The organism is Photorhabdus tasmaniensis (assembly GCF_011189505.1).
In the GTDB taxonomy this organism is placed as follows: Bacteria; Pseudomonadota; Gammaproteobacteria; order Enterobacterales; family Enterobacteriaceae; genus Photorhabdus; species Photorhabdus tasmaniensis.
The window spans coordinates 1-57,671 of record NZ_PUJU01000001.1; the positions used below are offsets into that span (position 1 = coordinate 1).

General features: G+C 46.1%; 42 protein-coding genes and 8 pseudogenes (1 of these 50 running past the window's edge). 38 read left to right on the forward strand and 12 right to left on the reverse strand.

The annotated features are described in order from the left end of the window. Nucleotides 1–1,050: 1,050 nt before the first annotated feature. The 13 genes and pseudogenes from C5471_RS00005 (at nt 1,051) to C5471_RS00065 (ending at nt 8,872) form a co-directional block, all read left to right on the forward strand. On the forward strand, nt 1,051–1,470 hold the full coding sequence (locus C5471_RS00005; RefSeq protein WP_166295502.1) for a hypothetical protein: 420 nt from the start codon (nt 1,051–1,053) through the stop codon (nt 1,468–1,470). Nucleotides 1,471–1,553: 83 nt separating this feature from the next. Continuing rightward, nucleotides 1,554–2,378 (forward strand): DUF932 domain-containing protein, encoded by an 825-nt coding sequence (locus C5471_RS00010; RefSeq protein WP_133813648.1) that lies wholly within the window; start codon nt 1,554–1,556, stop codon nt 2,376–2,378. Nucleotides 2,379–2,408: 30 nt separating this feature from the next. Beyond that, the gene (locus C5471_RS00015) at nt 2,409–2,852 is read left to right on the forward strand and encodes an antirestriction protein (protein ID WP_133813647.1); all 444 of its coding nucleotides are present in this window, start codon (nt 2,409–2,411) and stop codon (nt 2,850–2,852) included. Nucleotides 2,853–2,864: 12 nt separating this feature from the next. Then, the gene (gene radC, locus C5471_RS00020) at nt 2,865–3,407 is read left to right on the forward strand and encodes a RadC family protein (protein ID WP_133813646.1); all 543 of its coding nucleotides are present in this window, start codon (nt 2,865–2,867) and stop codon (nt 3,405–3,407) included. Next, nucleotides 3,404–3,625 carry a DUF987 domain-containing protein gene (locus tag C5471_RS00025; RefSeq protein ID WP_032680445.1) on the forward strand — a complete coding sequence of 74 codons (222 nt, stop codon included), beginning with the start codon at nt 3,404–3,406 and terminating at the stop codon, nt 3,623–3,625. Before radC ends, C5471_RS00025 begins: the two co-directional genes overlap by 4 nt. 25 nt (nt 3,626–3,650) lie before the next feature. Then, the gene (locus C5471_RS00030) at nt 3,651–4,016 is read left to right on the forward strand and encodes a type IV toxin-antitoxin system YeeU family antitoxin (RefSeq protein ID WP_133813645.1); all 366 of its coding nucleotides are present in this window, start codon (nt 3,651–3,653) and stop codon (nt 4,014–4,016) included. A gap of 37 nt (nt 4,017–4,053) precedes the next feature. After that, on the forward strand, nt 4,054–4,383 hold the full coding sequence (locus tag C5471_RS00035) for a TA system toxin CbtA family protein (protein WP_133813644.1): 330 nt from the start codon (nt 4,054–4,056) through the stop codon (nt 4,381–4,383). Nucleotides 4,384–4,678: 295 nt separating this feature from the next. Further along, nucleotides 4,679–5,879 (forward strand): annotated as a pseudogene (locus C5471_RS00040) (integrase domain-containing protein). A gap of 168 nt (nt 5,880–6,047) precedes the next feature. Then, nucleotides 6,048–6,698 (forward strand): PD-(D/E)XK nuclease domain-containing protein, encoded by a 651-nt coding sequence (locus C5471_RS00045; RefSeq protein ID WP_133813643.1) that lies wholly within the window; start codon nt 6,048–6,050, stop codon nt 6,696–6,698. Continuing rightward, complete coding sequence (locus C5471_RS00050; RefSeq protein ID WP_133813642.1) at nt 6,638–6,997, forward strand: hypothetical protein; 360 nt, start codon at nt 6,638–6,640, stop codon at nt 6,995–6,997. The genes C5471_RS00045 and C5471_RS00050 overlap by 61 nt, the downstream gene beginning before the upstream one ends. Further along, the gene (locus tag C5471_RS00055; protein WP_133813641.1) at nt 6,990–7,688 is read left to right on the forward strand and encodes a hypothetical protein; all 699 of its coding nucleotides are present in this window, start codon (nt 6,990–6,992) and stop codon (nt 7,686–7,688) included. Before C5471_RS00050 ends, C5471_RS00055 begins: the two co-directional genes overlap by 8 nt. A gap of 106 nt (nt 7,689–7,794) precedes the next feature. After that, the gene (locus C5471_RS00060; protein ID WP_133813640.1) at nt 7,795–8,292 is read left to right on the forward strand and encodes a hypothetical protein; all 498 of its coding nucleotides are present in this window, start codon (nt 7,795–7,797) and stop codon (nt 8,290–8,292) included. A 76-nt stretch (nt 8,293–8,368) separates the two neighbouring features. Further along, the gene (locus C5471_RS00065; RefSeq protein ID WP_133813639.1) at nt 8,369–8,872 is read left to right on the forward strand and encodes a hypothetical protein; all 504 of its coding nucleotides are present in this window, start codon (nt 8,369–8,371) and stop codon (nt 8,870–8,872) included. 87 nt (nt 8,873–8,959) lie between these two features. Here C5471_RS00065 and C5471_RS00070 read toward each other — a convergent pair whose 3' ends face one another. Then, nucleotides 8,960–9,565, reverse strand: a complete 606-nt coding sequence (locus tag C5471_RS00070) for a hypothetical protein (protein WP_133813638.1) — start codon at nt 9,563–9,565, stop codon at nt 8,960–8,962. Between the two features lie 54 nt (nt 9,566–9,619). Between C5471_RS00070 and C5471_RS00075 the strand changes: the two are divergent. Then, nucleotides 9,620–9,907, forward strand: a pseudogene (locus C5471_RS00075) (ISAs1 family transposase); the annotation flags it as partial. A gap of 23 nt (nt 9,908–9,930) precedes the next feature. On the opposite strand, the pseudogene C5471_RS00080 reads toward C5471_RS00075, so the two are convergent. From C5471_RS00080 to C5471_RS00100, 5 genes and pseudogenes are all read right to left on the reverse strand, one after another. Beyond that, a pseudogene (locus C5471_RS00080) lies at nt 9,931–10,224 on the reverse strand (IS982 family transposase); the annotation flags it as partial. Nucleotides 10,225–10,313: 89 nt separating this feature from the next. Beyond that, nucleotides 10,314–10,451 carry a hypothetical protein gene (locus C5471_RS00085; protein WP_166295500.1) on the reverse strand — a complete coding sequence of 46 codons (138 nt, stop codon included), beginning with the start codon at nt 10,449–10,451 and terminating at the stop codon, nt 10,314–10,316. Between the two features lie 208 nt (nt 10,452–10,659). Then, nucleotides 10,660–27,972: a non-ribosomal peptide synthetase gene (locus C5471_RS00090; RefSeq protein WP_133813636.1), complete on the reverse strand. Its 17,313-nt coding sequence runs from the start codon at nt 27,970–27,972 to the stop codon at nt 10,660–10,662. Nucleotides 27,973–29,016: 1,044 nt separating this feature from the next. Next, nucleotides 29,017–30,073 (reverse strand): annotated as a pseudogene (locus C5471_RS00095) (non-ribosomal peptide synthetase); the annotation flags it as partial. Then, nucleotides 30,001–30,342 carry a condensation domain-containing protein gene (locus tag C5471_RS00100; RefSeq protein WP_133813635.1) on the reverse strand — a complete coding sequence of 114 codons (342 nt, stop codon included), beginning with the start codon at nt 30,340–30,342 and terminating at the stop codon, nt 30,001–30,003. The gene C5471_RS00100 and the pseudogene C5471_RS00095, both read right to left, overlap by 73 nt. Before the next feature lie 401 nt (nt 30,343–30,743). On the opposite strand from C5471_RS00100, the gene C5471_RS25190 reads away from it, so the two are divergent. Then, nucleotides 30,744–30,965, forward strand: coding sequence for a DDE-type integrase/transposase/recombinase (locus tag C5471_RS25190; protein ID WP_133813634.1), 222 nt, complete (start codon nt 30,744–30,746; stop codon nt 30,963–30,965). A 39-nt stretch (nt 30,966–31,004) separates the two neighbouring features. Here C5471_RS25190 and C5471_RS00110 read toward each other — a convergent pair. Continuing rightward, a pseudogene (locus C5471_RS00110) lies at nt 31,005–31,169 on the reverse strand (Lrp/AsnC family transcriptional regulator); the annotation flags it as partial. Nucleotides 31,170–31,279: 110 nt separating this feature from the next. On the opposite strand from C5471_RS00110, the gene C5471_RS00115 reads away from it, so the two are divergent. The 3 genes from C5471_RS00115 (at nt 31,280) to C5471_RS00125 (ending at nt 33,269) form a co-directional block, all read left to right on the forward strand. Then, entirely contained in the window at nt 31,280–31,894 is a 615-nt protein-coding gene (locus C5471_RS00115) for a LysE family transporter (protein WP_133814243.1), read from the forward strand. A gap of 19 nt (nt 31,895–31,913) precedes the next feature. After that, nucleotides 31,914–32,456: a 3-methyl-2-oxobutanoate hydroxymethyltransferase gene (locus C5471_RS00120; protein ID WP_207627091.1), complete on the forward strand. Its 543-nt coding sequence runs from the start codon at nt 31,914–31,916 to the stop codon at nt 32,454–32,456. 522 nt (nt 32,457–32,978) lie between these two features. After that, a complete protein-coding gene (locus C5471_RS00125) occupies nt 32,979–33,269 on the forward strand; it encodes a hypothetical protein (RefSeq protein ID WP_133813632.1) in 291 nt (96 codons plus the stop codon). 118 nt (nt 33,270–33,387) lie between these two features. Here the strand turns inward: C5471_RS00125 and C5471_RS00130 are convergent. Next, nucleotides 33,388–33,510: pseudogene (locus C5471_RS00130) on the reverse strand (IS630 family transposase); the annotation flags it as partial. Then, nucleotides 33,509–33,855 (reverse strand): annotated as a pseudogene (locus C5471_RS00135) (phage integrase N-terminal domain-containing protein); the annotation flags it as partial. The pseudogenes C5471_RS00135 and C5471_RS00130, both read right to left, overlap by 2 nt. A 391-nt stretch (nt 33,856–34,246) precedes the next feature. Here C5471_RS00135 and C5471_RS00140 point away from each other — a divergent pair. From C5471_RS00140 to C5471_RS00155, 4 genes and pseudogenes are all read left to right on the forward strand, one after another. Then, on the forward strand, nt 34,247–34,405 hold the full coding sequence (locus tag C5471_RS00140; RefSeq protein WP_166295505.1) for a hypothetical protein: 159 nt from the start codon (nt 34,247–34,249) through the stop codon (nt 34,403–34,405). A gap of 136 nt (nt 34,406–34,541) precedes the next feature. Further along, nucleotides 34,542–35,306 (forward strand): annotated as a pseudogene (locus tag C5471_RS00145) (RNA-guided endonuclease InsQ/TnpB family protein); the annotation flags it as partial. Between the two features lie 584 nt (nt 35,307–35,890). After that, nucleotides 35,891–36,976 (forward strand): AAA family ATPase, encoded by a 1,086-nt coding sequence (locus C5471_RS00150; protein ID WP_133813631.1) that lies wholly within the window; start codon nt 35,891–35,893, stop codon nt 36,974–36,976. Next, nucleotides 36,943–37,641, forward strand: a complete 699-nt coding sequence (locus tag C5471_RS00155; protein WP_242688522.1) for a DUF4276 family protein — start codon at nt 36,943–36,945, stop codon at nt 37,639–37,641. The genes C5471_RS00150 and C5471_RS00155 overlap by 34 nt, the downstream gene beginning before the upstream one ends. 21 nt (nt 37,642–37,662) lie before the next feature. Here the strand turns inward: C5471_RS00155 and C5471_RS00160 are convergent, their stop codons facing one another. Beyond that, nucleotides 37,663–38,316 carry a hypothetical protein gene (locus tag C5471_RS00160; protein ID WP_133813629.1) on the reverse strand — a complete coding sequence of 218 codons (654 nt, stop codon included), beginning with the start codon at nt 38,314–38,316 and terminating at the stop codon, nt 37,663–37,665. Then, the gene (locus C5471_RS00165; protein WP_207627092.1) at nt 38,256–38,501 is read right to left on the reverse strand and encodes a hypothetical protein; all 246 of its coding nucleotides are present in this window, start codon (nt 38,499–38,501) and stop codon (nt 38,256–38,258) included. Before C5471_RS00165 ends, C5471_RS00160 begins: the two co-directional genes overlap by 61 nt. A 1,680-nt stretch (nt 38,502–40,181) precedes the next feature. Between C5471_RS00165 and C5471_RS00170 the strand changes: the two genes are divergently transcribed. The 6 genes from C5471_RS00170 (at nt 40,182) to C5471_RS00195 (ending at nt 46,934) form a co-directional block, all read left to right on the forward strand. Beyond that, on the forward strand, nt 40,182–40,685 hold the full coding sequence (locus C5471_RS00170; RefSeq protein WP_133813627.1) for a fimbrial protein: 504 nt from the start codon (nt 40,182–40,184) through the stop codon (nt 40,683–40,685). 50 nt (nt 40,686–40,735) lie between these two features. Beyond that, nucleotides 40,736–41,404: a fimbrial biogenesis chaperone gene (locus tag C5471_RS00175; RefSeq protein WP_133813626.1), complete on the forward strand. Its 669-nt coding sequence runs from the start codon at nt 40,736–40,738 to the stop codon at nt 41,402–41,404. Nucleotides 41,405–41,427: 23 nt separating this feature from the next. Next, a complete protein-coding gene (locus tag C5471_RS00180) occupies nt 41,428–43,908 on the forward strand; it encodes a fimbria/pilus outer membrane usher protein (protein ID WP_133813625.1) in 2,481 nt (826 codons plus the stop codon). A gap of 27 nt (nt 43,909–43,935) precedes the next feature. Further along, the gene (locus C5471_RS00185; protein WP_133813624.1) at nt 43,936–44,910 is read left to right on the forward strand and encodes a fimbrial protein; all 975 of its coding nucleotides are present in this window, start codon (nt 43,936–43,938) and stop codon (nt 44,908–44,910) included. A gap of 221 nt (nt 44,911–45,131) precedes the next feature. Next, nucleotides 45,132–46,145: a fimbrial protein gene (locus C5471_RS00190; RefSeq protein ID WP_133813623.1), complete on the forward strand. Its 1,014-nt coding sequence runs from the start codon at nt 45,132–45,134 to the stop codon at nt 46,143–46,145. Nucleotides 46,146–46,190: 45 nt separating this feature from the next. Then, entirely contained in the window at nt 46,191–46,934 is a 744-nt protein-coding gene (locus C5471_RS00195) for a 4'-phosphopantetheinyl transferase family protein (protein WP_133813622.1), read from the forward strand. A 77-nt stretch (nt 46,935–47,011) separates the two neighbouring features. Here the strand turns inward: C5471_RS00195 and hpaR are convergent, their stop codons facing one another. Then, nucleotides 47,012–47,458, reverse strand: coding sequence for a homoprotocatechuate degradation operon regulator HpaR (hpaR, locus tag C5471_RS00200; RefSeq protein ID WP_133813621.1), 447 nt, complete (start codon nt 47,456–47,458; stop codon nt 47,012–47,014). 386 nt (nt 47,459–47,844) lie between these two features. Here hpaR and C5471_RS00205 point away from each other — a divergent pair, with 386 nt between their 5' ends. The 10 genes from C5471_RS00205 to hpaX form a co-directional block, all read left to right on the forward strand. Then, complete coding sequence (locus tag C5471_RS00205) at nt 47,845–48,477, forward strand: fumarylacetoacetate hydrolase family protein (protein ID WP_133813620.1); 633 nt, start codon at nt 47,845–47,847, stop codon at nt 48,475–48,477. Then, nucleotides 48,474–49,238 (forward strand): fumarylacetoacetate hydrolase family protein, encoded by a 765-nt coding sequence (locus C5471_RS00210; protein WP_133813619.1) that lies wholly within the window; start codon nt 48,474–48,476, stop codon nt 49,236–49,238. Before C5471_RS00205 ends, C5471_RS00210 begins: the two co-directional genes overlap by 4 nt. Continuing rightward, entirely contained in the window at nt 49,235–50,701 is a 1,467-nt protein-coding gene (gene hpaE / locus C5471_RS00215; RefSeq protein ID WP_133813618.1) for a 5-carboxymethyl-2-hydroxymuconate semialdehyde dehydrogenase, read from the forward strand. Before C5471_RS00210 ends, hpaE begins: the two co-directional genes overlap by 4 nt. A 64-nt stretch (nt 50,702–50,765) precedes the next feature. Continuing rightward, the gene (gene hpaD / locus C5471_RS00220; RefSeq protein WP_133813617.1) at nt 50,766–51,644 is read left to right on the forward strand and encodes a 3,4-dihydroxyphenylacetate 2,3-dioxygenase; all 879 of its coding nucleotides are present in this window, start codon (nt 50,766–50,768) and stop codon (nt 51,642–51,644) included. A 13-nt stretch (nt 51,645–51,657) separates the two neighbouring features. Beyond that, nucleotides 51,658–52,044 carry a 5-carboxymethyl-2-hydroxymuconate Delta-isomerase gene (locus C5471_RS00225; RefSeq protein WP_133813616.1) on the forward strand — a complete coding sequence of 129 codons (387 nt, stop codon included), beginning with the start codon at nt 51,658–51,660 and terminating at the stop codon, nt 52,042–52,044. 2 nt (nt 52,045–52,046) lie between these two features. Next, entirely contained in the window at nt 52,047–53,276 is a 1,230-nt protein-coding gene (locus C5471_RS00230; protein ID WP_133813615.1) for a Bcr/CflA family multidrug efflux MFS transporter, read from the forward strand. After that, complete coding sequence (locus tag C5471_RS00235) at nt 53,266–54,738, forward strand: NAD-dependent succinate-semialdehyde dehydrogenase (RefSeq protein WP_133813614.1); 1,473 nt, start codon at nt 53,266–53,268, stop codon at nt 54,736–54,738. The genes C5471_RS00230 and C5471_RS00235 overlap by 11 nt, the downstream gene beginning before the upstream one ends. Before the next feature lie 4 nt (nt 54,739–54,742). After that, entirely contained in the window at nt 54,743–55,546 is an 804-nt protein-coding gene (gene hpaH, locus C5471_RS00240; protein ID WP_133813613.1) for a 2-oxo-hept-4-ene-1,7-dioate hydratase, read from the forward strand. Nucleotides 55,547–55,557: 11 nt separating this feature from the next. Beyond that, on the forward strand, nt 55,558–56,364 hold the full coding sequence (gene hpaI, locus C5471_RS00245; protein ID WP_133813612.1) for a 4-hydroxy-2-oxoheptanedioate aldolase: 807 nt from the start codon (nt 55,558–55,560) through the stop codon (nt 56,362–56,364). Between the two features lie 98 nt (nt 56,365–56,462). Further along, nucleotides 56,463–57,671, forward strand: partial view of a 4-hydroxyphenylacetate permease gene (gene hpaX, locus C5471_RS00250; protein ID WP_133813611.1) — the 5' portion only. 168 nt of this gene lie beyond the right edge of the window; the window shows 1,209 of its 1,377 coding nt (coding positions 1–1,209); it begins with the start codon at nt 56,463–56,465; the stop codon falls past the right edge of the window.

Genomic DNA, 57,671 nt, shown 5'->3' on the forward strand with positions numbered 1-57,671 from the left:
TGAACTTCGGTGTCCTCTGTCAGCATCGTTGCCGGTCAGCCACCATTCAACATAATGTGGCATTAAGCGCAATGGGCCTGAACGGCCCGCCGCGCTTAACAAACATTATGTCGGCGCCGCCCACCAATGGGCGCTGCGCGGTGACCTCAACAACGGTGCGCGGCTGGCCGCCGGGTTGAGCTTCTTAGCCCGAGAGGCGCACCGGGCTGCGCCCGCTGCTGTCAGCCTCAATGCTAGCGCCCACCGCCGCAGTCGCCGCCATCCGTGGCGGCTCCGGTGCCCAAATCTGCCTTAAATCGTCGTCGGTGAGTCCGTCAAGGTCAACAGCCCGGAAGGCAGGCCAGCAGGCTGGCCGCAGTTTATTCCCCCTGCCCCACCCCCGCTGCACTGGCTGCGCGCGGCTCGCACTACGCTACGCTGCGTTGCTCGTCCCCGTGCTCGCCATCTCCGCCCCGTGCAGCCCCCAGGGGCTTCCCTGCTGAACAGCGTCACCTGCGGGCTTCGCCAGCCCGCACCCGGCCAACCCGCGTCAGCGGCGCAGGCAAGCTGCGCCGCCGCCACGGGTTCCCAATAAAACCCGGTTCGGGCAGGAAAAGCGGGGCGAAACCCGGCACTGACATCGGGGAAAAAGCGAGCTAAAATCGGCAAAGTGCACATCGGGGTTTTGGGTTCGCGGCGGTGAGTGCGGTGGGACGAAGTAGCTCTTTAACAGGTTGTTATTAAAGAAAAAATCCCGGTCAAAAAGTATGGTCGTGTCGGGGCAGTCCCTAAGATCCGAAAAAGAACGCTGTGATTATCTATCCGGTTAATGAATACGTAGGCGTTTACAGCGGTACCACCAATACCTCTGAAGAAATAGCGACTGCCGATCTCCCTTAATCACTCACCTGACCCGGTATACGCATCCTGCTATACCGGTCTTTATGGAATTCCCATGAAAGCCAGTCACCTTCAAGATGATAAAATACCCCTGGCCACATCACCCGGTCTTACCTGGCCTGTGGTCTTCAGCGTCGCCGGAATAACACTGCTGCGAAGCAAGTCTGTCGTGTGTCAGACGATAGGGGCCAGCCTGACCACACTGTGCCTAGTAAAACTGATAAAAAAACTCGCCACTCTGGTCTGAGGGGTTCGCTACCCGGCACACCCAAATGTGCACCTGAGACGGAACCAGAAGACACTCCTCCCCTGATAAAAACCCCGGACAAAACATACCAACAATTAGTCAGGCGCATTGTTATCCATGAGCTGGCGGTGCTGGCAGAAGCAAGACTCAGCGATGACGCATTTGCTTTTTCTGTGTGCAGTGAAGCATACCTGCATTTTCCCTTATTCATCCGACGAAGGTTTACCCAGGAACAGTACCTCCGTTTTTTGAGGCAAAACCTGCCTATTATCCTTGTACTTTTACGTCAAGTCTGGGATTACCCGTCCCCCACTTCACTCCCGTCTCAAGACAATGAGACATAGCCATCTGCTTCACCCTTGACATTTTATCTTCCGACCAGGCCACTCTCCGGAGTGGCTTTTTCTATCTATTTAAGGAACCTGTTATGACCCGTTTAGCCAGCCGCTTCGGTCGCATTAACCAGATACGGCGTGACCGAGCGCTTACCCATGAAGAGCTGATGAACCATGTCCCCAGCGTATTCGGGAGTGATAAACATGAGTCACGCTCAGAACGCTATACCTATATTCCCACCATCACCATCCTCGAAAGCCTGCAGCGTGAAGGCTTTGAGCCGTTCTTTGCCTGCCAGACAAAAGTTCGCGACCAGAGCAAGCGGGAGCACACCAAACACATGCTTCGCCTGCGTCGTGCCGGTCAACTGACCGGACATCAGGTGCCGGAAATCATTCTTCTCAACAGCCATGACGGCTCATCAAGCTACCAGATGTTGCCGGGGCTATTTCGAGGCGTCTGTACCAACGGTCTGGTCTGCGACCAGTCATTCGGAGAAGTGCGGGTACCGCATAAAGGTAATGTCATCGAGAAGGTGATTGAAGGGGCTTACGAAGTGCTCGGGGTCTTTGACCGGGTGGATGAGAAACGCGATGCAATGCAGTCGCTGGCGCTGCCAGCCCCGGCCCGTCACGCGCTGGCAAATGCCGCACTGAAGTATCGATTTGGTGAGGACCACCAGCCGGTCACGGTATCGCAGTTGCTGACCCCACGTCGCCGGGAGGACTACAGCGATGACCTGTGGACCGTATACCAGCGCGTGCAGGAGAACCTGATGAAAGGAGGTCTGTCAGGGCGAACCGCTCAGGGGAAAAGCAGCCGCACCCGTGCTGTTACCGGCATTGACGGCGATGTGAAGCTCAATCGCGCCCTGTGGGTTATGGCAGAAAACATGCTCGAATTTTTCGGGCGTTAAACAACCGTTCCTGCATAAGGAGATAGTTTAATGGATACACAACACCTTCAATTCACTGAGCAGGCAGCAATTACCGCCTCAGTGGTCCCTGACGAGTTACGCATCGACTTCTGCCCACAGCACTTTGGTTCCATCCCGCAATGGATAACGCTTGAGTCCCAAATCTTTGCCTGGATGGATCGACTGTGTACCGATTATCACGGTGGTATCTGGAACTTCTCGACGCTCAGCAACGGCGGCGCTTTTATGGCTCCTGAGACAGAGAGCGATGAGAAGTGGACATTGTTCAACAGCATGAACGGCAACGGCGCGGAACTTACTGGCGAAGCGGCAGGGATAGTCTCCTGCCTGATGACATACAGCCACCACGCCTGTCGCACCGAGTGTGACGCGATGACTGAGCACTATTATCGCTTACGCGACTACGCGCTAAACCATCCGGAATGCAGCGCCATTATGCATCTTATCGACTGAGGAATGCCGAACATGAATGCCGCATTATCCCCGGTGCCATCGCAGCCTGAACTCTTTCCGCTGACGGTTTTGGCACAACATGGTTACCTGCTCCCTGCGACTTCCGGATTGACACCCTATGCCCAACGGACCATTCGCCGGGCTATCAATCTGCTGGATAAATATCTGCGCCAGCCCGGTATACCCTTTACTTCAAGCACTGCTGCCCGTGACTGGCTTCGGCTACAGCTGGCAGGACAAGAACGGGAAGTGTTTATGGTGCTCTATCTCGATAACCAACACTGTTTACTGGAAAGCGAAACACTGTTTGCCGGTTCAGTTAATCATGTGCAGGTCCATCCCCGTGAGGTAGTGAAGTCAGCGCTTCGCTTCAATGCCGCAGCTGTCGTGCTGGCGCATAACCATCCATCCGGCGATCCGGAGCCCAGCAAAGCCGATCGCCAGATGACTGACAAACTGAAGGAGGTGCTGGGACTGGTTGATGTGAAAACGCTCGATCACCTGGTTGTCGGTCAGGATGGCATTGTGTCGTTTGCAGAACGAGGCTGGATATGAAAATCATCAGTAAGCGCCAGGCCATGGCTCTGTACCGGCAACATCCTGGCTCCCGACTGTTTCGCTTCTGTACCGGCAAATATAAATGGTCTGGCAGTATCTGCCATTATGCTGGCCGGGAAGTTCAGGACATACGCGGCGTTCTGGCCGTCTTTGCTGAGCGCCGTCAGGATCGCAATGGTCCCTATGTCATTCTTCGAAGTGTCACTCTCAATTAATCCTTCCCTTTAATCAGGAACAATAATGAACAATCACTCAGAATCCGGTACCAAACCGGAGAATCTTACCTGCCAGCAGTGGGGACTAAAGCGCACGATCACACCCTGTTTTGGCGCTCGTCTGGTGCAGGAAGGCAACCGGGTGCATTTTCTCGCTGACCGGGCCGGATTCAACGGTGCTTTCAGCGACGATGACGCGCTACACCTGGATCAGGCCTTTACGTTGATACTCAAGCAACTGGAGCTGATGCTCACCAGCGGAGAACTCTCTCCCCGGCATGAGCACTGCGTCACGCTATATCACAATGGACTGACTTGCGAAGCCGATACACTCGGCTCTTGTGGTTATGTCTACATCGCTATTTATCCCGACCAGCTTGAACCCCATTAACTCTACGCTTATCTCTTAAACTCATAGAGCAAACATCATGCAAACCTTATCATCACACCCGACACGGGCGACTCAGCCCTATCTGTCACCCGTTGAAACCTGGCAACGGCTGCTGACTCATCTGTTATCGCAGCACTATGGCCTGACGCTGAATGACACACCGTTCAGTAATGAAACCACCATACGGGAACATATTGATGCTGGAGTATCGCTCAGCGATGCGGTGAACTTTCTTGTCGAAAAATACGGGCTTGTCCGTATCGACCGAAAGGGATTTTCGTGGCAAGAGCAGACCCCGTTTCTTTCCGTAGTGGATATTCTGCGAGCAAGGCGCTCTACCGGCTTGCTAAAAACTAACGTGAAATAAACGCTTAAATACAGAGCAAACTAAAGGAAAGCAAAATGCTAATCTCACCGACAAAGAGACTCCTGCTGTAACCTCCTCCCTCCCCTGCAAAAAACCTGACATTTTCTTTTAGGACCAACAATGGGACCAAAATGAAAATTGAATTGAAGATTACAAGCAATTAAACAACAAGTTACACAACCAATTCAGACTCCGCCAGCTCATTTATGCTCAGTGACAAGCAAAAATTTTAGTTATATCATTAGTTATATCATTAGTTATATTCTTTCTGTATAACTAAAAGGCGTATAACTATATGGCTCGTACAACAGTACCACTTAGTGATACTAAGCTTAAGTCAGCAAAACCTAAGGATAAAGACTATACACTACAAGACGGCAATGGCTTGTACTTGCTCATCAAAACGACAGGCTCAAAGATATGGCGCTTTAACTACTATCGACCTATCACTAAAAAACGGGCACTTGTCAGCTTCGGTAGCTATCCCACCGTTAGTCTTTCAGATGCTAGGCTTAAACGTGAAAATGCTAGAGAACTTCTAGCTAAAGGTGTCGACCCTCAAGAACATAAGAAAGCTGAAGAGCAACGCCTATTTGAAGAAAAAAATAATACTTTTGAAAAAATTGCTCAACGTTGGTTTGAAGTAAAAAGTAAATCCAGCTTACAAGAATCAACCCTAAAAGATATTTGGCGTTCTCTAGAATTACATGTTCTTCCCCATGTTGGTGATACAGCGATCACTGAATTAAAAGCACGTCACTTTATCACCGCTTTAGAACCACTAAAAGCCCAAGGAAAACTCGAATCAGTGAAGCGAGTAGCCCAACGCATTTAATGAAGTGATGTTTTATGCTGTGAACGTTGGTTACCTTGATGCGAATCCGGCTGCAAAGATCACTGCAGCATTTGAAAACCCTGTAGTAAAAAACTTACCTGCTTTAAAACCAGAGCAACTCCCTGAGTTATGGCTGCAATTCAAGGAGTCAACATTGAGAGACAAACCTATTGTTTACTACAATGACAATTGCTGACTATGACTCGCCCTACTGAGGCAGCGGAAGCAACGTGGCGTGAAATCGATCTTGATAATAAACTCTGGACTATTCCACCAGATAGGATGAAGATAAAAAAAGAGCATATCATCCCACTATCCTCTCAAGCATTAGCCATATTAGGGGTCATGAAACCAATAAGTGGTCATAGAGAGCATGTTTTCCCTAGTATGAAATCACCTCATACTAAGCCAATGAATAGCCAAACTGTTAATGCTGCTATTAAGCGTGTTGGCTTTGCAGGCCGCCTTGTAGCACATGGATTCCGTTCCATTGCATCAACCAGCATTGAATGAACATGGATTTCAACCTGATGTGATTGAAGCTGCTTTAGCACATATTGATAGTAATGAAGTAAGGCGTGCTTATAACCGAGCTATCTATCTTGAGCAACGGCGTGAAATGATGGATTGGTGGGGGAGAGTTTGTGGAAAAAGCTGGTAGACTCAAAAAGTCCTAATACACTGATTGAATAATAAGATTTCTTGAGTATTTCCAATAACTATATGCTAAATAAAAGCGAGCTACCATGTATAATTTCTATATGTTCCTGTACCTTACTTCTATTTCATTCTAGAATGATTATTTATTCATATAGCAAGGAATAAATTAATGGGTGAATTATCTAGATATGTGGGTGAAGTTGGCGAAAATATAGCCAATACATTTTTTGATAGAATTGGATGGGGAGCATCTATTTCCGATACAACTTTACCTTGTTTATATAAGAATAAACATTCTGCCAATAAAAAGTCCCCAAGAACGACTCACGGAATTGACAAATTATTCAGCTATGTGAGCAATGTTGAATATCATACAATACAAAATGTATATATTTCATGCAAAAACACATTAAAGGCGTATCCAGCTTCACCAACAACAAAGTTTAAAGGACATATAAATGACTTGATAATTGGGTTAGAGTGTTTTAAACGTTCAATAATAAAACGTGATATTACAAGCCGGTTTAAGGGATATTCTACTCAAAATGATGCAGGTGTTTTATTTTGGATATCCTGCGATGAAAATACTTATGATAATGTTATTGAAAAAGTATCTACTTGTAGAATAGATACAGATTTTGAGTTTGGAAACATTTATATCATTGATAATGCAATAGTAAATTTTCACATTAAAATACTGGATTTTATTGAAAAAAATTCCCAGAATATAACTGGTATTATTATTTATCTGAAACATCTATGGGATATGCAGATAAGTCACTTACAAGAAAAACAAAGATATTACCTGTTGAATATATAAACTCTAGGTTCATAGCATTTGTTTTAAATAATAATTCACATATTGATAAAAAACCAAAATTTATTATTTTCACAAAAGATAGTTTCAGCAAGGATAATTTGGAAATGTATGTTCATGCAGCACGCGAATTTACAAGTGAAATGACAACAGATTATTTTATAATATTTCCTGATTACAATAAAATACAACATAAATCTGATGTAAATCATGTAATGATGAGCATGCCTACAGATCTTAAAATAAATGTGGACATTAGCACTTTTAACGATTTAGGTGTTAGAGGTATGTACAATGAGTGATAATATATTTCTGCCAACCAGAGACTACTTACGTCAACTTATAGGGCAACAGTATGTTAAACCTAATGAATTAAAGAATATCCTTCGTGCAAGGGGAGTATTTACATCTAATGAAGATAAGAAATTACTTGGAAATACATTAATAAAAACAGGACTATCACCTGAAGAATATATAGAACTCAGGGGTTCCTATAAAACAAGGGAAGACAACCCCAAAATTCTAACTAGGCAAATAAAGTGGTCTTCAAGCACATCTCTATTTGATGCTTTAGAATCTGATATTGATTTTGACGAATTACTAGATGATAACTTTGGAACAGTAAGATTATCATCTCAACCATTATTTGCTCTACCTGATAATAAAAATCCTGATATTGTCAGGCTGGACTTTGAAATTGAAAGAAAAGACATAACAAAAAACTGGGGAGATAATACAACTTATCATAAAGGATACATAGAGCTAAACAAAGATGCAACTACATTAGACCTTCAACTAAATTTTTGTCATTCATCCAAAGAGGTTAAAGAATTTGGTAATAGGTTAACAAATTTTATAATAAAAAAATTTAAAAAAGATAATCATATTGTAGATGAAGAAAAAGTTCTTTCAATTAGATTTCATGATTTTGATAATATGGGAAGACAGGGCGAGAGCATGAAAGGCTGCATTTTGAACAAATCGCTCAAATAAAGCACTACCCAATGCTTGAATAGCGTTGAATTGAGTGTTTTTTGTTTATATTTAGATTGTGTTACGTGCAATTTAAGTTCAAAAAACGTTCGTGTTCTCGCCCTGTATGGGAAGAGTTGAATTCCTACATGAACTTTCATTTAATTGGCGATTAAATGAACTTTATTTTAATGACACGAAGGACTTACAATTTTCTCCTGATGGCCTTGATGATAAAGCTCCGAATGATCTTAAATGGATGAAAGATAAAATTGAAGATCTAAAATTAAAAGGAAAAGCTATTCACTCAACATTTTTTGTTTCAAATAAAAGCTATCATAAATATATAAAGCTTTATAAAATTGCATGCGACTACAATTTTACCCACTCTGATTATGAAGGTACTTGTAGAATAAACTATGAATTTCATGATATTGATTCCACAAATTCAGAGTTAAGCGTAGATGTTGTTAATTTAAATTTATCTATGAATAAAGATAATAAAACTCGTGATACTATCAAGGTATCATTACTAAGATTACTTGATAAAAGAAAAATTGAACTATATGAAAAACATAGAATACGCACAACTCCAGAAAACCTTTTATCCAAAAAATTAGTTTAGCTAAAATAATAGCTCTATTTAAATAGAGCTATTACATTTCAATTAAGACATCTGATTTAAAAAGAAAGGAATTTAAATGAATTTATACTCAATCGCCTTTGGATTTATTAGTGGAGTTATCATAACAATAATAGCAGCCATTATAAATCATAAAATAAAAATAAAATCTGAAACGGAAAATAAAATTAGAAACTCCGAATATAAAATCATGCTAAAACTTGGGGAATTATATCAAGAATATTTTTGGCTGGCTACAAATGAGCTCCATAAGAAAAAAACAGATGACTCGATAATTGTAAATATTTATAATATTGCTACAGATATTGCTAAAGAACTACATGAAAATGAAAGTAGCGAGTTTACAGAGGATTTATTAAGAATAATATATGATGAAAGCTATGATACATACAATAACCGCTGGAAAGATATGGCTAATCTATCAGATAGAATGGCCAAAAAACTAGTACCTCAACATAACGCTATAATAAAAAGAATTAATGATGAAAATATAACCTTAATGGCTCAACCATCTTTTATATCTAAAGCTCCTGCAAGTTCTAGGTTCAGATTTAGAATATAAAGCTATCTTATGCTACTCTATTCTTTCTATTAAGATAAATTAGTACCAGTAATAGTACTGGTACTATCGCTCAAATAAGTGGCTAAGTTAAATATCTTTTTTCACAAAACAGTACCGCCGCCCCACACCTTTGCGTACAGCCCGCGTATTTTTCCCATCAGCATCACGCAGTAAAATACCTTGTGTAGCTAGATATTCCAGAAGTAAATTACGTTTTTGACGGTCAGGTTCAATTCCTTTTAAAATATCACTTTTTACAGCCAACATTTCTACACTATCAATTTTCTTTTTAAAAACAGATAGTTGATTAATTTCACCACTATTAAGTGAATTTTCTTCATCGAGATCAAACACATCACCTAAAGAAAGTAACTTTAACAACTCATCAGGTATACAAATATTATCTGAGGAGTGTTTAGTCTCAACTTTATTCAAATAAGCCATAGCATCTAGATAACAGCGAGAAATTCCATTCATTACTGCTTTTTTAGTGAATGGTAATACTTTATATTTAATAGCTAGAGCACCTGCTGCATAAGTTAATGCAAAACGCTTAGCTGTCCGTACTTCTACTCTATTATTTTTATCGATATTATGTTTTTTCAGGAAAAACTCTATCCGTTTATTCAGATATTGCTTCACTTTTTCTGGCTCTGCCTTACGCTGGGGAACATATTTTTTCTTGATTACCACCGAACCTCAGCTAGCTTCAACAGACGCTGAGGTTCGGTGGTAATGCAAGAAGCGAAATGGCCGTCAGTCAACACGATAATAGAAGTCGCGAGTGAACGAACAGAGCACAATAAAACGTATTGTGACTCACGGTGGTACTTAAGTTCCTTGTCGGTAGATGCCGGGCAGGCAGCAAAAGCAATTCGCTCGCATTGGGGAATAGAAAATCAGTTGCACTGGATACTCGACGTTGTTTTCCGGGAAGACGAACTGAGCATAAGTGATCCGGTGGGAGCGGCACATATGGCGTTATTTAATCGGGTCAGTCTGAGTCTTCTGAAACAACACACACGGATGAAAAACAAGCAAAGTGGAATCCCGCCCTGACTGCATAGTGGCACCAAAACGAAAGGCGCGACACTGACGAAACGGGTATAACTGAGCAAGGTAGGGAAATCATTGTGGTGATATTTCCAGAGGAATTCCAGATAGAAGGCTTTAAAGTTACGGTAATGTGACAGGTGAAAACGGATCAAAATGGTCATGATTTCACTGGGATACATATGACCTTGCCTGCGGCGCAGACGGTATCCGTTATCGAGACAAAATTGTTCCCACTGTGGGATAAAAAAGTGGCAAAAATCATCGACATTACAGAAAATTTCAACTAAGTTGTCCATGATCTGTTCCTCCCCGGAGCTGTTTAGATGTGCACCAAAACATTGCTCCTGGAACAGGCTTCACGTCAATTTCTTATCCAGAATTTGGGTTAATTAGCTATTCTGGCCGGTAACGCGGTCAGCCAGTGATAAACCGCTGACAAATCAACCTCGTAAGTGTGAAGCATCAAACAGACTCCCGTCACCAGCGACGTCAATGCTATCCCGGTCAACAGCCAGCACTGCATAATAACGGTAAGTGGCTCATGGTGTCAGTATCCAAATGAAGATAAGGAAGTTGTAGCGTGCATGGTCCAGACGGTGAGATGACCGGAGCCTTACGCATTACGCCCGCAGGACGTGGTTTTAAGTTGAGAATAAAAATCCGGTATAAACAACATATACCGGATTATCATATCAAGGTTAAATTATCCAATACTACTGATTATATTAGTATTACACTACCGCTCCATCGCAATTGGTTATCAATGCCATATTCAAAGCCTGAGCTAAAGTGGCTTTATTCTCATTATCCTCCAATAAACTAAAATGATTAGCCGGAATAGCAATCAATTGAAGTGAAGTGTCGGGCATTACCCGTTCCCAACCTAACGACGGTTCTATGCTCACGGGCTCTGGATTTCCATCCATCACAAAAGAAACAGCGGGAGAAGGTTCTACCGCATAGAACTGATGCAGCGTTATTGCTAATGCTGGCGGCTCATAATTCGTAACTATTTGTGTGTAACGTTCGATCTGCTGCCAACATTTCGCAATCACATCAGCACGCAGGTTTGCTGGATATAACGCCAATTCTTGCGCTGCAGTAATAAACTGAACCAAATTTAGCTCATCAATTCGCTGATATAACGCCGCAATCTCTTCTTTGCACGCCTCCCCTGACTGCCGGGCCAGCTCAGTAAAGAAATGATGTTTGGACTGCATGGCCTCTTTGCCAAAATAATAAGGCGCAGGTGTATCAATCAGCCCTAGGAAATCGACCCGCTCGCCAGCACTCAAAAGCCGCTGGACAATGGCATAAGCCAATATCCCACCAGAAGAGTAGCCACTTATCCGGTACGGGCCTGCCGGTTGAACAGCTTTCATCAAGGTGATCATTCTAGCTGCCTGCTCTTCCATCGTTAACATCGGTTCTTCACTGATGGATGGCCAAGGTAGCGCATAAATCGGGTAGCCCGACAGGATATGTTGAGCCAGCCCGAAGACATAAGAATAATCACCCATGCCACTGGGAACAAAGAACAATGGCAATCCTGTTCCATCAGGTCGCACCGATATAGCGCGGCTTTGCGGCTGATACAATAAATCTGAGGTGATTTTTGCGGCCAATTCGGACAACCCAGGGAATTGGAACAAAGTATTCAATGTAAAAATCAAACCTCGGCCAGCGGCAAGATTCATCATTCGCATAGCAAGCAGCGAGTGACCGCCCAACGCGAAGAAATTGTCATACCGGCTAACCTGCTCAATCCCTAGCAATTCACACCAAATCTCTGCTAATGCGGTTTCCGTTTCGCCTTGTGGAGCCTCGTAAACCTGACGAGCAAACGCTTCACTGTCCGGCTCCGGTAACGCATGACGATCCAACTTACCGTTTGGCGTCCATGGAAAAGCGTCCAGACACACAAAGGCTGACGGCACCATATAGTCAGGTAAAATGGCACTCAAGTGGGTACGCAAACTATTCACTAACTTTTCATCCGCTTGCGCCACCACATAAGCCACCAAGCGTTTGTCCTGCCCTTCACCCAACGCCAGCACCACAGATTGACTTACCGCAGAATGCTCCACCAACCGGGCCTCAATTTCACCCGGTTCAACTCGAAAGCCCCGAATTTTCACCTGATGATCATTACGCCCCAAGAATTCCAGATTGCCATCCGGCAAGTAGCGAACCAAATCCCCGCTTCGATACATCCGTGCATTTGGATTATCGCTAAACGGATCAGTCAGGAAGTATTCAGCGGTCAGTTCAGCACGGTTGAGATAACCCCGCGCTACACCAGCCCCCCCAATATACAATTCCCCCACCGCGCCTAACGGTACTGGCTGCCCCTGAACGTCGAGCAGGTAAACCCGTGTATTCGGCAGCGGACGACCAATGACATTGGCCTGCCCCATCCCCTCGTTTAGGCAAGATGTCGTCGTGGTAATCGTGGCTTCTGTAGGACCGTAGCAATTAACCAGAACAAGGTTTTCACCGTGAACCAATAGCCAACGTTGTAACTCATGATCAGGTATTGCTTCCCCACCAATGCAAATAATCCTTAAGCCCTGATAGATATCGTCTTCATTAATATCTGATATTATCCGCCAGAATTGAGCAGGTATTGCGATGTAGGTAATTTTATAAGACTCACACAGACGCCAGAATTCCTGTGCACTCAGGGTCCATTGATTTGTCCTTAAGACTAATTGTGCTCCCTGTGTTATTGCACAAAATATTTCTGATACACAAACATCAAAAGAAAGGTTACAAAATTGTAATATGCGGTCAGATGCATTAAATAACCACTTCGTGTTCAGCGAAGTAATTTGACTGACCAGTTGCCTATGCTCAACCATCACCCCCTTCGGTGTGCCGGTCGAACCGGAGGTGTAAATCACATACGCCAGATGCCGTGAGGTCAATTCAGGTATCTGTGGATTGCTGTCTGGCTGATCAGGCAATGTATTCGGATCAAGCACTGTCAGCCCGGTCAGTACGTTCTCGCCCAACGTTGTACGCCCAACGACATCAGCCAGCAAAATAACCGGTGAAACATCGGCCAAAATATGTGATAGGCGTTCGCCCGGATAATCCGGATCCAGCGGCACATAAGCCGCGCCAGCTTTCAGCACCGCCAACAATCCCATTACCATCGCCGGTGAACGGGTCACGCAAATCGCCACTCGCTGTTCAGGCACAGCACCTAGCGCAATCAACTGATGAGCCAACCGGTTAGCACGAGCATTTAATTCGGCATAACTAAGGGTTTGTTCCTCATAGATTAACGCTGTCGCGTCAGGAGTTTGCTCCACCTGTTGTTCAAACAATTGATGAATACATAACGGGTTAATATACGAGGTTTCCGTCGCATTCCAAGTGTTCAACAGTAACGTACACTCCGTTTCAGGCAGAATGTTCAATGTCCGTACCGGCGTTTCCGGGGTCTGTTCCAGCGCCGCCGCCAAGCTCTCCAGTGCCTGTTGCATATAGCCACATACCCGTTCAGGCTCAAACGGCTGGATCACTTGAGCAGTCAGCCCCAGTGCGTCACCAAAATCCTCCACCGACAAGGCAAACGGATAGTTGGTAAACTCCTGCGCACCAAGGAATTCAATACCGTCTATCGTTTCATCCAAAGGGTCCGACTGATCATTATGTCGGTAGTTCAACAGTGCGCTAAACAGTGGCACGCCATCCCGCACCCCACTACAACGCTGGACCAGCGCCAGTGAGGCGTGTTCATGCTCCAACAATCCCGCTAACCGGCTATGTACTGCCTGTACACTATCACGCACCGGCGTATCATCCATACCCAGCCGCAACGGCAAGGTATTGATAAACACCCCCATGCCGCTGTCAACCCCTTTCCCCACTGCCATACGCCCAAATATTACGGTACCGAACACCACCTGTTCCTGTCCGCTGGTACGCGACAATACCTGCGCCCAAGCCAAATGACATAAAGCAGCCAGACTGACCCCCAAACACCGGGCTTGACCACGCAGACGGTCATTCAGCTCAGGAGCCAACATCCGCTGCGATTCCGTCACCTGCGAACCATCACGATGCACCTCTGTCAACCCAAACGGCAGCGTGGGTTCATCCACCCCGGCCAACATATCGGTAAAGAAGCGAATATGCGCTTCCTGACCCACCCCTAACCGGGCCTGCGCCACCAAATTGCGGAAAGGTGTCGGCGTTGGCAGGCTCTCCTCGTGCCTGTCCAGATAAGCTTGTACTTCACGGTTCATCACGTCCAGCGTGGTATGGTCGCCAATCAGATGATGCAGCAATTGCAGTACAACCCAACGGCCATCGGTTTCCTGTGCTACCACAAAGCGCAGTAACGGGGCTTCACTTAGGTCTAAACGATGGTGACGGGGATCAAAACGCTCAGCCAATTGCCCGCTAACCGGTCCATCGGCTGGATTCAGTGTCAACTCAGTCACCGACAAGGATGCCTGACGCCAAACCACTTGGGCGGGCACTGACAATCCTTGCCAGATAAAGGCGGTACGCAGGATATCGTGTCTATTAACTACCTGTTGCACCGCCGCCAGATAACGGTCCAGCAGAGTCCGCTCAGTAAAGACCATCTGACCGGTTAATAAATAGGGGTCCCCTTTGTTTGCCAGTAGGTGGTGAAACAAAATACCGTCCTGCAACGGCGACAACGCATAGATATCCTGAATATTGGCAACCCCACCCGGCACTTGCCCGACGATGCGGTCAATGTTAGCTTGAGTCAAATCAATTAGCGGCAACATTTCCGGTGTCAGCGTCGTAGTTGCCGGGGTGATCACGTTATCCGGCACGATTACAGCCTGATGCTGTCCTAACTTCTGAGCCAGATCTAACAACACCGGAGACTGGAACAGATCACGCGCCGCCAGTGTCAACCCCAAGTGACGCAAGCGTTCAATCATCCGTACAGCGAGCAGTGAATGGCCGCCCAACGCGAAGAAGCTGTCATACCGACTAACCTGTTCAATCCCCAGTAATTCACGCCAGATCGCCGCCAACGCCATTTCCGGTTCGCCTTGTGGCGCTACGTAAGCCTGACGGGCAACGGCTTCACTGTCCGGTGCCGGTAGCGCCCGACGATCCAGCTTACCGTTCGGCGTCAACGGAAACGTATCCAGCCGTACAAAGGCTGATGGCACCATATAATCAGGCAAAATTTTACTCAGGTGAGCACGTAAGTTATTCACCAGCCCGTCATCCACAGGTGCCACCACATAGGCCACTAGCCGTTTATCCGGTCCATCACCTAGCGCCAACACAGCCGCCTCACGTACCGCCGGGTGTTCTACCAGACACGCCTCAATTTCTCCCGGTTCAATCCGGAAGCCTCGGATTTTAACCTGCTGGTCATTACGGCCAAGGAACTCCAGATTACCGTCCGGTAGGTAACGGGCCAAATCCCCGGTGCGGTACATGCGCGCATCAGGTTCATCACTAAACGGATCGATAAGGAAACGTTCAGCGGTTAACTCAGGACGATTGAGATAACCTTGGGCTACCCCATCGCCACCGACATAAATTTCACCGATCACACCTGGCGGTACCGGTTGACCATAAGCATCCAGCAGATAAACTCGTGTATTCGCTATTGGTCGGCCAATGGGGATTCGGGTCGCTCCCTGTGGTAACGCTTCGATAGGATACATGGTGGTAAAGGTGGTTCCCTCACTCGGACCATAAGCCTGCAATAATTGCTGTGGCGGACGATTATCCAGAACCTGAGCAATCACCTGTAAATCGGGTATATCCCCCCCGAAAATCAGGATCTTAATTTGTGGAAGAATGGGAGATAACTCTGCCGCCAACCGGTTAAACAACCCAATAGTCAGCCACAGAACCGTGATGCGGTGGGCCTGTAAAACCCGTACTAACTCCTGTGGTGTTAATAAGGTAGCACGGTCGATAACCACTAAAGCACCACCGTTAAGCAATGGTGCCCAAACTTCAAACGTGCTGGCATCGAAAGCCGGATTAGCCGTAAAGGCAACCCGATCCTCCGGTCCGATGTTGGCATAGCCATTATTGATGACCAGCCGGACCATAGCACGATGCCGCACCAAAACCCCTTTGGGTGTGCCGGTAGAGCCGGAGGTGTACATGATATACGCCAATTCTGTGCTGGAACGCGGCACATCAGGATTGATACGATCCCGCTCTCTGTTCGCACTTTTCTCATCCGAGAGACGCAACAACGGAATAAGCAAGTTAGCCGGAATATCAGTCCGTGTATCGGTAAGCAGCAACCGGGCAGAACAATCACTTATCAGCCAGTTTTTCCTCTCATCCGGCATACTGGGATCAACCGGCACGTAAACAGCGCCAGCTTTGAGAATCGCCAATTGGGCCACCACTAGTTCCATTGAGCGATCTAACAGGATCGCAATATGGTCATCAGGGCGAATCCCCTGTTCGATTAACTGACGGGCCAATCGGTTAGCGCATGTATTCAGTTCCATATAGCTGAAGGTTTTATCTCCCGCTATCAGTGCCGTGGCCTCCGGAGTTTTCTCCACCTGTTGTTCAAACAACTGATGAATACATAACGCCTCAGGGTAAGGGGTCTCTGTAGCATTCCAAGTTTCCAGTAACAGCGTGCGTTCCGTTTCGGGTAGGATATTCAAGGCGCGTATCGGTGTCTCCGGCGCTTGCTCCAAAGCGTCTACCAGACTTTCCAGCGCCTGTTGCATATAACCGCATAGACTTTCCGGATCAAACGGTTGCACTACCTGAGCCGTCAGTCCCAGAGATTCACCAAAATCCTCCACCGACAGCACAAACGGGTAGTTAGTTCGCTCCTGTGCGTCAAGAAACTCAATACCGTTTATCAGTTCATCTGACGTTGCCGACAAAGCATTATGTCGATAGTTCAACAGCGCGCTAAAGAGCGGTGTACCGCTGGCAATCCCACTGCATCGCTGGGCCAGTGCCAATGAAGCATGCTCATGCGCCAATAATCCGCCGAATCGGGTATGGGCGACCTGCACACTGTCCCGCACTGGGGTCTCATCGATATCCAGCCGCAACGGCAAAGTATTGATAAACAACCCCATGCCATTGTCAGCACCGTCTCCCGCCTGCATACGCCCAAACAGCACCGTACCAAACACGACACTCTGCTGACCACTGGTACAGGACAACACCTGCGCCCAGGCCAGATGACACAGCGCCGCCAGACTGACACCCAAACGCCTAGCCTGACTACGCAAACGGTCATTTAGCTCAGGAACCAGCATCCGGTGAGATTCCGTCACCTGAGAACCGTCACGACGTACCTCCGTCAATCCAAACGGCAACGTCGATTCATCCACCTCCGCCAGCATCTCGGTAAAGAAGCGGGTGTGTTCTTCCTGACTGACACCCAACCGGGCCTGCGCCACCAGATTGCGGAACGGAACCGGCGCCGGCAAGCGTTCCTCTTGCCCCGTCAGATACGCCTGCACTTCGCGGTGCATCATTTCCATCGTTTCATGGTCACCGATCAAGTGATGATGCAATTCCAGTAACAACCAACGACCATCCGTTTCCTGCGCAATAACAAAACGCAGTAACGGGGCTTGGCTCAGGTCAAGACGATAGTGAGCGGGATCAAAACGCCGGGTTAACTGGTCACTGACCGGACCGTCAGCCGGGTTCAGAACCAGTTCAGTCACTGACAATGGGGCCTGACGCCAGACCACCTGCGCCGATACTGACAATCCCTGCCAGATAAAGGCGGTACGTAAAATATCGTGCCGATCAATGGTCCGTTGAATCGCCGCCAGATAACGATCCAACAGCGCCCGGTCAGCAAAAACCATCTGGCTGACTAACAGATACGTATCACCTTCACTCTCCAGCAGATGGTGGAACAAAATGCCATCCTGCAACGGCGACAGTGCATAGATATCCTGAATATTCGCCATCCCGCCCGGTACCTGTCCGACGATGTGGTCAATATCAGCCTGAGTTAAATCAATCAGCGGCAACATCGCCGGTGTCAGCACCGTCGTATCCGATGTAATACCGTTGTCAGGCACCCGGATTTCATCATGCTGAACCAGAGACTGTGCCAGAACACCGAGAGTTGGATGTTGGAATAGCGTTTGTACTGATACGCCCAGACCAATACGCCGCAATCGTTCAATCATGCGCACGGCGAGCAGGGAGTGGCCGCCCAATGCAAAGAAGCTGTCATGCCGACTAATCTGCCCAACATTCAGCAATTCACACCAAACAGCCGCCAGCATCGTTTCTATCTTCCCTTGCGGGGCTTCATAAACTTGGCGGGCAAACGCCGCCTCCCCCGGCGCAGGCAACGCCAGGCGATCCAGCTTGCCATTCGGCGTTTGCGGGAAGCTATCCAGCCGCACAAAGGCTGCCGGTATCATATAATCAGGTAAAACCGCGTGCAGGTGTTCACGTAAATCAGCAGTCAATCTCTCATGCGCTTGTGCCGCTACATAGGCGACCAGCCGTTTGCCCAGCTCATCATCCAGCGCCAGCACCGCCGCTTCTTGTACCGCCGGGTGTTCCACCAGCCGAGTTTCAATTTCCCCCAGTTCAACCCGGAAGCCGCGAATTTTGACCTGTTGGTCGTTACGACCGAAGAATTCCAACTCACCGTCCGGCAAATAACGCGCTAAATCCCCGGTGCGATACATCCGCGCATTGGACACTGGACTAAAGGGGTCGGGTATAAACCGTTCCTCGCTCAATGTCAGTCGATTCAGATAACCCCGTGCCACCCCCACGCCACCAATATACATTTCACCCACACAGCCCAATGGCACTGGTTGGCTGTATTTGTCCAGCAGGTAAACACGCGTATTTCTAATCGGTCGACCGATAGAACGATCGTCTGCCGGGGATAATATTTCTTTACAGGTCGCCGTCACGGTATTTTCCGTCGGACCATATGCATTCAATAGCTGGGGTCGGTGACCTTCCTGCCTAAACCACTCCTGAATAGCGTTCTTTTTAACCGCCTCACTGCCAATGATGATCAACCGGAGACACTCCGGCAACGATAATCCGTCGTCTCTGGCCGCCAGTTCAGACCAGAATAAAGTCGGCAGAAACATCACCGTGATACGGCTTTGCCGGGCTAAAGCAATAAATTCTGCCATTGAAGCTAGCCAGCTATCATCACGAATGACCAGCGTGGCTCCGTTGCATAATGACGAGAAGCACTCTTCCACTGAAACATCAAACGCAAAAGCCGCAAATTGCAACACCTGGTCTTGCGCGGTGATGGCATAGGGTTCATTAACCCCCAGATAACGTTGATACACAGCCTGATGTTCTACCATCACTCCTTTCGGCTGCCCGGTTGAACCGGAGGTGTAAATCGCATAGGCCAGATGCTGCGGCGTTAATGCAGTCACTAATGGATTGTTGTTCGGTTGGTCAGGCTGGATATTCGGATCAATTACCGTCAGCCCGGCCAGCCCCTCGCTACCCAGTGCGGCCTGTCCGATCGCATCAGCCAATACCACTGACGGGGCAGAGTCATGCAGGATATACGTCAGACGCTCCTGCGGGTAAGTTGAGTCCAGCGGCACATAAGCTCCACCGGCTTTCAACACCGCCAACAACGCCACCACCATCGCGGGGGAGCGTGCCACGCAAATCGCTACCCGTTGCTCCGGTATTACGCCGAATGTAATCAGTTGATGGGCCAACCGGTTGGCGCAGGCGTTCAACTCGGCATAACTCAGTGTCTGCTCTTGATACACCAGTGCCGTGGCCTCCGGGGTTTGCTCCACTTGTTGTTCAAACAACTGATGAATACATAACGCCTCAGGATACGGGGTCTCCGTGGCGTTCCAAGTTTCCAGTAATAATGTGCGTTCGGTTTCAGGCAGGATATTCAGTGTTCGTACCGGCGTCTCTGGGGCCTGCTCTAGGGCCTCTACCAAACTCTCCAGCGCCTGCTGCATATAATTGCATAAGCTTTCCGGATCAAACGGTCGCACCACATGAGCGATCAACCCCAATGTAGCGCCATCGTCCTCCACCGACATCCCAAAGGGGTAGTTAGTGCTCTCTTGTTCGCCCAGAAATTCAATCCCGTCTATTATTTCATCCAAAGGATCAAGCTGCTCATTATGGCGGTAGTTCATCAGGGCACTAAAGAGGGGTGTACCACTGACAACCCCACTGCATCGTTGAGCCAGCGCTAGTGAGGCATGTTCATGCTCCAACAATCCCGCCAGCCGGGTATGTACTGCCTGTACACTGTCCCATACCGGCGTATCATCGATGTCCAGCCGTAGCGGCAGGGTATTAATAAACAGCCCCATGCCGTTGTCTGCCCCTTCTCCCGCCGCCATGCGCCCAAACAGCACGGTGCCAAACACCACTTTCTCCTGACCACTGGTACACGACAATACCTGCGCCCAAGCCAAATGACACAACGCCGCCAGACTGACACCCAAACGCCGGGCCTGACTACGCAGACGGTCGTTCAAACTGGCCGTCAGCAGCAGATGGGATGCTATCTCCTGAGATCCATCACGATGCACATCCGCCAGCCCGAACGGCAGCGTTGGCTCATCCACCTTCACCAACATCTCGGTAAAGAAACGAGTATGCGCTTCCTGATCTCCCCCTAGCCGGGCTTGAGCCACCAGATTGCGGAACGGTACCGGGTCAGGCAGGCTATTCCCTTGTCCGGCAAGGTACGCCCGCACTTCACGGTTCATTACTTTCGTTGCGGTATGGTCGCCAATCAGGTGATGCTGCAATTCCAGTAACAACCAGCGGCCATCAGTCTCCTGCGCCACCACAAAACGCAACAACGGGGCCTGCCCCAAATCGAGACGATAATGACGGGGATTAAAACGTTGAACGAGTTGATCACAAACCGGGCCATCAGCTGGGTCCAGCGCCAGCTCAGTCACCGACAAGGATGCCTGACGCCAGACTACCTGAGCCGGCACTGACAACTCTTGCCAGATCAAGGCGGTACGCAGAATATCATGGCGATCAATCACCTGTTGCACCGCCGCCAAATAATGGTCTAACAGAGAACGGTCAGCAAAGGCCATCTGACTAACCACCAGATAGGGATCACCTTCACTTGCCAATAAGTGGTGGAACAAAATACCGTCCTGCAACGGCGACAGGGCATAGATATCCTGAATATTAGCTATCCCACCCGGTACCTGCTCGACGATACGATCAATCTCAGCCTGAGTCAGATCAATCAGCGGCAACATTTCCGGGGTAATTTTCGTCGTCGCTGACGTAATCACATTCGGCGGCACCGCCATAACCGGTTGCTGCCTCAGTGTTTGTGCTAATTCAAACAACACTGGCGACTGGAACAGGTCACGCACCGCCAGCGTTAAACCCAAGTGACGCAAGTATTCAACCATCCGTACAACGAGTAGCGAGTGACCGCCCAATGCAAAAAAGCTGTCATACCGGCTGACCTGTTCGATCCCCAGTAATTCACGCCAGATTGCCGCCAGCGCCATTTCCGTTTCTCCGTATGGCGCAGCATAAACCTGACGGGCCAAAGCTTCATTGTCCGGTGCTGGCAATGCCCGGCGATCCAACTTACCATTCGGGGTTAATGGAAACCCATCCAGACACACAAAGGCTGTCGGCACCATGTAATCCGGTAAAATGGCACTCAGGTGATCACGCAGACTAACCACCAGCCCCTCATGGGCTTTCGCCACCACATAGGCCACCAGCCGTTTTTCCGGCCCATCACCTAACGCCAACACAGCCGCCTCTCGCACCGCCGAATGCTCCACCAGACGATTCTCAATCTCCCCCGGTTCAATGCGGAAGCCGCGGATTTTAACCTGTTGGTCATTACGGCCCAAGAATTCCAGATTGCCATCCGGCAGATAACAGGCTAAATCCCCGGTCCGATACATGCGCGCATTCGGTTGATCACTAAAGGGATCTGTCAGAAAACGTTCAGCAGTCTGGTCAGGGCGATTAAGATAACCACAGGCAACCCCATCTCCCCCCACATAAATCTCACCAATCGCCCCTGTCGGTACCGGTTGACCGTAAGCATCCAGCAGATAAATACGTGTATTGGCTATCGGCCGACCAATGGGGATCCGGGTCACTCCCTGCGCTAATGCCACAATAGGATACATAGTGGTAAAAGTGGTTCCCTCACTCGGACCATAAGCTTGTAATAATTGTTGCGGCGGGCGATTATCCAGAACTTGAGCAATCACATGTAAATCGGGGATATCACCCCCGAAAATCAGGATATTAATCTGCGGCAGAACCGGGGATAACTCTGCCGCCAGCCGGTTAAACAACCCGATAGTCAGCCACAGCACTGTGATGTAGTGGGCCTGTAAAACCCGTACTAACTCCTGTGGTGTTAATAACGTGGCGCGGTCAATAACCACCAACGCCCCGCCACTGAGTAATGGAGCCCAAACTTCAAATGTGCTGGCATCGAAAGCGGGATTAGCTGTAAAGGCAACCCGATCATCATGGCCGATTTCGGCATAGCCATTATTGATGACCAACCGGACCACCGCACGATGGGGTACCAACACCCCTTTTGGGGTACCGGTGGAACCAGAGGTGTACATGATATACGCTAAATCAGCGCTGGAACGCGGTAAATCAGGGTTGGGACAATCTTCCTCTCTGTTCATGTCTGTCTCATCAGAGAGGCGAAACAGCGGAACCAAGAGGCCGACCGGAATCTCAGATTGTTCATCAGTAATCAGCAATTTAGCTGAACAGTCATTTATGAGCCAATTCTTCCGCTCATCCGGCACACTGGGATCAACTGGCATGTAAACAGCGCCGACTTTAAGAATCGCCAATTGGGCCACCACCAGTTCTATCGATCGCTCTAATAGGAGCGCAATATGATCACCGGGACACACCCCTTGTTCGATTAACTGATGAGCCAGCCGGTTAGCACGAGTATTCAGTTCCGTATAGCTTAGGGTTTTATCACCTGCGAGCAGCGCCGTCGCCGTTGGAGTTTTCTCCACCTGTTGTTCAAATAACTGATGGACACATAACTGATCAGGATAGACGGTTTCCGTGGCATTCCAGGTTTCTAACAACAAAGTACGCTCCGCTTCCGGCAGGATATCCAATACCCGAACGGGCATTTCCGGGGTTTGCTTCAGCGCTTCCACCAGACTCTCCAGTGCCTGTTGCATATAACCGCATAGGCTTTCCGGATCAAACGGTTGTGCTACCTGAGCCGTCAGACCAAGAGTAGAACCGCCATCCTCTACCGACAGCACAAACGGATAGTTAGTTCGCTCCTGTTCGCCCAGGAATTCAATCCCGGCCATTGTTTCATCCAAAAGATCGGGCTGCTCATTATGGCGATAGTTCAACAGGGCGCTAAAGAGCGGCGTACCACTGTCAACCCCACTGCATCGTTGAGCCAGCGCCAATGGAGCATGTTCATGCTCCAACAATTCAGCCAGCCGCAGATGCGCCTCCCGCACACTGTCCCGTACCGGGGTCTCATCCATATCCAGCCGCAGCGGCAGGGTATTGATGAACAATCCCATTCCTTCCCCCACGGCCATACGCCCAAACAGGACGGTACCAAACACCACTTTCTCCTGTCCGCTGGTACGCGATAACACTTGCGCCCAGGCCAGATGACACAACGCCGCCAGACTGACGCCCAAATGCCGGGCCTGACTGCGCAGACGGTCATTTAACTCAGGAGCTAACATCCGATGGGATTCTGTCTTCTGAGATCCATCACGATACACACCTGTCAGCCCGAACGGCAACGTTGGCTCATCCACTACCGCCAACATATCGGTGAAGAAACGGGTATGCGCTGCCTGACTCACTCCCAACCGGGCCTCAGCCACCAGATTACGGAACGGCACCGGCGCAGGCAGATGATCCCCCTGTCCGGTAAAATAGGCCCGCACTTCACGGTGCATGACTTCCATCGTTTCGTGGTCGCCAATCAAATGATGCTGCAACTCCAATAAGAACCAGCGGCCATCGGTTTCCTGAGCGATAACAAAATGCAGTAGCGGTGCCTGATGCAAGTCAAGACGATACTGAGCAGGATCAAAACGCCGGGTTAACTGGTCGATGACGGGACCGTCAGCCGGATCTAGGGTCAGTTCCGTCACGGGCAACCGCGCCCGACGCCAGACCACCTGCGCCGGGACTGACAATCCTTGCCAGATAAAAGCCGTCCGCAAGATATCATGGCGATCAATCGCCTGTTGTACCGCCGCCAGATAACGCTCCAGTAAAGCGCGGTTAGCAAAAGCTACCGGATAGAGTACCAGATAGGGGTCACCTTCCTGTTCCAACAGGTGGTGGAATAGGATACCGTCCTGTAACGGCGACAACGCATAGATATCCTGAATATTCGCTATTCCCCCCGGTACCTGCCCGACGATGCGGTCAATGTCAGTCTGGGTCAAATCAATCAGCGGCAACATCTCCGGCGTCAACTCTGTGGTTGTCGGTGTGATGACGTTAGGCGGGACTATCACAGCCTGATGCTGTCCCAACGTTTGGGCTAATGCCGACAGCACCGGCGACTGGAACAGATCACGCGCCGTCAGAGTCAAATCCAGATGACGCAAACGTTCAATCATCTGTACGCCGAGTAGGGAATGACCGCCCAACGCAAAGAAACTGTCATGCCGACTGATTTGTTCAATGCCCAATAACTCACGCCAGATGGTCGACAGAGTGATTTCAGCCTTCCCTTGTGGGGCTTCATAAATCTGACGGGCAAAATCGTCTTCCCCGGGCGCAGGCAACGCCCGGCGATCTAACTTGCCACTCGGGGTCTGCGGGAAGGTATCCAGACGCACAAAAGCCGCCGGTACCATATAGTCAGGTAAAATGGCACTCAGGTATTCACGTAAATCAGCCGCCAATCTCTCATTCGCTTCCGCCTCCACATAGGCCACCAGCCGTTTGCCTTGATCGCTATCCAATGCCAGCACCGCCGCCTCTTGTACCGCCGGGTGTTCCATCAGTCGGGTTTCAATTTCCCCCAGTTCAATTCGAAAACCGCGAATTTTCACCTGATTATCGTTACGGCCCAGGAATTCGAGGTCACCGTCCAGCAGGTAGCGGGCTAAATCCCCAGTGCGATACATCCGTTCGCCGGATACCGGACTAAAAGGATCCAGCATAAAACGTTCCACGCTCAACGCTGGCCGGTTGAGATAACCCCGAGCCACACCCACACCACCAATGTACATCTCGCCCACGCAACCCGCAGGTACCAGTTCGCCATATTTGTCCAACAGATAGATACGGGCATTTTTAGCCGGTCGGCCGATAGAACGGGCATCTCCCGGGGATAACACATCCTTATAGGTCACCGTCACGGTGTTTTCCGTCGGACCATAACCATTCAATAGCCGGGGCTGGTGGCCTGCCTGCTTAAACCACGCCTGAATGGCGCTCTTTTTCACCGCCTCACCCCCAATGATGATGAGCCGGAGACAATCCGGCAGAGGTAATCCCGGATCTCTGGCCGCCAGTTCAGACCAGAACAAAGTCGGCAGTGACATCACCGTAATACGATATTGCCGGGTTAAGGCAACAAATTCTGGTATCGAAGCCAGCCAGCTATCATCCCGGATAACCAGTGTGGCCCCGTTGCATAATGACGAGAAGAAATCTTCCACTGAAACATCAAACGCAAACGCGGCAAATTGCAATAGCCGGTCTTGCGAGGTAACGGCATAGGTATCATTAAAGCCCAGATAACGTTGATAAATCGCCTGATGTTCCACCATTACCCCTTTCGGCTGCCCGGTTGAACCGGAGGTGTAAATCACATAGGCCAGATGCTGGGGCGTCAACGTCGGGATCTGCGGGTTGCTGTCAGGCTGGTTAAGTTGAATATTCGGGTCGAATATCGTCACGCCTACCAGCGCCTGTTCGCCCAGCGCCGCCCGGCCAGCTTCATCAACCAGCACCACTGACGGCGCACTATCATTCAGAATATACGCCAGACGTTCCCTCGGATAAGTTGAATCCAGCGGCACATAAGCCCCACCGGCTTTCAGCACTGCCAGCAATGACACCATCATCATCGGGGAGCGCTCCACACAAATCGCTACCCGCTGGTCCGGTGTGACGCCCAACGCAATCAGTTGATGAGCCAGCCGGTTAGCACGGGTATTCAGTTCCGCATAACTGAGGGTCTGTTCTTGATATTCCAACGCTGTGGCGTGCGGGGCCTGTTCTGCCTGTTGCTCGAATAATTGGTGAATACATAATGGATCAGGATAAGGGGTTTCCGTGGCGTTCCAGGTTTCCAGTAGCAAGGTACGTTCAGCTTCAGACAACAAATTAAGCTGCCAGACAGGAACTTCCTCTCCCTGCCTTTTTGACTCTGCCAGCATCTGTAAATGTTCACCCATGCGCAGAACCTTTTCCGTGCTCAAGCGGTTTTCATCGTAGATCCAACGAAAACCGCCCTGCGCATTGATTTGCAGCGTCAGCAATTCGCCCGGCACCGCCTGATCACACGATTTGTCATCCTGTATCACAGAAACGGCGATCTGCCACGGTCGGCTTGTTCTTAATTCCGGGATAGCCCGCAGTGAAGGAAAACGGGAAAGAAGATCACGACTAAATGTGCGGTGCCGTGCCAATTGGATAAGCTCGTTATCAATCCAATCAGCTACCACAGACCACGGCTTATCAAACGCTACCTCAACAACCATCGGCACCACCGATGACAACCCGGTCAATATATCTGATTTATCTTCTGCCCCATCCACACACCAGCCGATTTGGAGTTCAGTCTGCTGAGTCAAGCGCACAAGATAGATAACGAATACCTGCAATAATGCCTGTAATGGATCTTCTCCAGCATTTTTTAGTAATGGAGGCTGCCAGGGGCTCATCCCCCATCGGGGTTCTACCTGTTCCCCAATCATTTCAAAAGGCAACTGGAGTGGTTGCAATGAAGCAAGACGCTCATACCAAAATGGTTCACTGGGTGCGAGTACTTGAAGGGTATCTTTTACATTCTGCGCTTGTTGTGAGAAGAATAAAGGAAGCTGTTTGCCCGGTCTAAGTTCCGATATATCGGCAAGCTCTCTGGCAGACAGCAACTGACCTTCAAGGGTGGCGAATCCCCCAATCCGGACATCCTCACTGCCGGTCGTCACCTGCCAGGCATCCTCCTCCACACTAATCAACGTACCGGGTACGCTATCAGAGCACGTGTTCAACCGCTGAAGCCAGGAAATTTGTACCGGGCCCTGTTTCAGTAATAGCTTCGGGCAACCCAATGGATTTAAATAATTCTCCCCAAAATCTAATGCCCGCACTAAAGCTGACAGGACTTCTCCCGACTGCTCCCAACACAAATATCCCCCCCAATCGGGGCGACGTGACTGAGCATAAAAACTCCGTTGCGAGAGATCCTGAGGATCAGTCACCAGTGCGTCGCGTCCCAGATTTTTCAGTAGTTCAACAAATCCTTTCTGAGCCGCCTGGTAACATTTCAGATTCAATGAGAAAGCATTATCCTGTTCTTCAATCGATACCGGCCATTGCACCGCGATGTTTCCGGCATTCACATCGCCTTCAATACAGTGCCAAGAAACGGCATACGATGTTTCCCTCGCTAACAGCGCCCAAGACGTTGCATGACTGCCCGCATAACGAGGCAAAGGACTATCATGATAATTAAAAGCCCCGCCACGAATTTGTTCAATGAGCGACACCGGCAGGATGATTGGATTAACGATTGAAAAAAGCCAATCGGCAGGGTGTAACGTAATTTGTTCCTGTAATGCATCAACTGAGTTCACACAAACAATCCCTTGCTGGGCAGCCCATGTTTGTAGAACAGTATCAGTAGGCAGCACTGCTTGTATGGTATGTCCAGCCGCCAAAATTTGCTCGGCGCAAAACACCGCCAGGGTTGTTCCCCCCACCACAATGCATTCTCGTGGTGGAATCGATGTATCATACGTATTATGAGTTATATTTTCACATGACATCTGAGAGAGAGCTTCGTCTTTAAGAACATTTCCCGCTGTAGCAATGTTACCTTTCATCTATTACCTCAACGAATTTGTTAGATATTTGAAGACTATTAATCCCGGGAGTCACCACAGACGTTTTTTCCTACTTTTTGTCTATTTGACTGGAGAAGAATGCAACGAACACATCAAGCATTAATTAAGATACTTAGGCAGCACTTTCTATCAGGCTTTAAATGCAATAGCCCGATTAATAGTTATAAAATCAACAACTACGTAACAATAATTTTCCTGACAACAAAGTAAATGATTCTTCTGGTGAATCGGAATAAGACATTCCATTTCTGTTCCTATTTTTTAGATAAACTCCTTCAATTTTTATTGACTGCACTTATTATACCTAATAGGTAAAAATATAATCCCAGATTAATAATAATTACATTCGGTATTATTTTATAACAATTAATACAATAAAATATTGCTTGTAATGAGATGCATTACAGTTAGATCGTTCTTTGATACGATTTTTCAGACGTTCAGAAGTATTTACCAACACATAGTTCAAACTAAAACGAAATTCAATTCATATGTTCCTCCCAACATATTCATTTAGATTGCTCTCTACTGCGTTTTCACTTTTATTGTCTATTCCATAAGGTTATTTTATTTGTCATTATTTTTAATAAAGAACGAACCTATACAGTACTCAGACAAAAGAGAGTGCTTTTGAACGCATTTTAGGGTGGTCCGGAGGACCAACAAAGCAAATCGTTCTTACATACTGCATGTACGCACCGACAAGAAATATTTCCAATAATAACTCTACAATTAAGCATATGGTTTTGATACTGGGACAATCAACAAAACAAACTAAAACTAATAATAAAACTCGATTTAGATCACATAACAGATAATAACAGAAATAATAACGAGGAAATCTGACCAAATAATTTATATGGCAGTTATCATTTCCCTTGTTTAGTTTTAATGTGAAAAAATCCGGTATAAAAAACACATACTGGATTATTACATAATAACTCGATAATTCAGTACTTTTTAATATATCAGTATTACAAATACCTCCTCATCACAATTGATTGGCAACGCCCTATTCAAAGCCTAAGCTAAAGCGATTCTATTCTCATTATCCTCCATGAAACTAGAGTGATTACCCGGAATAGCAATCAACTGAAGTGAAGAGTCAGGCATTATTTGCGCCCAACCTAACGATGGGTCCATGATGAAAGACTTAGGCCTTTCATCCGTAACAAAAGGACTAGATAGGGGAGGCTCTATCGCATAAAACTGATGCAACGTTATCGCTAATACCTGTGGGTCATATTCTCTGACTATTTGCGCATAACGCTCTATCCGCTCCCAATTTTTTGCGATTAAATCAGGGCGCAGATTGGCGGGATATTTGGAACAAGGCATTCAATGTACAAATCAAACCCTGACCGGCAGCAAGATTTATCATTCGCATGGCAAGCAGTGAATGGCCGCCCAGTGCGAAAAAGTTGTCATGTCGACTGACCCGCTCAACCCCCAGCAATTCACACCAAATCTCTGCCAATGCGGTTTCTATTTCCCCTCGCGGCGTAGCGTAAACCTGACGAGCAACCGCTTTTTCTCCCGGTACCGGTAATGCCTGACGATCCAGCTTGCCGTTCGGGGTCAGAGGAAAAGCATCCAGATGCACAAAGGCGCCAGGCACCATATAATCAGGCAGCAAAGCATTTAGGTGTTCACGCAAACTGTTAACCAGCCTATCATTCGCCTGGGCCACCACATAAGCCACCAGCCGTTTATCTTCCCCATCGTCCTGCACCAGCACAACAGCCTCATGTACCGCAGGATGTTCTGTCAGGTGAACTGCAATTTCACCCGGTTCAATCCGAAAACCTCGAATTTTAACCTGCTGATCATTACGACCAAGGAATACCAAATTACCATCCGGCAGATAACGGCCTAAATCCCCTGTCTTATACATATGGGCATCAGGCTCATCGCTAAATGGATCTACGACAAAACATTCGACAGTCAGGTCAGGCCGATTAAGGTAACCGCAGGCAATACCTGCCCCGCCAATATAGATTTCTCCTGTTACCCCCAGTGGCACCGGCTGGCCGTAAACATCCAGCAAGTAAATTCGCGTATTTTGGAGTGGGCAGCCAATGATATTAGCGGACCACGGCTCAGATCAAATGGCGTACAGGCTTCCTCAACACTCAAGCGTTCAAATACTGCACCAGCATCGGATATCCCGCTAAGATCATGTTGAGACAACGGCAATCCACTATCCGGCGTCAGTAATCGTACCTGAGGCCGGCCGTCAATGGAGACGAACACCGAACGCAATACTTCATGGCAGGCAAACAGTGTATTGAGCGCCCGCTGCCAGACACTCTCATTAAGCGGGCCAGACAGATGTAATACCATCGGCATATGATAACTACTGTCTAAGTTGTCAAGCTGGGCAAGAAACCATAAACGCTGTTAGTCGGCGCTGGCCGGTCACTGACCTTTGTCGTTTCTTGACTGTTTCCCGGGCTGAAAATTAAGGTGCGGCTCAGGGAACCGCACTCAGCCAGCCGTGAGGCGGCGGGGAGTCGCACGTTAATGCGCCAACTGAGAAAAGCCGGTATCCCAATAGGTCGCTGGAAAAGAGTGCGGTCTGATAAGCCGTCAACCGGGGGGGGACCTCGTTATCGAATTTGTGCTGAGGAGTTGGTGGCTTCGCCGAACCGGGTAAGACGCGAATTTACTCCCCGGGAACCGAATATCCTTTGGTTCGGAGATATCAGCTATATCCGCACAGGGAAAGGGGGAGTTACCTGGCGGTGGTCATGGATTTGTATTCACGTCGTGTTGTCGGTTGGGCGATGTCATCAACAGCAGACGCCGCTCTGGTTTGTCGGGCATTGCGTCATGCACTGGAGATACGCAGGCCGGAAAAGCGAGTGATATTTCATTCCGATCAGGGAAGTCAATACAGCAGTAAGCGTTACCGGCAGTTATTGTGGAGAGAAGGGGTCATACAGAGTATGAGCCGACGCGGAAACTGTTAGGATAATGCACCAATGGAACGGTTGTTCAGAAATCTGAAGATCAAGTTGTGCTCGATAATCTCGTATCGCACCTGATTGCTCCAGAGCCTTCAAGCGGCGGTGGCAGGGTGACAAGCTCAAACCAATTCTTTCGGCTAGTTCTGTCACTGTTAGCCTGCCATCCAATTGGAGCTCCGCAAGAATTTTCTTATCAAAACTGTCAATTGCCATTTTCCTTCCATCTTTAATGTCTTTTTGGGTTTATTTTGGAAGCACATTTTATCAAAACAGGGATATTCTTCCCATTATATTTTAGCAGTGATGAGGGATTAAATGTGTCTCTGAGTATTCTGGCAACGTTTTGGGCTGTTTCTTTCTTGTTTATTATCACCCCTGGGATGGACTGGGCGTATGCCATCTCTGCGGGCATTCGCGGCAGAATGGTTATGCCAGCTGTTAGTGGCATGTTGCTCGGCCATTTGGCAGCTACCGGTTTAGTTGCCGCTGGTGTCGGCACTTTGGTAGCGAATATGCCCTTCGCACTAACCATGCTGACCGTCGTAAGCGCCGGTTACCTGCTTTGGCTTGGGGTTGGTCTAATCCACAATCCTGCGGTACCAGCCACTGAACTTACTAACACACCAGATAACGCCGTGCAGTGGATACTGAAGGGGGTAGGCGTCAGCGGTTTAAACCCCAAAGTGTTTTTATTGTTTCTGGCTCTACTTCCACAATTTTCCGACCCGAAGAGTTCATGGCCACTGCCTACACAAATATTGACCCTGGGGAGTATCCATATAGTTAGTTGTGGCGTTGTTTATTTGTTGGTTGGTTACGGTTCTCGGGTAGTTCTTAAAACTAGACCTGCTGCTGCGAAGCTGGTGAGCCGGATCTCCGGTGCGGCGATGACTGGTATTGCCCTCGTGCTTCTGGCCGAAACAGTAATTTAGAAAATTTAAGGAGATTAAGATGGATGAACAGATTTCCCCGTATGGAAAAAATCCGATCAACAACACTGGTAAGGTTCGTATCCAGCATCTTCGGGAAATGAAAGAACAAGGCCACAAATGGGCCATGCTTACCAACTACGATATGTGCACTGCGGCCATCTTTGAAGAATCTGGTATACCAGTGCTATTGGTCGGCGACTCGGCGTCCAATAACATCTTTGGATATGACACCTCATTACCAGTTACCGTCGATGACCTTATTCCCCTTATGCGTGCCATATCTCGTTCCACCCAACGTGCACTGGTGATTGCAGATTTATCTTTTGGCTCCTATCAGGGATCACCTGAACAATGTTTTCATACCACAGCGCTTCAAGCGGTCAAGCTGGAAGGTGGGCTGGAAATGCTTCCACAGGTAGAGAAGTTGGTAAACGCCGGGATACCGGTCATGTCCCATATCGGTTTCACGCCTCAGGCAGAACATCAACTGGGAGGTTACCGGGTGCAAGGTAAAGAGGACAAAGGGCAGAAACTAATTTCGTCAAGCAGTACGCCAATATAAATGCTTTGCTTCACAAAGCGGCGACTGATTTCGCCGCTGATGTAGAAGGCGGTACCTTTCCCGGAAACGAGCATTCTTTCTGACGAATTCTTCAAGATAGCATGCCGTTCAAAAGCAAACCTAAGGCTGATATGTTCAAACTACTTTGCTAGGAACATCCATGACAAACATCAGGCAGCTCGCTGCCGAAGGGCTCCGTATAGGCGATCCTACCAACGGCGTCACAAACCCTTACACATAAAACTTCCGCCCTGATTGGCAGACTCAGCGCAAATTCATCATGGGCATGACTTCAACCAGACAAAGAAGGGGTTGCGTGACCAGCCTATCCACAGAAAGCGCACCCTCTGGATAATCCGTTACCGTTTCACCTGCCGGGCCTGCAAGACTACCTTCAGGCCCCAACTACTGGATGTGATGCTTGTAATTAAGTAATATAAAATTATAGTTAGTACTTGGAGGCACTATGAATTACTACGCAGAGGATTACTTCTAGGTATCGTTAATTAATCTGGAAGTATTATGAAAAAACTGAAACAACAGTATAAATACTCTGAGGTGTTCTCAGACATTCGCCGTGATTGGGCTTATTACCCTCTACTGAAGAGTTGGTTACACAAACGCTTCAGCACCAGGCAGGAAAAGAGCTATTATTATTTACATCTTATTGTATATAAAGGTTATCCACTTAAGCTGAGAGCAGCGCGTGGAAAGCTACTGGCAGACCCCTGGGATGATTATCCTTCTGATGCTTATGATGTAGCCAGAAGCTGGAAGCACAACTCCAGAAGAAAACACCAGTACTATCGCTGATGATAAGCTAATCAGTGAAACTTAACGGGCCTGCCATACAGGCCTTTTCCTTATAATTTTCAGTTGTCAAAACCATAGCTGCATAAAGCATAAGGTAAGGAAATGCCCAGAATAACGACAGTAAAGTAAAAAGTGGAGATAAATGCCAGACAGCGGGTCTTCCTGCCAGCAGGCTTTTTAACCCTTCCAAGCCAGATAATGTAAACCAATTTATCCAGCGATTGACTGAGGAACGTGAACATCGCTATTTTAGTCCCCTCCCGACTGGCCCCGGATAACCCGAGAGCATGATTACTTAACCGTTCGTGATGAGGATTAGCTAATTTAGATCTTCCCGCTATAGTCAATATTGCCCGAACAGCCGCCATCTCATTTTGTAATGTTCGCTTTGAAATATTCTCTGACTTTTGGCTATATATTTTTCGATATGATCAGTTTTCATATTCTTAATATCATGGACTTGAATATTCAATATTGCCATTCCTTCCGCCAGACGTTTGGCTATTTTCATTCTGTCTGAAACGGTTTTAAAACTACCTCCAGCCTGACGAGCTAATACTACTAATTGTTTACTCAACTTTGACATGCAAACTATTTCAGCTTTTAAAACGCACGACAGCTTTCAACCTGAAGGATGAAAACGACAACTGAACTGAATCTATCTCAACCGCAACGACACGGTTTGATTTGCGCTTCCTACGGCTCGACTGATATTTGTGCATTGGGGTGGCGAAATGTTGAGTTCTTACGAAGTACCCCAGCCCTTTGAGCTGTTCGCGGTTCACACCGTCCTGGCTGCTGTCAGACTCCCCCCAACGTCAATTTTCACTAACGTCGCCATCAATACCGAGTCGATTGTTCTCCTTTTTTTGAATATGAAACGTCAAAATGATTATTTTTCACTCAATACGTTAGGGTAAATAGCGGTCTTCAAACTAACCTGACCGGTGTACTACAGGTAGAAGACGTGGGGAAGCATGAATGACATGGTTTTCGATATGGTACGCTTGCAGCGTCACTTGGTTAGCGTTATCCGCAAAATATCCAATAACATGTCGAATCTGGCAACAGTCATCCGAAATGCTGAACGAAACCACCAAAGCAAGCCAATCGTAAAAAGCAAAATCAACCCGTAGGTTGTTGTCTGATGATACTGACAAGTCAGAAAAGTGTATGTGAAATTACACCTTCATCACTATTGTTAGTGATACCCATTTTCAAAGGATAAACGGATTTACCGCTCGAAGACACCACTTCTCAGGCGGTGATGGCATTGAGATCAGCCAGTCAGCGGGTAAGTGGTCTGTGTCGTTTCAAGTCGAGATAGAAGCCTCTGAGTCACACCACGGATCAACAACAATGGTGGGTCTGGATGCCGGGATATCGAAACTGGCGACGCTCTCAGACGGTACGATATACGAACCGGTCAACAGTTTTAAAACCCGCCGGTGCAAGCTGGCGAAGCGCCAGAGACAGTTAAGCTGCAAAGTTAAGTTCAGCGCCAACTGGCAGAAACAGAAGCGAAAAATTCAGTGTCTGCACTCGCATATTGCCAATATTCGCCGCGACTACCTTCATAAGACCACCACGAAAATAAGCAAAAACCACGCGATGATCGTGTTTGAAGATTTGAAGGTCAGTAACATGTCGAAGTCAGCGAAAGGCACGGCAGAACAGCCCGGCAGGAACGTTCGGGCTAAAACAGGCTTAAATCGCGCGATACGGGATCAGGGCTGGTATGAAATGCGCCGTCAGCTAGAATATAAACAGCGCTGGCGCGGCGGTCAGGTACTGGCAGTCCCTCCGGCATACACCAGCCAGCGGTGCGCATGTTGCGGTCATACAGCAAAAGAGAACCGCTTGTCACAGAGTAAATTTGTGTGCCAGGTGTGTGGATATACCGCGAACGCAGATGTAAACGGCACTCGTAACATGTTAGCGGCAGGACATGCCGTGCTTGCCTGTGGAGGTACGGAGCAATCAGGCCGCCCGTTGAAGCAGGAACCAGACGCAGAGCGATCAGCCGTCGCCCACTAACGGGGATCCCCCTCTTGAGTCACTAAGTGCGAAAGTGGGGGAGGATGTCAAGATGGTGTAAGAAGTTGCCGTTGTCATCGTCGAACCAATAGAATAGTTAATCGTTATTGAACAGTTGCAAGGAAAACTTTAAGACAGGTTATTATGATTAAGTTTGTTTGATTTTCAATGAATCAATTAAAATCAAATACAAAACACTATTTTTAGTCATTAATACTATTACATAACAATAAAATGACGTTTTTATAAAAAATAGAACAAATTACATCCGAAAATTGATGCATTCACCAAAATCTCGATGCGCAAAATACATAAACAACACAAATGTCATCAGAAAAAATAATCAATTATGTGATACCCAGTGTATTCTGACAGGACAAAGATTCCCCTCCTTGATGACGAGAAAAGCTGTTTTGCTACTTCCCGCCAGACTGAATTTTTTGCCCCAGCATTTCCGAAAATTGCCTTGCCTGAGCCACACCCTGGCGCAATATCGCAAATCTGGCAATCAAGACGATACTTACTCTATTGTTTATCCTAAAATAGGGCGTATTTGAGTCGCATGATGCTGAAAAGGCAAGATTATGAAACCAGTAACCAATAATGACCACTTAAGCAGAATTAAGATAACAGGCTACAAATCTATCGCAGAATGTGATTTACAAATGGGATGCCTGAACGTACTCATTGGTGCCAATGGTGCCGGAAAATCCAATTTCATCAGCTTTTTCCGCCTGATCGCTGTCGTACTTAATCATCGCCTACAATCTCTCGTTGGCAAAATGGGTGGTCCCAACACACTGTTGCACTTCAGCCGTAAGAAAACCGAATACATGAGCGCTGAACTTTATTTTGGTCACAATGGTTATAAATTTGAACTGGAACCCACCAATGACAATCGCATGATGTTCCGACATGAATCACTTTTTTGGAATATCAAAGGCGATTACAATATTAGCTCCGGACACTTTGAATCTCAGGTCGATAAACATCATACAGACATCAAAGATTATACATTACCTGCCATGCTCCGTTGGCGGGTATATCATTTCCATGATACGAGTGATAGCGCCAAAGTTAAACAAACTCATCGCATTAATGATAATGACTACCTGCGGGAAGATGGCGCTAATTTAGCAGCATTTTTATATCGCCTACAAAAACATCATAACTTGCATTACAAACGCATTATCAAAACTATTCAAATGGTCGCACCATTTTTTAGTGATTTTTACTTGCGACCCACGCCGGATAATGCCGATTACATTCAACTCGAATGGACAGAGAAAGAGCAGGATATTCCCTTTAAAGCGAGTGAATTATCTGATGGTACTTTACGCTTTATCTTATTGACTACCGTGTTGCTGCAACCCACAGACTACATGCCAAGCTCAATTATTATTGATGAACCTGAACTTGGGCTTCACCCTTATGCCATCAACGTGCTGGCAGGGCTGATCAAAAATGCCAGCAATAAACACCAGCTGATTATTTCTACTCAGTCAGTCGAGCTGGTCAATCAATTTGATGCTGACGACTTAATTGTTGTCGACAAACAACAAGGAGCATCCACTTTTAAGCGCCTGAATAATGAAACCCTTTCAGAATGGCTTGAAGACTATAGCCTTGGTGAATTATGGAAGAAAAACTTACTCGGCGGGAGACCATAGTGATGATCCGTATCAACGTTTTTGTAGAAGGGCAAACGGAAGAAACTTTCGTGCGGGATGTGCTGGTTCCTTATTTTGTAGCACAACAAATATATCTTACGCCAATATTAGCTCAGACGAGTCCCAACCAGAAAGGTGGTATCACGAGTTATGGCAAGGTAAAACACCAAATTACGCGCTTATGCCGACAAGATCCTGCCGCTTTCGTCACAACATTAATAGACTACTACGGGTTACCCACTGACTTCCCTGATTATAACGAACAACAGAATAATTCAGCCAAAAAACGGGTGGTTAAGCTGGAGCAAGCTTTTGCTAATGATATTGGGCAGGCTAATTTTATTCCCAACCTTTTATTCCATGAATTTGAAGCACTATTGTTTTGCCAACCCGAAAAATTTGCGGATTGGCTTGATGACAACGCCCCCATTACAACATTACAAGCCATCAAAGCTCAATTTGATAGTCCTGAAGATATTAATAACAGCCCACAAACTGCACCATCTAAGCGTATTTTGGCAATATTCCCGAATTACAATAAACCATTACATGGCCCAATTATTGCTGGTGATATTGGATTAGATACAATTCGTTCCCAATGTCTGCATTTCAATCAGTGGTTAAATAAAATAATTGCTCTGAAGGCAAGACCCTCAAGGCTTTGAATATGAGCAAAGTAGTTTTATTCAATTTTTAGTATAAAGGAACTCGGTTCGTACCTCGGCTGTTAACCGTTGAACACGACGTTCAAGCGTGTAACCCGGTGCAGGGCGCACCTGTACTAACCAAAGTTTATTTACGTGCACTTGGCGTAATTCTGAGCCATACCACAAGGGAGCGGCTAATGTCGGCCAATGATAGGCGGCCAAGGTCAGTCCAGTAGCTGATACCAGGCCATGATCTGTTTCCAATACCCACTCAGTATCTAACGCAACTTCAGAAAAATGTTGATGCAACTGCATGATAATTTTGTACAAATCATGACATACATCAGCGGTCAAATAGGGTGCTTGTAAAGGTTCCACTAGAGAGGGAATGCCTTCAATCAACCGCTGAACAAAACAGACGATTGGTTGCGGTTGATAATCAGGATTTATTAGCCGCTGCTGTGCAATAGCCTGAGGTTCAAATCCACTAAAAGTAACCGCAACAACAGTATCAGCAAAATCTGCTGTGCGAGGGCAGATTACACTGGCATAGCTACCCGCATTGACGAAAATGTCACCATCCTCCAGACCAGCGCTACGAACAATCCAGGGAGGCGGGCCACAGACTTCCACTACCTGTTTAACCCAATCGTGCTGCGCGGTAATATGCTTGCTATAGATGGCGCGTAGCAATCAGCCTGTGGAGAAACCTCTGTGATAGCAAGCGCTTCATCGGCAGGAAGTGCTACCAATGGGGGAATAAGAGCCGAAAAATTGACGTACTGGGCAAGCTGATGCAATCGTTCAAATTTTGCAGTCATACGTTTTATTTTCTTACCTTTAAAGCCAGAATCCCAAGTGAGCTTTCGCATTGACAAGTACGAGTCGCGACTTTCCTCCCACCGCTTTATTTTCTATAACATGTAATGCTGTATTACTGATGCGTATACGCCAATACTGCAACATCGCTAATTCAAGCCCTAATAACACAAATATTGCCTGCTCGATAGTCAATACATGGAAAATAACAATGGCTAATTTTAAACAGTTTAATAACTACCTGTATCGGCATTACGTGCTTTCATATAACCTGCCAGCATTTTACTGGCTGATTTTTTTCACTCAACACTGTGTATACGCCCTGTTAATCACCTTAGCTTCTCTTCTAACTGAATTTTTCCTTGAATTGGATTTCATCAACGACGAAATGAGATATAAAACCATCGAATCCATGAACCACATAGCACACTTAAAAATCAATTATTATTTTGTCGGAAAACCTATCTGAAACTGATGGTTTCCTTTTCCATCTACCTTATTATGATAGTTCATCTTTCCATTACAACGTCCATATTCATGATCCCCATATAACTTCCCTGAGTTACTACGATTAGGGCCTACGGTAAAAAAACAGCGGAAACACAGATTAGCCCTTGCTAACACAGTTATTTCTGCCTGATTAATGATTAAATCTTCACAATTAAAGCTATCGACAATGATTTTGATCATAAAATACACGGACGGATCATTAACAATAGAATATTCCAACAAACTACCAGAAAAAACGAACTAAATCGTCTGATTCATATCATTATTAATGATAAAACATTAGATTAGATAATAAATATCACTACTATTTCCTCTGTTCGAATCATTTAATCAATTGTTTAAATCTGAAAATTACATACAAACACATCAAATCAAACGATTAATTTATAATTATAACATTATGAAATAACAAGATATTTTTATAAAACAGAAAAAAAACACTCTTTTTTTATTTAAGTTGTTGAAAAAGATCATATTTTAGTTAATACTCCTCTCCATCGCATGAGAATAGCCCTAAAGAAAGATGAAAGTTCCAACTTGAAAACAAGTTAATGATATTAAGAAAAATTTACTGCTATCGTAGTTATAATCAAGATGGCAATTTGTCTAATTGTATTAATACTACAGCACTATGATTGACTCAGTCAGAACATTGATGTAAATCTCTGTGTAAGATACATGTACCGAGCTTAACAGTGATAGTTCGTTTTTATTAATGCAGTTATTTCACTAGTGGACATCCGCTCAACAGACAATAAGAATAAATTTATCCATGTATATATCTTGCCCACAAGAGCTTTTCACTGCATTATAACAATTACCTTGTAAAAATTTCGTGATTGGTATGAAAATTTATCGTGTCTTAACACTCGCGATATTTTAATAAGAATAAGAATCATTATTAATAACATTAGGAAACTTTCAGTCATAAATGATATTTGGGAGAAAAATCACTTCTTAGGCTAAAATTAATATCAAAGATTATTATTAACAAACATGATGATGTATATAGGAAAAATCACAGAAATTACTGATGAATTATTTATCAGTATAAAACGCTGAGTAAAAAATTAAAGGCATATAAAAATAGGGGTAAAAACTCAATCGAGTTATATATCACTATGTAAATTAATTCAATTATATAATCAACCATTAAATTATAACTCTGGTTGGATATATAGTTTTATTGTACATAAACACACATATTTATTAAGATAAGATATTTTTAAATGAGAAAGAATTCTATTTGGGCTTGTTTGGCTATGGTATTGGGGATTTTTACCAGTTTCAATGCGTTATCTCATGATGGAGTCATTAAATTCAGAGGGATAATTCTTGAGAACGGCTGTACTATTAGTAGTGGAAAAGACCAAACGGTTAATTTTGGCAACATACCTAAAGAAAGGTTTGCTGGTAATATAGGAACCATAGGTCATGCTCAATCGTTTACAATTAATTTAACTAATTGCCCAGGTTCAAAAATTGGTGTCAAATTTAACGGTAAAAAGGATACTGATGACTCTAGTCTGTACTCTTCAGGAGTTTCTGGTATAGGTATCCTAATTGCTAAAAGTGGCGATACTAAAATAAACGCGAATACATCAATCAATGATTATACACTTACAAGTGCAAATGTCGATATACCTCTTATAGCGAAATTACAATCGACCCATACTGAAATAGGTGATGGTGAGATTAATTCAGATGTAAACTTCACACTTATCTACCCATAAAATTTAGTTAAAAATTTTATTAAAGTTTATTTATAACTAAAGGAGTAAAAATGTTTCGCTTTATTACTCCCTTTTTACTTGTCCTTTTTATGGGACAAGTACAAGCAGGGATTACCTTAGGCGGCACTCGCCTTATCTATAATGGCTCACAAAAAGAAGCCACTATTTCTATCACCAACTCGGACACAGAAAGACCTTATCTTGTTCAGTCGTGGGTAGATAATATCGATAACAGTCAAAACAAAGTACCGTTTGTTATCACGCCACCACTGTTTAAAGTGTCGAAAGAGAGCGAGCATCAAATCCGTGTTTCATATATCGGTAATCATCTGCCATCTGATCGGGAATCGATATTTTTGTTAAATGTCAACGCGATTCCAGCAGTGGAAAAAAATGACAACAGCAAAATGATCATCACGATAAAAAACATTATCAAACTGATTTATCGTCCAACTGGGCTATCTGATAATGACGCTAATAATGCAATCAATCGTTTGGAAATATCACGTAATACCAATAGCATTCAGTTAACCAACCCCACGGCCTATTACGTTAATCTTAATGAGATGAAAATTGATGGGAAATCAATCGATAAACCCGGATTTATCCCGCCTTTTAGCGATAGGGTATTTCCAACTAAAAGTAGCATAAAAAGGGTGACTCTGACTGCTATCAATGATTACGGCGGCACAACAGAAGAGCGCCTGTTTAGTTTCTAATAAAATGATCTGATGAGAGTATTGTGAAAAAGATAATTAGCTTTGCTTTAATTGCTTATTGTTTATCATTACCAGTATATGCAGAGCTGTACTTTGATATCAATGCATTACAATTATCAGATGAAGACCGAGAAAATATTAACCTGGATAGCTTGGCAAAAACAGATTCTCACATTCCAGGCGTCTATAAAATGAATGTTATTGTCAATAATAAAGATATCGGCATTAAAAATCTCGCCTTTATTGAGTGTGGAAATAAACTTTGCCCTGAGTTATCTGTCAGCTTTCTAAAGGAAATTGGGGTAAAAACAGAAAGCTTTCCTGAATTAGCGTCACTTTCTGAACAAGAAATCATTTCTCAGCCAGAGAAATATATCAAACAGGCATCAACAGAACTGGATTTAAGCCAGCTTACTTTGCACCTGAATTTTCCTCAGGCGGCAATGAGATCACAAATCAGGGGCGATATCTCTCCTGATCAGTGGAATGATGGCTTACCTATGTTTTTCACCAATTATCATCTGACAGGGATGCAATCCTGGAATAAAAATCAACGTGAACAGAATCAATATCTGAATTTACGCAGTGGTGTTAATTTAGGTCCGTGGCGTGTTCGCCATAGTAGTTATTACAGCCGTAATAACACAACATCTGAATGGAAATCACTTAAAGCCTATGCTGAACGGGATATTCGCCCATTAAGATCCCGTTTGGTATTGGGTGAAACATCAACCGACAGTATGGTATTCGATAGTTTTACTTTTAATGGTGTCAAATTGATGTCTGATAGCCAAATGCTGCCAGATAGCCAGCAAGGTTTTGCTCCTGTTGTGCGCGGTATTGCCATGACTCACGCCAGAATAGAAATCCATCAGAAAGATAATCTTATTTATCAAACTTTTGTTCCACCCGGTGCTTTTGAAATTATCGATATTTATCCCAGCAACCTAAATGGTGATCTGGAAGTATCTATTTATGAAGAAAATGGCAAAGTCAGGAAATTTACTCAATCCTTTTCTGCCTCACCGTTGATGATCCGTGAAGGCCAAATAAAATACCTGGCTAATCTCGGTAAATTCAGTGGTGGCAAACAAACCAGTAAGAAAAGGTTTATTCAGACAGAGGCGATTTACGGGCTATGGGACAGCACCACGATTTATGGTGGTACCATTATTTCTCCTGACTATTTAGGCAGTGCATTAGGCTTAGGGCATAATCTCGGCTCATTTGGTGCGGTGTCAATAGATGTAACAAATGCAAAAACGCATTTCCCAACCGGAGAAAAGAAAACCGGCCAGTCTTATCAAATCCGTTACAGCAAAGGTTTTACCGCGACTAATACAACGGTGACATTAGCGGGTTATCGCTACAATACCAATGGTTATTACAGCTTTAGCGATGCCAATAATAACCACCAATTTACTGATAACCACCGAAATAACTCGCCAAAAAACCGGATGCAAATAACAATGGGCCAGAGTTTAGGTCAATATGGCAATTTTTCATTATCTGCCTGGCAACAAGATTACTGGCAAGATAAAACCAGCAAGAATCAGTCATATTCTATGTCTTATAACACCAGTATTCATGATATCTCTTTATCATTGGGCTATAACTACCACCGTAATCGCTCACGAATTAATAACGATCAGGTTTTTTCACTCAATATCAGTGTTCCTTTGGACAAGTGGCTGCCATCAGGTTATCACAGTGCAACCGTAGATTATAACACCTCTTATAATACAAACGGTGACAGCCAGCATTCGATGACATTATCCGGTTCTTTACTGGAACAACAAAATCTAACTTATACGGTGTCTCAGGATTACAGTTACCAAAAATCAGAGAGAGAAAAAGAATCAGGTAATGCCGCCAGCCTGCATTATAGAGGCTCATATGGTTCAATTAATGCCGGTTACACCACGGATCATGGTAAAAATCAACGCATAAATTATGGATTAGAGGGGGCAATTATTGCCCATCCTTATGGCGTTACACTGGCACAAAATATCAGCGAAAGCGGTGCCAGTGCCTTAATCCGCGCCCCTGGGGCAGTCAACGCAAAAGTACTTAATAATACTTCTATCAGTACAGATTGGCGGGGATATACCGTTGTTCCTTATATATCGCAATATCGGGAAAACTCGTTATCTCTTGATACAAATACATTCGGCGATGACGTCGATATTGACAACCCGACAGCTAAAGTTATTCCAACCAAAGGCGCATTGGTACTGGCGGATTATTCGATTCGTGTTGGTCATCGAGTATTTTTAACTTTACAGCATAAAGGTAAAAAACTCCCTTTCGGAACGGTTATCACCGGCAAGAATGGCGTCAATGGTATAGTGAATGAAAGAAGTGAAGTCTTCCTTAGTGGCGTCAGCGACACAGCAGAATTAAAAGCTGATTTAGGCGATAAACAAAGCTGTTATATTAATTTTGACAGTAAATTATATCAGAAAAACAATGGTATTATCCTGGCTTCATTGAGTTGTCAGTAACTAAAATAATATTTATCGCGGAAAAACATGAAAAATAAATTAATTATACTGGCAACATTATTACTGACACTATTCAATATTAAAGAGTCAATTGCCACATGTACATTAAATGAAAAATTTAAGGCTATTGACTTAAATGTTAATATAAATGAAATTATCAACTCAGGCTTTAACATTCAGAAATCTATTACCATCGATGAATATGGCCCAATGGAGCTGGCTAACAAAGCGGGAATTAAAGCCGATGAAACTATTGTTAACTGTGATAATAATGAAAGTATATCTTTTGAAACAACATCAGGTAGAATAGAATTCTCCAAAAATAGTGGCTTGATAAAAACAAGTGTAAATAATTTATATTTCCTCGTATCTTATGATGGAAATGGGAGCAGCATTTCTGATGATGGAATCAATAAAAAAATAACTTTTAGAGATATAGGAAGGTTAAAAATAAAATTTCATCAAGAAAATAACATCAAACCAGGTTCTACACTAGAACATGGTTTGATTTCTTCTTTATCAACCAGTGACGGTAAAAAATTAATAAATATCAGATATAACAAGGACAATATAATTGGCAGTCAAAGCTGCATGACATCAACCCCCTATAAAGAAATAAAACTGGGAAAGATTTATTCTTCTGCATTTAAGGGAGAAGGTTCTATAGCCGGTCGAAATGATTTTAATATTGTGATTCAATGTAAAGATAAAGATAATATCCCTAAAATTAGTTTTACAGGGAAAGTAGTGAACGCTAGTCTAAATAGTATTATTAAATTACATCAATACAGTGGAGGAAATATAGCCGAAGGTATTGGTATTCAATTGTTACATGAAAATAGACCTGTTTATATGAACACACCTCTTAATATAATCAAATGGGGAACTAGTGAAGAAGATCTCTATTATTTACCACTTACTGTCCACTATTATCAAACCGGTAATAAAATAACTGCGGGAAAAGCGAATGCCATAGTACATTTTACAATTGAATACAAATAGCTTTACAACTCCCTCTATTGATATTAGCATATTAACATTATGCTAACATATAAAAAGTGAAACTCTCCGCAGTCGTGTTAACCTGGAATTAGACGCAGACTTATACAACAAATAAGTCTGCTATATTAATTTCATCAGTAAATTATATCAGAAAGACAATAGCATTATTCTGGCTTCATTGAATTATCGGCAATTAAGAATAAATCTCAACTGGAATATATATGAAACGCTACTTAATGATAATCACAATATTTACATTAATATTACTCAGTATTACAGACACATACGCACGCTGCTTATTAAATGCAAGACAGATCAGCTTAGATATTGAACTTAATAGTGTTAACATTAATCCCAATATAAATGAGAAAAAAAGCATTCTTGTTGGCGAGTTCAGACCATTGCAACTCGCCCAACTGATGAATATTAATGAAAATACTCCTCTTCTTAATCCCCATGATTGTGATCCAACCGGAGAGCCTCTTATTTTTATGGGAGATGTATATCCATCTAAACCTGGAAATACGCCTCATGGCACAGGCATGATAACCACAGGAATAGATAATCTCTATTTCTATCTTATTGCCTCTGGAGAAAAAGAAAATATGAAATTACCCACAACAAGCGGCAGTAATTACATTTATAAATATAAAGATGGAATGACATTAAAAGATATAGGGAAAATTAGTGTCTATCTTTACCAAGCAGGGATGTTACCATCAGGGCAAGTACTCAGGCCAAGAAAGATTGCTATATTACAGACATTTACAGGTACAGAATTAATAAGAATAAAAACTAAAACTAACTATACGATAAAAACACAAACTTGCTCAACAACAACCCCAAGGCCAATGGTAGATTTTGGTCGTGTGAATAGTTCTTTATTTAAAGGTATAGGCTCTACTGCGGGTAATGCGGGTTTTAATATCGAAATTAAATGTACAAAAAGTGTTAAGCCAAAAATTACTTTTTCAGGAGAAAAAGTAAATTATGCCCCAGATAGTATCATTCAATTAAATAACCCCGATAGTAAAAATACAGCTAAAGGCGTTGGTATACAAATCTTATATATGGGAACAACACCTGTTTCTCTGGAAAGTCCGTTGGTTTTCGGATATGCAACAGCAAACACTACCTATACATTACCTTTCACCGCCCGTTATTACCAAACCGATGAGAAAATAACAGGTGGAAAAGCTAACGCTATCGCACATTTCACAATTCAATATGAGTGATATTAAGTATAGACTGTAGGATATTTCATTATCAGGATAATCAACATGGAACAGACAGTTATACGCACCGCTCAGGCACCGCTGCCAGAATATGGCAATGGCTTTATCACTCGAATCGAGTATGGAACCGTTATTCAATATCCTCAGGTACATCTTTGGCAAGCTCGTTTTGATCTGTCACATTATCACGATGAACTGTTCGAACAGTTAGATCTCCCCTTCCCAGCTCAATTAGCCAAAGCCGTCAATAAACGGCGGGCTGAATATCTGGCAGCACGTTATTGCGCCAGACAACTTTTAGCACAATTAGGGCAACCGGAGTTTAATCTGATCTCAGACAATGATCGCGCCCCAATCTGGCCTAAGGATATTTGCGGTTCTGTTTCTCATTCAGCTCATTGTGCAATTGTGCTGGCAGCACCGCAAACGAATAACAGATTAATTGGTGTCGATATCGAAACTATTGTTAGCCGTCAAAATATGGATGAACTCACAACAATGATCGTGAATGACCGGGAGATTCAACTCCTGAAACATTGTCATTTACCCTTTGAACAGGCGTTTACTCTCGCTTTTTCGGTCAAAGAAAGCTTGTATAAAGCACTTTATCCACAAGTAAAACGGTTCTTTGGCTTTGAAGCGGCTGAAATTACTGCCCTATCCCTCAAAAATAATGAAATAACATTAGTGTTACGGGAAACACTCTCCCCTTATTATCCAGCAGGTACAATATTCCGTGGACAATTTATTATCTATCCACAGGAAATATTAACGCTGATTATTCAGTAGTCCGAAATAATAATTGCTGATACCGCCCTGATCAGCAATTTTACTGTTATTCATCATCATCATTTTGAATAAAATTTTTATTTCGTTTCCTTATCCATATTTCCCGGCGAATTCTTACCTATAGCAATTAACTCCTCCAACAATACTGAAAGCTGAGCCATCTTCTCCGGTGAAAAGGCTTTTTCAATGGCCTGATATCCCTGTTCTACCTGCTCTTTCGCCTTTTCATAAAGTTTCTGACCATCCTGCGTCAAAGAAACATAAAGTTTGCGTTGGTCATTCATCGGTTTAAGACGAAAGATCAATCCATCACGCTCCATGCGAGTCAATATCCCCGTCAGACTTGGACGAAGAATACAGGTCTGGCAAGATAAATCATAAAAATCAATTGACCGGTTATCAGACAACACACGAATAATACGCCACTGCTGTTCAGTCAAATTATGACTCTTAAGGATTGGGCGGAAAAAACCCATCGCGGTTTCCCGCGCCTGAAGTAATGCAATTGTCAGAGATTCATGCATGGGTAATGAAGGCTCTCATCTTAGTTAATCACTGATTTACTCTCTGTCGAGAGTGTCTATGTCACTCTATAACCACAATAAAAAAGACTAGCACGTCATTCTATCAACCACAAAGAAAAAATCATAAAAATATTAATAAGTAAACAAAAATAAACCCTGAAAACGAGGTGAATAAAAAGTTAATACAATAGTAATGATTTTATTTGTAAAAATATTAACATGTTGATTAATAATGATAAAAAACAAATTTAGCAGAGATATTGTTACTGAGATCACAATTAAAATTAACAAATACATTAACATATTGCAACAAGTCGATTTATGATTTATTAATATATTAATAAATGCATCTTAAAGCTGTCTGTTTAAGTTCAGAGGAGTCGTTAATGAAAGGCACTGTCTTCGCCGTAGCCCTCAACCATCAGAGCCAGGTCGATTTCTGGCATGACTCATTTCAACAAGCGCCTTATAACACCCTGCCTAAGACCCCGGTATGGTTTATCAAACCGCGAAATACCGTTATTACCTCCGGTGACGTTATTCCCCATCCTGCGGGGGAAGAGGTTCAGAGCGGCGCAACACTGGCGCTGGTGATAGGTAAAGCCGCACGTAAAGTCACCGCTGAAAACGCAGCCGAATATATCGCAGGTTATGCATTAGCCAATGAAGTCAGCCTGCCTGAAACGGCGTTCTATCGCCCGGCCATTAAAGCGAAATGTCGTGATGGTTTTTGCCCTATAGGTCAAATGATCAATCCTGAATCAATTGATGCGCTGGATATCATTACTGAAATCAATGGTCAGGAAGTTGATCGCTGGTCAACAACCGATCTGGTGCGTTCAACTACGGAATTGGTCGCAGCATTAAGTGATTTCGCCACCTTGAAAGAAGGGGATGTGATCTTGCTTGGCACTCCGCATCAACGGGTTTCCATCAAACCCGGTGACAACGTGGTTATCCGGGCAGCAGGTTTCCCATCGCTGGAGAATCAGGTTGTGCAAGCAGGAGAAAAAGCATGAAACACGCAAGAGTTCGTTATCAGGGGCAGGATCTGAATGTGACGGTTGATGATCAGGAAAATGTCTGCCTGCCCGATGGCAACAAAGTCAGCAGTGAATCCGTCCAATGGCTGCCACCCGCAGACGGAACCCTGTTTGCCCTCGGCCTGAACTACGCCGATCACGCCATTGAACTTGAATTCAAGCCACCGCAAGAACCCCTAGTTTTTATCAAGGCAGCCAATACGCTGATCGGCCACCGTCAGGTTTCCGTTCGCCCGGATCATGTGGAATATATGCATTATGAATCCGAGCTGGTGGTTGTCATCGGTAAAACCGCCCATAAAGTCGCCAAAGAACAGGCGATGGATTACGTTGCCGGATACACGGTTTGTAACGACTACGCGATCCGTGACTATCTGGAAAACTATTATCGCCCTAACCTCCGCGTAAAAAGCCGCGACACGCTGACCCCCATCGGCCCGTGGATCATTGATAAAGAAGATGTTCCTGATTCGCATAATCTGACATTAAGCACCTGGGTCAATGGTGAATTGCGTCAGCGCGGCACCACCGCCGATCTGATTTTCGATATCCCATTCCTGATCGCCTATCTGAGCGACTTTATGACGCTGCAACCGGGAGACATGATCGCCACCGGGACACCCAAAGGGCTGTCTGATGTGGTACCGGGAGATGAAGTTATTGTTGAGGTTGAAGGCGTTGGGCGTCTGGTCAACCGTATTGTCAGTCAGCAAGAATATGAGGATAGCCTGTCATGACGATGATTAATCATTGGATCAACGGCAAAAACGTCAGCAGTAAAGAGTATTTTGCAACCACCAACCCGGCTAGCGGTGAAGTGCTGGCAGAAGTGGCTTCCGGTGGTCAGGAAGAGATTGATCAAGCAGTAGCCGCAGCAAAAGAAGCCTTCCCCAAATGGGCTGATCTGCCGATGAAAGAACGTGCACGCCTGATGCGCCGTTTGGGTGAGCTGATTGATGAGAATGTACCTGAAATCGCGGCAATGGAAACCAAAGACACTGGTTTACCTATTCATCAAACGCAAAATGTCCTGATCCCACGCGCTTCTCACAACTTCAACTTCTTTGCTGAGATTTGTCAGCAAATGAATGGCCGGACCTATCCGGTTGACGACAAGATGCTCAACTATACGCTGGTGCAACCAGTCGGTGTTTGTGCGCTGATTTCGCCGTGGAATGTGCCATTTATGACCGCGACCTGGAAAGTCGCCCCCTGTTTGGCGCTGGGTAACACTGCGGTGCTGAAAATGTCAGAACTCTCCCCATTAACTGCAAACCGTCTGGGAGAGCTGGCGTTGGAAGCAGGTATCCCTGCCGGTGTTTTAAACGTAGTGCAAGGATACGGTGCCACTGCCGGGGATGCATTAGTGAAACACCACGATGTTCGAGCGGTTTCTTTTACCGGCGGTACCGCAACCGGCCGCCAGATCATGAAAAATGCCGGCCTGAAAAAATACTCAATGGAGCTGGGCGGCAAATCGCCGGTTCTGATCTTCGAAGACGCCGATATTGAACGCGCACTGGATGCCGCCCTGTTCACCATTTTCTCTATCAATGGTGAACGTTGTACTGCTGGTTCGCGCATTTTTATTCAAGAAAGCATCTACCCGGAGTTTGTGCAACGTTTTGCTGAACGTGCGAATCGTCTGCGAGTTGGCGATCCACAAGATCCAGGCACGCAGGTTGGTGCGCTTATCAGCAAACAGCATTGGGAAAAAGTCTCCGGTTACATCCGTCTGGGCATCGAAGAAGGGGCAACGCTGCTAGCTGGCGGCCCAGATAAACCCGCTGATTTGCCGGAACACCTGAAAGGCGGCAATTTCCTGCGTCCAACGGTTCTGGCGGATGTCGATAACCGTATGCGCGTTGCACAGGAAGAGATCTTCGGCCCTGTCGCGTGTTTGTTGCCATTCAAAGATGAAGCAGAAGGCCTGCGCCTGGCGAATGACGTGGAATATGGTCTGGCTTCTTACATCTGGACGCAGGATGTCAGCAAAGTATTGCGTCTGGCCCGTAATATTGAAGCCGGCATGGTATTCGTCAATACCCAGAATGTCCGCGACCTGCGCCAGCCATTCGGCGGAGTGAAAGCCTCCGGTACCGGTCGTGAAGGCGGTGAATACAGTTTTGACGTGTTTGCAGAGATGAAAAACGTCTGTATCTCTATGGGGGATCATCCTATCCCACGTTGGGGGATATAACGGTTTCATCAGCGTTAACCACGGCGAATTCCGGTTCGCCGTCCTGATATCAAATGAGGATTTTATGGGTAAGTTAGCGTTAGCGGCCAAAATTACACATGTGCCATCAATGTATCTTTCTGAACTGCCGGGAAAACATCATGGTTGCCGTCAGGGAGCCATTGACGGACACAAAGAGATCAGCCGTCGTTGCCGTGAAACGGGTGTCGATACGATTATCGTGTTTGATACCCACTGGCTGGTAAACAGTGCCTATCACATCAATTGTGCCGACCATTTCTCCGGTATTTACACCAGTAATGAATTGCCACATTTCATCCGCGATATGAGTTATGAATATGACGGCAACCCTGAATTGGGACAAATGATCGCGGAAGAGGCTCGCAATATGGGCGTGCGCGCTCAGGCGCATGAAATCCCAAGCCTGACACTGGAATACGGCACGCTGGTACCAATGCGTTACATGAATAGCGACCGACATTTTAAAGTCATCTCTATTTCCGCGTTCTGTACTGTTCATGCTTTTGAAGACAGTCGTCGTCTTGGGGAAGCCATTCTGAAAGCGATTAAGAAATATGACGGCACAGTTGCTGTGCTGGCTAGCGGCTCTCTTTCTCACCGCTTTATTGATGATCAGCGCGCAGAAGAGGGCATGAACAGCTACACCCGCGAATTTGATGAACAGATGGATCGCCGGGTGGTACAGCTTTGGAAAGAGGGCAAATTCAACGAGTTCTGCAAGATGCTGCCGGAATATGCAGATTACTGCTACGGCGAAGGCAATATGCACGATACCGTGATGCTGCTAGGCCTGCTTGGTTGGGATAAATATGACGGTAAGGTGGAATTCCTGACCGAACTGTTCCCCAGTTCCGGCACCGGGCAAGTCAACGCGGTATTCCCGTTGCCTGATGACATTACCGATGCGCAAGCCACAGCCTGATTTGGAGTCACCTATGCCACATTTTTATGCTGAATGTACGGAAAATATCCGTGAACAAGCCAATCTGCCAGCGCTGTTTGCCAAAGTGAATCAAGCACTGGCAGATACCGGCATTTTTCCATTAGCGGGAATACGCAGCCGTGCTGTCTGGCTGGATACCTGGCACATGGCTGACGGTCAACAGGATTACGCTTTCGTCCATATGACGCTGAAAATCGGTGCCGGGCGCAGCCTTGAAAGTCGTCAACAGGTTGGCGAGATGCTGTTCAGCCTGATCAAAGAACATTTTGCTTCACTGATGGCACAGCGTTACCTCGCCCTCTCTTTTTCGATGGAAGAATTGGACCCAGTACTGAACTACAAACAAAACAATGTTCACGCTTTATTTCGTAAGGAATAGTGATGCCGAAGCCCTTTAATCAACATCCCCCACGCTGGCTGATCCCATTATTGGGTGCGCTGGTGGCATTCGGGCCTTTGTCGATTGATATGTACCTGCCAGCCTTGCCGGAAATGGCAAGGCAACTACAGGCGACACAAGGGCAAATGCAATATACTCTGGGCGCATTTTTCGCCGGTTTTTGCATTGGCATGCTGTTATATGGCCCATTGAGCGACCGTTTAGGACGCAGAAAGCTGTTGCTCAGTGGTATGGCGTTATTCGTCGTCGCCAGTGTGGCGTGTACATGGGTGACGCAAGTTGAACATTTGATTTTACTGCGTGCATTACAGGCATTTGGCAGCGGCGCGGCAGTTGTTATGGCCCGAGCCATCGCCCGTGATATCTATCGCCCAGCGGAATTACCCCGGGTGCTGTCACTGATGACGCTGGTGACAATGATCGCGCCACTTATCGCCCCCTTACTCGGGGGTTTACTATTAACCTATTTCAACTGGCAGGCCATATTTATTTTGCTGACGCTGGTCGGTTGTATCAGTGGGTTATTATTATTATTTTTGTTGCCAGAAACGCTGCCTGCTAATAATGATGGTGGAAAACTTATCACTGCGTTTAAAAACTACGGCAAATTGCTGACTGACCGTGAAGCAATGGCAACTATCGGCACATTGGCCTTCACTTGCGCCGCCATGTTCGCTTTTATCAGTGGTTCACCTTTCGTCTATATCAATTACTTTCAGGTTCCGGCGAACTACTATGGATTACTGTTCGGCTGTAATGCACTGGGCATGATAGCGATGGTGCTGATCAATGTTCAGTTACTGAAATTTTATAATCTTTCTGGTCTGTTATTTATCCAAACCAGCGCTCAATTACTGTTTGGTATTTTGCTGGTTATTTTTCATCAGCAAAATCTGACTGTTATCGTTATTTTGGTCATGCTGGTAATATCGCTGGTTAATGCCATTGGTACTAACGGCCTCTCCCTATTGCTTCAACATCGTGGTCAACTTGCCGGCAGCGCTAGCGCACTCGCTATCTCTTCGCAATTCGCAATGGCGGCACTCGCCAGCGTTGCCGTCTCTTTATTACAAGATGAAACCCCTTTTGCTATGGCCCTTGTGATGGCCGTTTGCGCCGGGTTGAGTTGGTTATGCCAGCTACTGGCACCTTCTCACCAACAGACGCAATTCATCCAAGTGCTTTCAGGAGAAAAAAACAATGACAAATAATGTGAATACAGAACTATTACGCCAGCAAGCTTATATCAACGGGCAATGGATCGATGCCGATAACAAAGTCACGTTTAAGGTGACTAACCCGGCAAATGGCGAGGTTATTGCACACGTCAGTAATATGGGCGCGGCGGAAACAGAACGGGCAATTGCCGCCGCTCAACAAGCCCTGCCTGCCTGGAGAGCAATGACCGCCAAACAACGCAGCCAGCTTCTGCAACGCTGGTTTCGGTTAATGATGGAAAATCAACAGGCTCTGGCAGAATTGTTGAGTCTGGAGCAAGGGAAACCGCAGGCGGAAGCGATGGGAGAGATCGCTTATGGTGCCAGTTTCATTGAGTGGTTTGCGGAAGAAGGTAAACGGACCTATGGTGAAACGATCCCAAGCCCGCTGCCCGGTCGCCGGATCATCACGATCAAACAGCCTATCGGCGTTGTCGCTGCCATTACGCCATGGAACTTCCCTAATGCCATGATCGCTCGCAAAGTTGGCCCGGCACTGGCCGCTGGCTGTACGGTGGTACTGAAACCCGCCGCAGAAACACCACTTTCAGCTCTGGCTTTAGCCGCACTGGCTGAACAAGCGGGCATCCCCGCTGGCGTACTGAATGTTGTCACCGGAAAAGATGCTAAAGCTATCGGCAGTGTTATGACCCAAAGCCCGATTGTGCGCAAACTCTCGTTTACCGGCTCAACGGGTGTCGGCAAATTACTGATGGCCCAAAGCGCCGATACGGTGAAAAAGCTGTCACTGGAACTGGGTGGCAATGCGCCATTTATTGTTTTCGATGACGCAGATATTGATGCCGCTGTACAGGGTGCACTTACCGCTAAATTCCGCAACAGCGGTCAAACATGCGTTTGCGCTAACCGTATCCTGGTTCAGGAAACCATTTATGACACCTTCGCAGAACGTCTGGCACAAGCAGTCAATGCGTTGCAAGTTGGCCCGGCCAGCGATGTCAAATCACAGCAAGGCCCGCTGATCAATCAAGCAGCTGTCGATAAAGTGCAAGAACACCTCAGTGATGCCGTTTCTCATGGCGCACGCATACTGGCTGGCGGCAAATCACACGCTCTGGGCGGTTTATTCTTCGAACCTACCGTGCTGGTTGACGTCACTGAATCCATGCTTATCTCCCGTGAGGAAACATTCGGGCCTATCGCACCCCTCTTCAAATTCCGTGATGAGGCAGAAGCCATTCATCTGGCAAATGATACTGAATTCGGCCTGGCGGCTTATTTTTACTCCCGTGATATCGGCCGGATCTACCGTGTGGCAGAAGCGCTGGAAAGCGGTATGGTCGGCATCAATGAAGGTTTGATTTCTAATGAAGTCGCGCCATTTGGCGGCATTAAACAATCGGGGCTGGGACGTGAAGGTTCACGTTACGGTATCGAAGATTATCTGGAAGTGAAATACCTCTGCTTTGGTGGCATAGAAGACACAGGAGCTTAACCGCATGTTACAGAAAGAAGTCGTATCACAGGTTGCACACCGTCTGCATCAGGCAGAGAAAAGTCGTGTGCAAATACGCCAGATCTCGTTAGATCACCCTAAAATCACCATTGACGACGCTTATGCCATCCAGCGTGAATGGGTGAATTTGAAAATTGCGGAAGGTCGCGTACTCAAAGGCCACAAAATTGGCCTGACCTCCAAAGCCATGCAAGCCAGTTCACAAATCAGCGAACCAGACTATGGCGCTCTGCTGGATGATATGTTTTTCCCTGATGGCAGCGATATTCCATGCGACCGCTTTATTGTGCCCCGTATTGAAGTCGAACTGGCATTCATACTGGCAAAACCGTTGCGTGGCCCGAATTGCACCCTGTTTGATGTTTACAATGCGACAGATTATGTCATTCCGGCGCTGGAATTGATCGACGCTCGTTGCCACAACATCGATCCGGAAACCCAACGCCCGCGCAAAGTGTTCGATACGATTTCTGATAATGCCGCCAACGGCGGTGTGATTATGGGTGGCCGCCCGATTAAGCCAGACGAGTTTGATCTGCGCTGGATCAGCGCCCTGCTCTATCGCAATGGCGTAATTGAAGAATCAGGGGTCGCAGCAGCAGTACTTAATCACCCGGCTAACGGTGTTGCCTGGTTAGCAAACAAACTGGCACCACACGGTGTTCAACTTGAAGCAGGGCAAATCATCCTTGGCGGATCTTTTACCCGCCCGGTTCCGGCACGTAAAGGGGATACTTTCCATGTGGATTACGGCCCACTCGGTTCCATCAGTTGCCGTTTCGTTTAAGGGGGAGAAATATGGATCGATTAACCAACAAATTTAAACAGGCGTTAAAAGCAGGCCGTCCACAAATCGGCTTATGGCTGGGGCTTTGCAGCTCCTACAGCGCAGAATTAGTGGCCGGAGCCGGTTTCGACTGGCTGCTGATTGATGGCGAACATGCGCCGAATAACGTTCAGACTATTCTGAGCCAATTGCAAGCAGTCGCACCTTATCCAAGCCATCCGGTTGTACGCCCGCCCTGGAATGATCTGGTGATCATCAAGCAGCTGCTGGATGTGGGTGCTCAAAACTTACTCATACCCATGATACAAAATGCCGAACAGGCTTACGAAGCGGTTCGTGCCACCCGTTACCCACCGGAGGGTATTCGTGGCGTGGGCAGCGCTCTGGCAAGAGCTACCCACTGGAACCGGATCCCTGATTACCTGCATCGCGCCAATGATGAAATATGCGTTCTGGTTCAGGTAGAAACCCGCGAAGCACTGCGTAACTTGCCGGAGATTCTTAAAGTAGACGGTGTGGATGGTGTTTTTATCGGCCCGGCGGATCTAAGTTCTGATATGGGTTTTACCAATAATCCACATCACCCCGAAGTGAAAGCGGCGATTGAGCAGGCTATCGCTCAAATCAAAACGGCGGGTAAAGCACCGGGTATTCTGATGTCAGCACCTGATGTTGCTGAACATTACCTGAAACTCGGCGCGTTGTTTGTCGCTGTTGGTATCGACACAACGTTACTGGCTCGTGCGGCAGAAGCGCTGGCGGCACGGTTTGGCGCAGGTAAAGACCTTCCGGCAGCACCTGCATCCAGTGTCTATTAATCTCAGCAATCACAGTATTAACAACCAATTTACCCGATAAGCTTTTGATTTCCTAAACAACGTAATACATATAAAACAGTAGATTAAGGAAAATGACAATGAGCGATTCATCCACTGCCGCGCAACAGCCGGATCTCCCGGCGGGTCAACATAAACAGCTAACGGCACAACAGCAATCTGTCATTAACAAGCTATTCCGTCGCCTGATTATTTTCCTGTTCGTCTTATTTGTATTCTCGTTTCTGGATCGAATTAATATCGGGTTTGCCGGCCTGACCATGGGCAAAGATCTTGGGCTGAACGCGACGATGTTCGGTCTGGCCGCAACGCTGTTCTATGCCACTTATGTCATCTTCGGTATTCCCAGTAATATCATGCTCAGTATTGTCGGGGCGCGACGCTGGATAGCCACGATCATGGTGCTCTGGGGGATCTCCTCCACCGCCACCATGTTCGCCACCGGGCCAACCAGTCTGTACATCTTGCGTATGCTGGTCGGTATCGCCGAAGCGGGCTTCGTACCGGGTATCCTGTTCTATCTGACCTACTGGTTCCCGGCTCACTATCGCGCCCGTGCCAATGCGCTGTTTATGGTGGCAATGCCGGTGACCATGGCGTTTGGTTCTCTGGCTTCCGGTTACATTCTGGCAATGGATGGCCTGATGAACCTTCACGGCTGGCAATGGCTGTTCCTGCTGGAAGGTTTTCCTTCGGTCTTACTGGGGATTATTGTTTGGTTCTACCTTGATGATTCACCAAAGCGAGCCAAATGGCTGACTGATGAAGATAAAAAATGCTTACAAGAGATGATGGATAACGACCAACCTGCTCCGGCTCAACCGGCAGGCTCATCAACTCATCAGGCTATGCAAAAATGCAGTATATGGCATGAGATTTTCACACCGATTATGCTGATGTATACCCTGTCCTATTTCTGCCTGACCAACACACTGAGCGCGATTAATATCTGGACGCCGCAGATTGTGCAAAGCTTCAATCAGGGCAGCAGTAACATCATGATCGGTATTTTGACCGCCATTCCTCAGTTTTGTACCATCATCGGGATGGTTTATTGGAGCCGCCGTTCTGACCGGTTACGAGAACGTAAAATGCATACCGCTCTGCCCTATTTGTTCGCTGCTATGGGCTGGATATTGACCTCACTGACCAACCACAGTCTCATTCAGTTGATTGGGATTATTATGGCTTCAACCGGTTCATTTACCGCAATGGCGGTCTTCTGGACAACGCCGGATCAAGCTATCAGCTTACGCGCCAGAGCGATCGGTATTGCAGTTATTAGCGCC

Excerpts from the sequence above, each read along its gene's own strand:
- C5471_RS00010 (WP_133813648.1), top strand. The coding sequence starts at position 1,554 with ATGACCCGTTTAGCCAGCCGCTTCGGTCGCATTAACCAGATACGGCGT.
- C5471_RS00015 (WP_133813647.1), top strand. The coding sequence starts at position 2,409 with ATGGATACACAACACCTTCAATTCACTGAGCAGGCAGCAATTACCGCC.
- radC (WP_133813646.1), top strand. The coding sequence starts at position 2,865 with ATGAATGCCGCATTATCCCCGGTGCCATCGCAGCCTGAACTCTTTCCG.
- C5471_RS00025 (WP_032680445.1), top strand. The coding sequence starts at position 3,404 with ATGAAAATCATCAGTAAGCGCCAGGCCATGGCTCTGTACCGGCAACAT.
- C5471_RS00030 (WP_133813645.1), top strand. The coding sequence starts at position 3,651 with ATGAACAATCACTCAGAATCCGGTACCAAACCGGAGAATCTTACCTGC.
- C5471_RS00035 (WP_133813644.1), top strand. The coding sequence starts at position 4,054 with ATGCAAACCTTATCATCACACCCGACACGGGCGACTCAGCCCTATCTG.
- C5471_RS00045 (WP_133813643.1), top strand. The coding sequence starts at position 6,048 with ATGGGTGAATTATCTAGATATGTGGGTGAAGTTGGCGAAAATATAGCC.
- C5471_RS00050 (WP_133813642.1), top strand. The coding sequence starts at position 6,638 with ATGGGATATGCAGATAAGTCACTTACAAGAAAAACAAAGATATTACCT.
- C5471_RS00055 (WP_133813641.1), top strand. The coding sequence starts at position 6,990 with ATGAGTGATAATATATTTCTGCCAACCAGAGACTACTTACGTCAACTT.
- C5471_RS00060 (WP_133813640.1), top strand. The coding sequence starts at position 7,795 with ATGGGAAGAGTTGAATTCCTACATGAACTTTCATTTAATTGGCGATTA.
- C5471_RS00065 (WP_133813639.1), top strand. The coding sequence starts at position 8,369 with ATGAATTTATACTCAATCGCCTTTGGATTTATTAGTGGAGTTATCATA.
- C5471_RS00085 (WP_166295500.1), bottom strand. The coding sequence starts at position 10,451 with ATGCAGTGCTGGCTGTTGACCGGGATAGCATTGACGTCGCTGGTGACG.
- C5471_RS00090 (WP_133813636.1), bottom strand. The coding sequence starts at position 27,972 with ATGAAAGGTAACATTGCTACAGCGGGAAATGTTCTTAAAGACGAAGCT.
- C5471_RS00100 (WP_133813635.1), bottom strand. The coding sequence starts at position 30,342 with ATGCCGATGGTATTACATCTGTCTGGCCCGCTTAATGAGAGTGTCTGG.
- C5471_RS25190 (WP_133813634.1), top strand. The coding sequence starts at position 30,744 with ATGGATTTGTATTCACGTCGTGTTGTCGGTTGGGCGATGTCATCAACA.
- C5471_RS00120 (WP_207627091.1), top strand. The coding sequence starts at position 31,914 with ATGGATGAACAGATTTCCCCGTATGGAAAAAATCCGATCAACAACACT.
- C5471_RS00125 (WP_133813632.1), top strand. The coding sequence starts at position 32,979 with ATGAAAAAACTGAAACAACAGTATAAATACTCTGAGGTGTTCTCAGAC.
- C5471_RS00140 (WP_166295505.1), top strand. The coding sequence starts at position 34,247 with ATGAATGACATGGTTTTCGATATGGTACGCTTGCAGCGTCACTTGGTT.
- C5471_RS00150 (WP_133813631.1), top strand. The coding sequence starts at position 35,891 with ATGAAACCAGTAACCAATAATGACCACTTAAGCAGAATTAAGATAACA.
- C5471_RS00155 (WP_242688522.1), top strand. The coding sequence starts at position 36,943 with ATGGAAGAAAAACTTACTCGGCGGGAGACCATAGTGATGATCCGTATC.
- C5471_RS00170 (WP_133813627.1), top strand. The coding sequence starts at position 40,182 with ATGAGAAAGAATTCTATTTGGGCTTGTTTGGCTATGGTATTGGGGATT.
- C5471_RS00175 (WP_133813626.1), top strand. The coding sequence starts at position 40,736 with ATGTTTCGCTTTATTACTCCCTTTTTACTTGTCCTTTTTATGGGACAA.
- C5471_RS00185 (WP_133813624.1), top strand. The coding sequence starts at position 43,936 with ATGAAAAATAAATTAATTATACTGGCAACATTATTACTGACACTATTC.
- C5471_RS00190 (WP_133813623.1), top strand. The coding sequence starts at position 45,132 with ATGAAACGCTACTTAATGATAATCACAATATTTACATTAATATTACTC.
- C5471_RS00195 (WP_133813622.1), top strand. The coding sequence starts at position 46,191 with ATGGAACAGACAGTTATACGCACCGCTCAGGCACCGCTGCCAGAATAT.
- hpaR (WP_133813621.1), bottom strand. The coding sequence starts at position 47,458 with ATGCATGAATCTCTGACAATTGCATTACTTCAGGCGCGGGAAACCGCG.
- C5471_RS00205 (WP_133813620.1), top strand. The coding sequence starts at position 47,845 with ATGAAAGGCACTGTCTTCGCCGTAGCCCTCAACCATCAGAGCCAGGTC.
- C5471_RS00210 (WP_133813619.1), top strand. The coding sequence starts at position 48,474 with ATGAAACACGCAAGAGTTCGTTATCAGGGGCAGGATCTGAATGTGACG.
- hpaE (WP_133813618.1), top strand. The coding sequence starts at position 49,235 with ATGACGATGATTAATCATTGGATCAACGGCAAAAACGTCAGCAGTAAA.
- hpaD (WP_133813617.1), top strand. The coding sequence starts at position 50,766 with ATGGGTAAGTTAGCGTTAGCGGCCAAAATTACACATGTGCCATCAATG.
- C5471_RS00225 (WP_133813616.1), top strand. The coding sequence starts at position 51,658 with ATGCCACATTTTTATGCTGAATGTACGGAAAATATCCGTGAACAAGCC.
- C5471_RS00230 (WP_133813615.1), top strand. The coding sequence starts at position 52,047 with ATGCCGAAGCCCTTTAATCAACATCCCCCACGCTGGCTGATCCCATTA.
- C5471_RS00235 (WP_133813614.1), top strand. The coding sequence starts at position 53,266 with ATGACAAATAATGTGAATACAGAACTATTACGCCAGCAAGCTTATATC.
- hpaH (WP_133813613.1), top strand. The coding sequence starts at position 54,743 with ATGTTACAGAAAGAAGTCGTATCACAGGTTGCACACCGTCTGCATCAG.
- hpaI (WP_133813612.1), top strand. The coding sequence starts at position 55,558 with ATGGATCGATTAACCAACAAATTTAAACAGGCGTTAAAAGCAGGCCGT.